Source organism: Kitasatospora sp. NPDC053057 (assembly GCF_044546945.1).
In the GTDB taxonomy this organism is placed as follows: domain Bacteria; phylum Actinomycetota; class Actinomycetes; order Streptomycetales; family Streptomycetaceae; genus Kitasatospora.
Genome location: NZ_JBITZP010000015.1, coordinates 1 through 56,702 on the forward strand (window position 1 = coordinate 1; position 56,702 = coordinate 56,702).

The window sequence follows — 56,702 nt, forward strand, 5'->3', positions numbered from 1 at the left end:
CCATCCGCATAACGCATACCAACGGCATAGCGCGCAGATGACCGTCAGTCAGCTACACAAACAGGCCAATCACCTTGAAGCGCCGAGGTCAGTAGGTGGGCGATTGGAGACCGCAGAGAAGGAGATGTTCGCGTTAGGTGGACTGTGCGGGTTCGCAGCCACCGGTAGATTGGCATGCTCCCGATCAGATCTTCCAGTCGTTCCTGTCTGCCGTCAGCGATCCGGGATCACGTCCTCCCCAGCATTGAGAGGCTGTGGTCATGTCGCCGGCACCGGCCCCTGTCCTGAGTGGCTGCAGTTGGCAGGAATAAGTCCCCGGGTTGACCACGACACGAGCGTGGTGAGGTCATGGTCAGGGCTTTCGGCGTGATCTCATCGAATCTTTCTGGGGTGGATTCGACCCCACTTGACCACCGATCCCATCTGGCTCCGGTTAGTTGGCGCTGTCGTCAAGACGTTCGTTGAGTGAGCGTCAGCCGCCTATCACAACATGACGGCCCAACCAAACCGGCGATTTTCCGGATGCTGATCCTGCTCGCCAGCTGTGTCCGCGCGTGATTCTGCGGCACGGGTGGTGAGGGATCCGCATGGCCGCCCCAGGCGGCGTTGACCCCGGAGAGAAGATGCGAAACAAGTCGGAGCGCGCCGTCGAGGCCGCATTCATGACCGTCCAGGATGCGGCGAAGTACCTGGGAATCTCGGTCAATACCCTGTACGTCTGGCGTCATCGGCGGCAAGGGCCGCCCAGCTTTCGGATGGGGCCCGGTGGGCGAGTGATGTATCGCCGGGAGCTTCTTGATGCCTGGTTGGCAGGACAGGAGAAGGCAGACTCCCGGTCGAACCCGGCCCTCAACCCGCTGAACACAGCGCCCCGCTCTCGTGGACCTGCGTGATCGGCGACCTGACGGGAACTCAGAAATTCGACCTGTGGGATCGGGAAGTTCCTGCGGCCGATAGTCGTCTGTGTCCATACCGATCAAATGGTGGCCGCGTTCGGAGAGCGCGGAACAGCGAGGGGAACACGAGTGGCGGGCTACATCGAGGACCGGTGGCTGAAGAAGCGGCCCAGCAAGGAGACGGGCAAGCGTGAGCGCACCGAACTCTGGGGGAAGCGCACTCGCTACCGGGTGAAGGGGATCCCAGGCGTTCAGGATCGCTCATTCGACACGGTCGCGGATGCCAAGGCATGGCTCGCCGAAGCTCAAACCGACTCGCGCCGGGGCGAGTTCGTAGACGCCCGCGACGGTGAGATCACCTTCCGTGAGTATGTCGAGAAGCACTGGTGGCCGTCGCAGGTCCACCCGGCGCAGACGTTGGAGAGCATGCGCTATCGGATCTGGGGACAGCTGTTGCCGCACCTCGGTGAAACCGAGCTGCGGGATATCGGCACTGCCGAACTCCGAAAGTGGTCCGCCGATGTGCAGCGCACGGTCGGAGCCGGCACGGCACACGTCGCCTGGATCTACCTGAAGGCGATTATGCAGGCTGCGGTTGAGGACAAGCGACTCTTTCGTAACCCCTGCAAGGGCAACAGCAGCATCAAGCCGCCGAAGAAGCCGGAGCGGAAGGCGCGGTCATGGGATCAGCCGCGTGTGGATGCTGTACGTCGGGGGCTCTCCGACCGCTATCAGATCGCGCTCGACCTGGGTGTTGGGTGTGGGCTGCGTCAGGGTGAGGCGTTCGCGTTCAGCCCGGAGGACGTCCGGGGCGACTCGATACACATCGAACGACAGATCCTGCGGCACCGGTCGCAGCTCTACTTCGGCCCGCCGAAGGGCGGCAAGGAGCGCGATGTGCCGCTGACAGCTGCTCTTGCCAAGCGGTTGCAGGCGCATCAGGAGCGGCTGAAGCCCGTCCTCGTGACCTTGCCATGGCTTGACCCAGAGGAGCCGGACCTCCCCCGCGAGAAGCGGCGCATGGTGACCGTCCCGCTGCTGGTCACCACGACGCGACACGGGGCGATCAACCGCACCACCTGGAACACGAAGACCTGGAAGCCGGCGCTCGCCGTGGCAGGGGTGATCCCGCCCCTCCCGAAGCGGAACCCCGGGGAGAAGGCAACCCGGGTCTGGGAGCCGAGCCGGGAACACGGCTTCCATGTGCTGAGGCATACGTACGCCTCGGTGATGCTCGAGGCGGGCGAGTCGATCGTCTCGCTGGCGAACTGGCTCGGACACTCCGACCCGGCCTTCACGCTGCGCACCTACACCCACTTCATGCCCCAGGCCGGAGCTCGGGGACTCTCCGCCATCGAGGCATGGTTCACCGCCGTCGACTGAAAGTCCCCGAGAAGTCCCCGGGGGCGAGAAAAGCCGAAAAGATCATGCAAACACGCAGGTCAAGACATGATCGACACTGGAAGGGCCTGAACCCGGCGTACAGGCCGACTCTTCCGTCGCCCTGCAGGTCAGATTGCGACAAGCGGTCTGACCTGCAGGTTCAGTTTCCTCAGGATTGAACCGCGCATCGCCAAGGAGTTCGCGGACCTTGCGGTGCTGCAGTCCCCCGAGACCGCACGTCGCTTCCGCGAGGAGATCCTCGTCGGGCTCGATGCCGCCAACACCGAGGCGCTGGCTCGAATCCGGAACAACTGGCGGCTGAGCGAGCATCCAGAGGGCAACGAGCCGTTCGCACGCCCGACCTTGATCCTGACCGGCCGCCAGGACGAATTCTTCGGCTACCTCGACCAGTTCGCGCTGCTCGCACACTATCCGCGGGCCAGCTTCGCGGTGCTCGACGTCGCCGGCCACAACCTGCAGATCGAGCAGCCGCACCTGTTCAACACGCTGATGCTCGAATGGCTCGACCGCGTGGAAGCCGAGTCCTGACCGCGACTGCGCGACGGGCTTCACGACCCAGAACCTACCGCGCCCCACCAGCACCAGCACACGCCCTGCCAAGACCACAGGTCACAACACCCCTGTGGCGTAGTAACGGTAGTAACATCGGGGGTCAACTACAGCAGCTGATCGTCGATGGCATGACTGAGGTGTCCTCCGACCGACCGCACAACCGCCTTTTCGTCTGTCACGGCATCCTGGGACTCGGCGGCAACTTGGCGTGGTTCACGGCTCGCGCGTCGGTCGGCTGATCAACACCTCGGGCCCTGACACGTCGGCGATGCCGCCATCAATGAGGAGGCCGCCCCATGGAACCCGTCACGTTGATCACAGGTGGTTCGAGCGGAATCGGTGCGGCCGCTGCCCGTGCCCTGCTCAAGCAAGGTCACTTCGTGGCGATTACCGGCCGCGATGCCGATCGGCTGGCCGCATTCGCTGCCTCAGCCGGAGCGGGGGAGCGGCTGTTGACCATTAGCGGCGACGCCAGTGACGAGAACCACGTCGCCTCCGCTGTGAGTCATGTCGCGGGCGTCTGGGGCCGGTTGGACACGGTGATCGCCAACGCCGGGTTCTCCCTGCCCGGCACCCTGGAGGACCACGACCCTCAGGCGATGCGTGCCATGGTTCTCACCAACGTCCTCGGCCCGGCTCTGCTGGTGCGTGAGGCACTGCCGCACCTCAGGGAGTCCAAGGGCCGGATCGTGATCGTCGGTTCGGTCGCGGGAACCAGGAACACGCCCGGCAACCTGTACTCCGTCACCAAGTGGGCCACGCACGCCCTGGTCGAGAACGTCCGGCAATTGGTGGCCAAAGACAGCGTCGGCGTCACCCTCGTTGCCCCGGGAGTGGTGGACACCCCGTTCTGGGACGAGCGTGGCGGCTGCCCCGAGGCAGCACCGGCACTGACCGCCGAACAGGTCGCCGAAACGATCCTCTTCGCCATCAATCAACCTGGAGGCGTGGACATCAACCACCTCATCGTGCGGCCTGTCGGCCAGGTCAACTGATCTCGTTCGGCGGTCACCGGTTCGCGGCGCAGTTCGCCGCGGCCTTTGACGTAGGGGGCCTGGTAGGCCGTTTCGTGGACCACGTGCACCTCCGGCCGCCCGGGAAGCCGTGCCCGTAGAGCGTGGTAGGCCCCTGAGCCGTCCGGTCCTTGCGGATCTCGAAGTCCAATGCATCCCCCGAACTGGGGTGTTGCAACGACTCCTAGAACCCAAGCACGGGCCGGAGGGCCTTCGTGCGTCGATGGGCCTCGACGGCCCGGTTCAGGCGGGGCGGGAGCCGACGGCGTCGCGGATCTGTTCGCCGAGGCCGCCGTTGACGCGGGCGCAGTTGGCGCAGCAGAAGAACATTCCGGCCACCTCGACGCCGTGGCCGACGATGCGGACGTTGCACTGTTCGCAGCGGGGGGCGAGCTTCTCCATCGCGCACTCGAAGCTGTCGAAGGTGTAGGTGTTGCCGGTGACCGTCTTGATCTCGAAGGCGAGCCAGTAGTCGTTGCCGCAGGTGACGCAGATGGCCATGGCGGCCGTCTCCTTCCGGTGGGGCCGGCCCTGGCGGGGCGGCTCCCTTCCAGTGTCGAAGGGTCGGTCGGCGGCGGCCACCCGGCGGGACCGTCAGGCGGAGCGGGCGGAGAGCTCCTCCAGGGCCCGGACGGCGCGGTCGGCGTCGTCGGCGGCGACGAACAGGTGGTCGTGGTGGAAGCCGGCCACCACGTTGCAGCTGATCCCGTCCTCGGCGAGCCGCCCGGCCACGGCCGCGGTCAGTCCGACGGCCTCCAGCGCGGAGTGGATCTGCAGGGTGATCCAGGCCGCCACGTACTCGTAGCGCAGCCCGAGGGCGTCCGCCTCCTCCTGGGCGACCACCACCGTCACCCCCTCGGGTTCGGCGACGGTCACCACCGGCCGCATCCCGGCGGGCACCTTCGCGGGGAGGGTGCAGTAGACGTACCGCCCCGGGTTGAGCTGCGGGCGCATCCCGCGCAGCAGGGTCGCAAGGTCTCGTTCACCGGCCATGCCCGTCACCGTATCCGCTTGCCCGCGGCAGCGCCGCCCGGTGAAGCCGTGTCGGAATCCGTTGACGAACGACAGTCACCGATATATCGTCGAACTATCGAGACAGTGACTCGACTGGCTCGGATAACCAGATGGAAGCTCAAGGAGGTGGGCGCCATGCGCTCAGGAATGCGATTTCGAGGAGAGGGCCCGCGCGGCGGCGGACGGCGCCGCGGGCCGGGCCCGGAGTTCCGGGGGATGCCCGGGGAGGGCTTCGAGGGGCGGCCGGCCTTCGGTGGCTTCGGCCCGCCGTTCGGCGGCGGCGGCCCCGGCCGGCCGATGGGCGGGCCGTTCGGGCACGGCTTCGGCGGGCACGGCGGCCGGCGCGGCGGCCCGCACGGGCGGCGCGGCGGCCGGGCCCGGCGCGGTGACGTCCGGGCCTCGCTGCTGGCACTGCTCCAGGAGCGGCCGATGCACGGCTACGAGATGATCGCCGAGATCACCGAGCGGACCAACGGGGCCTGGCGGCCCAGCCCGGGCTCGATCTACCCCAACCTCCAACTGCTGGAGGAGGAGGGCCTGATCACCGCGGAGGAGGTCGGCGGCAAGCGGCTGGTCTCGCTCACCGAGGCGGGCCGGGCCGTGGCCGAGGCAGGGCCCGCGGAGCCGTGGGCCGAGGCCGGCCGGGAGGTCGACTGGGAGGCCGTCCAGGAGGTCGGCCAGGCGCTCGCCGCGGTCGAGCAGGCGGTCCAGCAGGTGATGCGGACGGGCACCGAGGCACAGCGCGCCAAGGGCCTGGCGGTGCTGACCGAGGCCCGCAAGAAGCTGTACCTCATCCTCGCCGAGGATGACTGACCGGCACGGGGGGCCGGGTTCGCCGGTGAGCCGACGGGCAGGGCGGTGCGGCTGCTCAGGGGCGGACCGCGAACAGGGCCGCGCAGGCGAGCAGCAGCACCGCCCAGCCGAACCAGAGCCAGCCGTCCGGACCGATCGTCACGGAGTAGAGGGAGACGACCAGCAGCAGCACCCCCGTCACCCCGGCGACCTGCCGGTTGTGGTGGGCGGCCGCCTGCGCGCGGCTCCTGCGGTGCCGTACCGGGTGCCGAACCGTCCTGGCCATGCCGACCTCCCGGGGAGGCGAAGGGGGAACGGGCGGGCGGACCGTCAGCCGGAGGCCGCCTCGTCGTACTCGTAGCGCCAGAACCAGCTGAGCCCCCGCACCTGCTTGCTCCGGACGTACACCAGTGTGCGCGCGGGGGAGTCGCCGTGCGCGGGGACCGGGACCTTGTACTTCTTGGGCACGCCGAGCATCGGCCCCAGCGGGATCGGGAGGATCTTCCCGTCCAGGGGGCCGCCGACGAATTCGGTGTCCGCGCTCTTCACCCCTCCAGGGTCTCACCTCCACGCGCTGGCCACGCCGGGAGCACCCCGCGGCGCAGGCCCGGTGAGGACGGGGTGCCCGGAGTGTGACCGGAGAGGCACCGCCCCCGGTCATCGGGAGGCCCCGCGCACCCTTATCCTTCCTGTACGCCCTCGGGTTCCACCCCGGGTCAGCGGGCCCCGTACGGGCCGGGCGAGGCGCGAGTCAGCGTGCCCTCCGGCCGTCACCGGCGCGGACAGCGTGCTGCCGCGACAGGCGTACCGAGACCCGGGCGTCGGCCGTCCGGTGACCCCGGGCCGCGGTCGGCAGGGCGCGGACAGCAGGGCCGAGCACTGCCCCGGGAAGCAGCGGGGGGCGCTGTGCGTTGCGTCGGAGTGGTACGTCGAACGCTGTGTCGCACCAGGCACGGCAGTTGCGCGGAAGGGGCCCGATGGAAGCCGGCAGCAGGTGGACGACCTGGTGGCAGAAGCGTGACCGACAGCGGGCCCGCCCCGACGGTACGGATCCGGCCGCCGGACTGGATCAGCTGCTCGGCGCCGTGCGCGCCGGATTCCCCCTCGCGCCCGCCGCCCACCCGGCCGGCTACCGGTGCTCCTGCGACCGGGTGGCCTGTCCGGCCCCGGCCCAGCACCCGGTCTCCTTCGCCTGGCAGACCCAGGCCACCACCGATCCCGAGCAGCTCTCCCGCTGGCTCTCCCGCGACCCCCAGGCCAACTTCGTCACCGCTACCGGGCGGGTGCACGACGTGCTGGACGTCCCGGCCGAGGCCGGTCGGCTGGCACTTGAGCGGCTGACCGCGCTGGGCGTCCAGGGCCCGGTCGCCGCCGTCGGCGAGGACCGCTACCTGTTCTTCACCGCCACCCGCGGCACCCCGCAGGACGAGGACGAGTGGTGGGACAGCGCGCTCGACTCGACCCCGGACACCATGTCCGAGCACCCCGGCCTGCGCTGGCACTGCCGCGGCTCGTACACCCTGCTCCCGCCGGCCGCGCTGCCGGACGGCTCCCGGGTGCGGTGGCTGCGCGGGCCCGAACTGCCGCTGCCGGACCCGCTGCGGGTGCTGGACGTGCTCACGGACGCCTGTACCGAGGTGGGCGCCGTCGCCGAGGAGCAGTGGCTGATCGGCTAGGACGCCCACCGGAGAGGGTCACGGCACGGATTGCGGCAGGGCTTACGGCAGGGTGAGGATCTCCGCGCCGTCCGCCGTGACCACCAGGGTGTGCTCGAACTGGGCGGTGCGCTTGCGGTCCTTGGTGACGACCGTCCAGCCGTCCGGCCAGATCTCGTAGTCGTAGGTGCCCAGGGTGAGCATCGGCTCGATGGTGAAGGTCATGCCGGGCTTGATGACCTCGGTGGCCCGCTCGCTGTCGTAGTGAGGGATGATCAGGCCGGAGTGGAACGACGTGTTGATGCCGTGTCCGGTGAAGTCCCGCACCACGCCGTAGTCGAAGCGCTTGGCGTAGGACTCGATGACCCGTCCGATGACGTTGATCTGACGGCCCGGCTTGACCGCCTTGATCGCCCGGTTGAGGGACTCGCGGGTGCGCTCGACCAGCAGCCGGGACTCCTCGTCCACGTCGCCGACCAGGTAGGTGGCGTTGAGGTCGCCGTGCACCCCGTGGATGTACGCGGTGGCGTCGATGTTGACGATGTCGCCGTCCTGCAGCACCGTCGAGTCCGGGATGCCGTGGCAGATCACCTCGTTGATGGAGGTGCAGACGGACTTGGGGAAGCCGCGGTAGCCCAGGTCGGAGGGGTAGGCGCCGTGGTCGCACATGTACGCGTGGGCGACGGCGTCCAGCGCGTCCGTGGTGACGCCGGGGGCGATCAGCTTCGCCGCCTCCTCCATCGCCCGGGCGGCGATCCCGCCCGCGATCCGCATCTTCTCGATCGTCTCGGCGGTCTGCACCTCCGGCCCGGTGTACGGCGTCGGCGCGGGCTTGCCGACGTACTCGGGGCGCGCGATGTTCGCCGGGACCTTGCGGGTGGGGGACTGGATGCCGGGTACGAGAGCCATGGCGGCGAGTCTAGCCGCCGGTCCCCGCCCTCCCCGGGTGGTGTGCGGACCGGCCCGCCCCGGGGAATGATCGGTACCGACCCCTATCTCTGGACGGGAGAGCGTCATGCCCCTCGGATTCCACCGCAAGCCGACCGGCCAGCCGGGCGAGTGGTTCTACTGCATCAAGCACGGCAAGGTCGAGGAGGGCCCCGAGTGCCCCGCCAAGGACCGCCTCGGCCCCTACACCACCCCCGACGAGGCCGCCCACGCCCTGCAGATCGCGGACGAACGCAACCGCGAGTGGCAGAACGACCCCCGCTGGACCGACAAGCCGAAGGACGAGGGGGCGGAGTAGCACCGTGATCATGCGCCGAGAGATCGAGGACGTCATGCGGGAGACGCTGGCCCGCAGTGAGTGAGGCCCTCCGGGCCGGTCACACCGCGGGGGCGGGCTGCTGGTCCGTGCGGGCGTGTTCGGCGCGGACGGCCGCGGTGTGCGGGTCGGTGCGGTCGTCGTGGGCGAGCAGCTTCGGGAGGGTGGCGGCGACCGCGAGGACGGCGGCGACGCAGGCCAGGCCGCCGGTCCAGACGGCGGCGCGGACTCCGATCAGGCCGGCCATGGTGCCGGCCCGGAGCTGGCCGAGTTGGGGGCCGACGGAGTAGCTGAGCAGCTCGACGCCGGCCATCCGGCCACGGACCGCGTCCGGGATGGACTGGTTCCACATGGTCGAGCGGGCGATCCCGCTGATCTGGTCCGCGCCGCCGGCCAGGGCCAGTCCGAGCAGCACCACCCAGACGTTCCCGGCCAGCCCGGCCAGCGTCATGGCCGCACCCCAGCCGACCGCGGCGACCACCAGCAGCCGACCATGCCGGTGGATCCGGGACGTCCAGCCGCTGGTCGCGCCGACCAGCAGGGCGCCGGCGGCGGAGGCCGCGTACATCGGGCCGAGCGCCCAGTTCGCGCCCAACTCCGTGGCCAGGAACGGGAAGACGGCCACCGGGAAGGCGAACAGCATGGCGCAGGTGTCGATCGCGTAGGTGCCGAGCAGGTCCTTGCGGCTCCAGGCGTACCGCACGCCGGTGAGCACCGTCCGTACGGACGGGCGCTCGGCGCCGGTAGGCGGCGGCACCGCCTTGATCCGGACGAGCAGCAGTAGTGAGACGACGAAGGTCAGCACGTCCAGCGCGTACGCGGTCTGCACCCCGGAGAAGGCCACCACGACACCGGCCAGCGTCGGCCCGGCCACCGAAGCGACGTTGTGGTACAGGGATTTGAGCGCGAAGGCGGCCGTCAGGTGCTGGTGCGCGACGATCCGCGGCAGCAGCGAGTCCAGGGCCGGGCGCTGCAGGCCGTCGCAGGCCGCGACCAGCGCGGCGACCAGGTAGATCGGCCAGAGCACCGGGTGCGGCAGCAGGGCGTTGAGCAGCAGGAGCCCGGCGAGCAGGCCGAGCGCGCCCTCGGAGCGCAACACCAGCTTGCGGCGGTCCAGGGCGTCGGCGAGGGCGCCGCCCCAGAGGCCGAAGACGATCAGCGGAACGAGTTCGACGGCGCCGATCAGGCCGACCGCGAAGGAGGAGTCGGTGAGCTCCTTGATCTGCATCGGCACGGCGACGTACGTCAGGTAGCTGCCGAAGCTGGTGACGCAGCCGCTGGTCCACAGGTAGCGGAAGTCGCGCGAGGCGCGCCACGGGGACAGATCAGGCGTCAGCGAGCGCAACAGCGTGCGCGGCCGACCGCTATGGGGTGGTTCGTCGTCGTTCACGAACGACCATCCTCGGGCGGCTAGTTCACTCCCCGCAACGGATTTTTCACCAGCGGCTCAGCGAGGGCGTCGAGGTCAGCCGCCCGGCGATCTCGGCCAGCCGGTCCCGAGCGGAGCGGCGGCCGACGGGTTGCCCGGCGGCGGCGCTGACCAGGTGCTGGGCGAGGTCGAAGGGCTCCTCGGCGGCGGTGCCCACGACGAGGCGCTCGTGCGCGAGGCCGGCCAGGTCGCCGAGCCCGCCCGTGGCGGCGACCGTACTGGCGCCGTCCAGCGCGAGCACCGTCGCGCCGTGCCGGCGGGCGTCCTGCACCCGCTCCAGCAGCGGCGCGCCCGCCGCCCCGGGGGCCACCACCAGCACGGTGGCGCCGCGTCCGGCCTCGGTGAGCCGCCGCAGGCCCTGCGTCAGGTGGGCCGGGGCGGCGGCGGGCGGGCGGTGCCGCAGCAGGGTGGGGGCCAGCCGGGGGACGGCCGACCAGGCGGCCTCGTCCTCCAGATGGGCGGCCAGGTGCCATGGCTCGTACGCCTCGGTGCCGACCAGCAGCAGCTCACCGGCCCCGCGCCGGTCCACCGAGCGCCGCAGCGAACCGGCGAAGCCGCCGACCGCCTCCAGCCAGCCGGTGCCCGCGAGCCGCTCCCGGAGTGCCGAAACTCTCACAGCGTCCATGCGGGCCAGGATGTCGCGCCAGGCCTTCGATTTGGGAAGATCAGCCCATGACTTCCCTCGACTCAGCGACAAACCCGGCCCACGAGCTGCCGGACGTCTCGCAGTTGGTGGTCGGTGTCCTCGGCGGCACCGGCGACCAGGGGCGCGGCCTGGCCCTGCGGCTGGCCAAGGCCGGCCAGCAGGTGATCATCGGCTCCCGCGACGGTGCCCGGGCCGAGGCCTCGGCCGCCGAGCTGGGCGTCGGTGTGCGCGGCGCCGACAACGCGACCGTCGCCCGGGAGAGCGACGTGGTGATCATCGCGGTCCCGTGGGAGGGCCACGCCGCCACCCTGACCGCGCTGCGCGAGGAACTGGCCGGGAAGATCGTCGTCGACTGCGTCAACCCGCTCGGCTTCGACAAGCAGGGCGCGTACGCGCTGAAGCCGGAGGAGGGCAGCGCCGCCCAGCAGGCGGCCGCCCTGCTGCCGGACTCCCGGGTCACCGCCGCCTTCCACCACCTCTCGGCGGTGCTGCTGCAGGACGAGTCGGTGGAGCGGATCGACACCGACGTCATGGTGCTCGGCGACGACCGGGCCGCCACCGACGTGGTGCGGGCGCTGGCGAGCCTGATCCCCGGCATGCGCGGCATCTACTCCGGCCGGCTGCGCAACGCCCACCAGGTGGAGGCCCTGGTGGCCAACCTGATCTCGGTCAACCGCCGCTACAAGGCCCACGCGGGCCTGCGGATCACCGACGTGTGACCGGCGGGACGGCGGATTCGTGTCGACCTCACCCCTGGACCCGTTCCGGAGGTGAGGTCGGCGACAATGGGGGCGGCCGTCACCCGGCCGTCCGTACCCGGTCCTAGGAGCCCCGCGCCATGCCTCGCACGTCCCTCTTCGCCCTGCTCGTCGTCGTCCTCGCGCTGGCGGCCGCCGTGGTCTCGGTGGTCGAGGGCTTCTGGCTCGGGCTGATCTGGCTGCCGCTGGCCGGTGTGGCCAGCAACGTGCTGTGGATGAACCGGCGCAGGGCGAAGCTGGCGGAGGCGGCCGAGCAGGCCTAGCTCTTTCGGAACGGGCCGGCCTAGCTCTTCCAGAAGCTGAACAGGTACCGGCCGACCGTCGCGTAGTCGGTGTCCACGCCGAACAGGCTCATCAGGCCGTGGACGATCCCAAAGAAGAACGAGTTCACCTCGGGCTGCCACAGCAGCGCGAACACGGCGAGCATGCCGTAGGGCGCGAACGGCTCGACCGAGCGCCGGGTCTTGGCGGAGAGCCAGGGCTCGATGATCCCGTAGCCGTCCAGGCCGGGCACCGGCAGCAGGTTCAGCACGGCCGCGCTGAGCTGGAGCAGGCCGAGGAAGCCGAGGGCGCAGGCGAAGGGCGAGACGTTCAGCTCGTAGCCGTAGTAGGTGGCGTGCAGGTCCGAGCCGTCCAGCCAGCCGGCGCCGACCGGGACCAGCAGCGCCGCCGCGAACACCAGGTTCACCAGCGGCCCGGCCGCCGAGATCAGGCTGTGCTTGAGCCGGCCCTGGATCCGGTGGCGCTCGATCCACACCGAGCCGCCGGGCAGGCCGATGCCGCCGAGGATCACGAAGACGATCGGCAGCACGAAACTGAGCAGCACGTTGGTGTACTTCAGCGGGTTGAGCGTGAGGTAGCCCTTGGCGCCGACGGTGATGTCGCCGCCGTGCAGCGCGGTGCGCGCGTGCGCGTACTCGTGCAGGCAGAGGGAGACCATCCAGCCCGACACGACGAACAGGAACACCCCGAACCGGGCGTTGCCGTAGCCCGAGTACACCGCCCAGGCGGAGGTGCCCAGGGTGGCGAGGAGCACCCAGAACACCGGGCTGATCCGGCGGTCCTCGCTGCGGGAGCGCGGCGTGGCGGCGAAGGTCATCTGTGGGTGCTCCGGGTGCAGAGAAAGGCGGTGGGTACGGGCTGGGGTCGATCATGCCGGGCGGGCCGGTGACCGGACAAGCCGCTCCGGGTGAACGTCCGAGGGGTGCCGCCCGGTTCCGTCGGGCGCGCGGGCGGGGTGGGCGCCGACACAATTGTGCGCCCGGACTCCGGCCGATCGACCAGAATGGACCGGTGCACTACGGCATCCTCGGCACCACCACGGCCCACCACGACGACGGCACGCCGGTTCCGCTCGGCGGCGCCCGGCTGCGGGCGCTGCTCACCGCGCTCGCCCTGCGGCAGGGCCGGCCCGTCCCGGCCGACCTGCTGGTGGACGAGGTGTGGGAAGCCGAGCCGCCGCAGGACTCCTCCGCCGCACTGCAGACCCTGGTCGGCCGGCTGCGCCGCACCATCGGCCGGGAGCGGATCGGTTCCGGCCCGGCCGGGTACTGGCTGACCGGCCCGGCCACCGACCTCGCCGACTTCCAGCGGCTGAGCACCGAGGGCCGCCGTGCCCTCGACACCGGCGACCACGTGCTGGCCGCCGAACGGCTGCGCGCCGCGCTGGCGCTGTGGCGCGGCCCCGCCCTGGCCGACCTCCCCGACCGGGCCGGCCCGGCCGCCCGGCTGGAGGCCCAGCGGGACGAGGTCCGCCGCTACCGGATCACCGCCGACCTCGGACTCGGCCGGGCCGCCGAACTGGTTGCCGAACTCGCCGAGTTGTGCGAGCGGCAGCCACTGGACGAGCCCCTGCAGCTGCTGATGCTGCGGGCCCTGCACGAGAGCGGCCGCACCGCCGAGGCGCTGCGCCACTACGAGCGCACCAGGCGCGCCCTGGCGGACGAGCTCGGCGCTGATCCCGGCCGGCAACTCCAGGCGCTCCATGCCGAGTTGCTCAAGTCCACGGAACCGGAGCCGCAGCCGGAACCCGAGCCGAAGCCTGAGTCCGCGCCGCCCGTCACCACGGAGCCGGCCGCCCCCGCCCCCGCTTCCGGGCTCCAACTCCCGCGCGCCGCAGGGAACCTGCGCGGCCGGCTGACCAGCTTCGTCGGCCGGGAGGACGATCTCGCCACCCTGCGCCGCCTCCTGGCGGCGGACCGCCGGCTGGTCACCCTGACCGGCCCGGGCGGCTCCGGCAAGACCCGGCTGTCGGTCGAGGGCGGCCGCGCCGAGCAGTCCGCCGGGCACTGGCCGGACGGCGTCTGGCTGGCCGAACTCGCCCCGCTGGAGAGCCCGGAGGCCGTCCCCGCCGCCGTGGTCTCCGCCCTGGGCCTGCGCGAGATCGTGCTGCACAGCAGCAGCATGGTCACCGAGGTGATCGAGAAGCGCGCCGAGGATCCGGTGCGCCGACTGGTCGAGCACTGCGGCCACCGCCGGATGCTGCTCGTCCTGGACAACTGCGAGCACCTGATACAGGCCGCCGCCGACCTCGTCGACACCCTGCTCGCCGAGTGCCCAGGACTGACCGTGCTCGCCACCAGCCGTGAGCCGCTCGGTGTGCCCGGCGAGACGGTGCTGCCGGTCGAGCCGCTGCCCGACCCGGTGGCCATGCGGCTGTTCACCGAGCGCGCCGCCGCCGCCCGCCCCGGCTTCGACCCGCAGAGCGACCCGCAGGCCTGCGCCGAGATCTGCCGCCGCCTGGACGGCCTGCCGCTGGCCATCGAACTGGCCGCCGCCCGGCTGCGGGTGATGACGGCCCGCCAGATCGCCGAGCGCCTGGACGGCCGGTTCGCGCTGCTCACCGCCGGCAGCCGCACCCTGTTGCCGCGTCAGCAGACCCTGCGCGCGGTGGTCGACTGGAGCTGGGACCTGCTGGGCAAGCGGGAGCGGGCGGTGCTGTGCCGGCTCTCGGTGTTCGCGGGCGGCTGGCAGCTGGAGGACGCCGAGGCGGTCTGCGCCGACGGCACCGAGGTGGTCGGCCCGGAGGTCGCCGACCTGCTGCTCTCCCTGGCCGACAAGTCCCTGTTGGTGGCCGACCTGGCCGATGACGGCGGCCAGCCGCGCTACCGGATGCTGGAGACCATCCACGAGTACGCCACCGAGCGCCTCGCCGAGTCCGCCGCCGAGCGCGACGCCACCGGGGCCCGCCACCTGGCGCACTTCCGCGCGATGGTCGCCACCGCCGACCTGAACGTCCACGGCCCGCAGCAACTGCACTGGCTGGCCGTGCTGGAGCGGGAGCAGGACAACATCCGGGCCGCGCTGCGCCGCGCGATCGACCTCGCGGACGAGGAGCAGGCGCTGGTCCTCGGCCTCGGGATGGGCTGGTACTGGTCGCTGCGCGGCTACAGCATGGAGGCCCGCGGCTGGTACAACGCGATCGTCGCGCTCGGCCCGGACCCGTTCGGCCCGGACGCCCCGCCGCCGGTGCCGCTGGAGCGCAACGTGCTGGCGTACGGCGTGCCGATGCCCGAGGGGGTGGTCGAGGAGGCCCGCCGGCTGCTCGCGATATTCCGGCTGATCGGGCTGTTCGAGGGGAACCTGGACGTACTGGGCGACCCGGAGGCGGTCGGGATTGCCGAGCGGCTGCTGGACGTCTACACCGAGGACCTGCCGCAGTCCTACCGCTTCCCGGCGCTGATGCGGGTGTTCGGCGCCTTCCTCGCCGGCCGCCTGGAGCTGATGAAGGACCTGATGGACGACGCCGTCCGCGGCTGCGAGCGGTACGGCGACGTGAACGACCTGGCGTTCGCCCTGCAGGTCCGGGCCAGGATGCTGAACGACTGGCCGGAGGGCGAGGAGCAGAGCCTGCGGGACGGCCGGCGCTCCCTGGAGCTGTTCGAGCAGGCCGGCGACCTCTGGGGGGTGTCCCAGGCGCTGTCGGCCTGGGGCGAGTCGCTGGCCAACCGGGGCGACACCGAGGGCGCCGCCGCCGCGTACGAGCGGGCGATCGGACTGGCAGAGGAACTGGGCGCGCCGCACGAGGTGCCGATACTGAAGGTGAACCTCGGCAGCGTCCTGCTGGAGCGGGACATGGAGCGCGGTGAGCGGATCGTCCGGGAGGCGCTGGCCGGCATCGACTCCCCGGGGCTCAACCAGTCCACCACCGGCGCCCTGCTGGTCGGCCACCTGACGCTCTGCGGCCTCCACGCCCACCGCGGCGAGTACCGGGAGGCCCTGGCCGGGCTGGAGGAGCTCGAAGTGATCACCGCGGGCGGGTTCGTGCCGGGCATCGTGAGCGGGCTGCTGCACAGCACCCGGGGCTGGGTCACGGCCCGGGCCGGCGAGCCCGAGCAGGGCCTCGCCCAGCTGCGCGAGGGTCGGCGCCGGCTGCTGGAGATGACGGCCGCGAGCGGTTTCGCCGAGCAGATGACGGTCATGGTGGTGCCCGCCGTGGTCGGGGTGCTGCGCTCCTTCGCGGAGCGGTACGGCGACCTGGAGCGCGCCCGGCAGGCGGCGGTGCTGATCGGGGCGCACAAGAGGCTGAACGGCCCGAAGGGCGGCTTCCTGGACCGGATGGAGCGCGAACGGTCGACGGTCGCGCTGCGCGGGCTGCTGGGGGAGGAGGCCTTCGAGGCGGCCCACGCGGTGGGCGCGGAGATGACCCAGGAGCAGACCCAGGCGGTGCTGTCGGAGCTACTCGACTAGCCCGCGGACCGGGCCGAGCCCGCGAGTACGGCTGCGGGCTCGGCCGGCCGGTGCCCGTCCCCTGGTCACCGGCCGACCGGCCCGTCCACCGGCCGACGTACGTCCCGGGTCGTCGCCCGGTCCCACCCCGGCTCGCTCAGGTCCGCTTGCGGAAGCGGGCCACCGCGAGCGGGGCGAAGATCGCGGTCGAGACGGCGGACCAGATCAGCACGACCATCACCGGGTGGGCCACCGCCCCCTCGCCGTTGAGCAGCGCGCGGGAGGCGTCGGCCAGCTGGGACAGCGGGTTCACCTTGGTGAAGGACTGCAGCCAGCCCGGCATGGTGTCGGTCGGCGCGAAGATCGAGCTGCCGAACTGCATCGGCATCAGGACCAGCATGGAGACGCCCTGGACGGCCTGGGGGTTGCGCAGCGACATGCCCAGCAGCATCGAGATCCAGACGATCGACATGCCGAACACCAGCGACAGACCGACCGCGGCCAGCAGCTCCAGGACGCCGGTCTTCAGCTCGAAGCCGAGGATGAACGCGAAGCCCAGCAGGATCGCGGAGGAGAGCAGCGCCCGCAGCGACTCCGCCGCGAGCTTGGACAGCAGCACCGAGGCCCGTCCGATCGGCAGGGTGCGGAAGCGGTCCATCACCCCGGTCTGGAAGTCGCTGTTCAGACCGGTGCCGACGGCCAGCGCCAGCGTCATGCCGGTCTGCCCGAGCAGACCGGGGGCCAGGCGTTGGATGTAGGTGTCCTGGTCGCCCGTGATCGCGCCGCCGAAGACGTAGACGAACAGCAGGGTGAAGACGATCGGCATCAGCACGGCGTCGAACATCGACTCCGGGTCGGCCTTGATCCGCATCAGGTTGCGGCGGGTCAGCGCGCCGATGTGGCGCAGGTTGCCGGCCAGGCCGATCCGGGTGTCGGCCCCGGAGTCGACCCGGGCGGGGGTGAGCGTGGCGGTGGTCATGCGACGGGCTCCTTGACGAGGGCGTCGGCGGGCGCGGTGGCCGTGCCGGCGGTGGGCTTGCCGGTGATGGCGAGGAAGACCTCGTCCAGGCTGGGCACCTTGGTGTCGATGGCGGCGATCGCGAAGCCGCGTCCGCCGAGCACCCCGATCACGGCGGTGAGCTGCTCCTCGTCGACGAGCGGCACCGCGAGCAGGCCGTCGTCGGGGGAGATGGTGGCGGAGGTGATCCCGCTCTCGTGCAGGCAGCGGGCCATCTCGGGCAGCTCGGCCGGGTGGGCCGGGCGGACCTGGAGGATCTGGCCGCCGACCCTGGCCTTGAGCTCGGCGACGCCGCCGTTGGCGATCACCTTGCCCCGGTCGATGACGGTCAGCCCGTCGGCGAGCTGCTCGGCCTCCTCCATGTACTGGGTGGTCAGCAGGACGGTGCTGCCCTCGGCGACCATCCGCTGCACCTCGTCCCAGACCTCGTTGCGGGTGCGCGGGTCCAGGCCGGTGGTGGGCTCGTCCAGGTAGAGCACCCGGGGGCGGCCCATCATGCTGGCGGCCAGGTCGAGGCGGCGGCGCATGCCGCCGGAGTAGGTCTTGGCGGTCCGCTTGGCGGCCTCGGTGAGCGAGAAGCGCTCCAGCAGCTCGCCGGCCCGGGCCTTGGCCTCGCGGCTGGAGAGGTCGAGCAGCCGGCCGATCAGGTAGAGGTTCTCGTAGCCGGAGAGCAGCTCGTCCACGGAGGCGTACTGGCCGGTCAGGCCGATCGTGCGGCGCAGTTGCTTGGGCTGGCGCAGGACGTCGTAGCCGCCGACGAACGCGCTGCCGGCGTCCGGCTTGATCAGCGTGGAGAGGACGCGGACCAGCGTGGTCTTGCCGGCGCCGTTGGGGCCGAGCAGGGCGAGGACGGTTCCTTCGCGGACGGTGAGGTCGACCCCGTCGAGGGCCTTGGTGGTGCCGAAGTGCTTGACGATGCCGTGCACCTCGACGGCGTTCCCTGCTGTTCCCCGCGTGTTCGGGGCGGTGGCGATTCCTGTCATGCCTTCAGGTTGTCCGCCCCGGCTGTCACCCCCCTGTCGCACGCCCGGCGCCACTGTCAGGCCGCTGTCACCGCCCGTCCGGGCATGACAGCGGCCCCGCTCCGACCGGGGAGCGGGGCCGTGGGAACCGTCAGTGGAAGCTGTGCTCCTCCGCCGGGAAGGCGCCGGTGCGGACGTCCGCCGCGAACTCGCGGGCGGCCTCGCCGAGGACGCCGCGCAGGTCGGCGTACTTCTTGACGAACTTGGGCACCCGGCCGGCCGTCATGCCGGCCATGTCGGTCCAGACCAGCACCTGGGCGTCGGTCTCCGGGCCGCCGCCGATGCCGACGGTCGGGATCGCCAGCTGCTCGGTGACCTGGGCGGCCAGCTCGGCCGGGACGGCCTCCAGCACCACCGAGAAGGCGCCGGCCTGCTGCACGGCCTTGGCGTCGCGCAACAGCTGGTGGGCCGCCTCGTCGCCGCGGCCCTGGACCGGGTAGCCGCCGAAGGCGTGCACCGACTGCGGGGTGAGGCCGATGTGGGCCATCACCGGGATGCCAGCCTCGACCAGCAGCTCGATCGAGCGGGCGCTGCGCTCCCCGCCCTCCAGCTTGACCGCGCCGACCCCGGCCTCCTTCATCAGCCGGGCCGCGTTGTGCATGGCCTGCGCGGGCGACTCCTGGTAGGAGCCGAACGGCAGGTCGGCGACGATCATGGCGCGCTGGGTGCCGCGGACGACGGCGGCGGAGAGCATCACCATCTGATCCATGGTCACCGGCACGGTGGTCTCGTAGCCGAGGTGGCAGTTGCCGGCCGAGTCGCCGACCAGCAGGACGGGGATCCCGGCCTCGTCGAACACGCCCGCGGTGAGGGCGTCGTAGGCGGTGAGCATCGCCCACTTCTCGCCGCGCTGCTTGGCGGCGGCGAGGTCGCGGACGGTGACGCGGCGGTTGGTGACCCCGCCGTAGAGGGTGGCGTTCGCCGCCTGGTTCTGGGCAGGCGAAGGCGAAGAAGCGTTCATCGAACGGACTCCTGAAGGGTTGTCGTCTCGTGGCGCCGTACGGCGTCCCCGGATCACCTCCATGCTTGCACGCCCCGGCGTGAGCGCAAAGAGGGGTGCCGTCGGCTGGGTGCGATCCACGCCACACCGGCCCCGGCGCTCCGCCGGGCTTTGCCGCGGTTTTTATGAAACGGACTCGTCTCGTATCGTATTGGCCGCTACTCTGTTCCGGGGGGTTACGAGACGTCCGCGACTCGCAAATGCCCGCCAGTGCCACGCCAACACGGACGGGAAGACCAATGACCACCGCAGCCGCGCCACCTCGCGTGCCGGAAGCCATCCACCGCAGGCGCTGGGCGATCCTGTGCACCCTGGTGCTCGCCCTGCTCGTCGTCGTGCTCGACAACTCGATCCTCAACGTCGCGATGAAGACCATCGCGACCCCCGCCCCGGTCGGACTGGGCGCCACCCAGAGCGACCTGGAATGGGCGATCAACTCCTACACCCTGGTGTTCGCCGGGCTGCTCTTCACCTCGGGCCTGCTCGGCGACCGCTTCGGCCGCAAGCTCGCGCTGCTGATCGGCATGGTGGTCTTCGGCATCGCCTCGCTGCTGTCCTCGATGTCCGGCTCGCCCGGTGAACTCATCGGCTACCGCGGCCTGATGGGCGTCGGCGCCGCGCTCGCGATGCCCGCCACGCTGGCGATCATCATGAACGTCTTCGAGCGCGAGGAGCAGCCCAAGGCGATCGGCATCTGGGCCGGCGCGGTCGGCCTGGCCATCGCCATCGGCCCGATCACCGGCGGCGTGCTGATCGAGCACTTCTGGTGGGGCTCGGTCTTCCTGATCAACGTCCCGATCGTGATCGTCGCGGTGATAGCGATGGCGATCCTGGTGCCCGAGTCCAAGGACCCCAATCCGGGCGCGCTCGACCCGGTCGGTGTGCTGCTGTCGATCGTCGGCCTGGTCGCGCTGATCTACGGCATCATCAAGGGCGGCGAGCTGGCCGACTTCACCGCGTTCGCGGCCTGGGGGCCGACCCTGCTCGGCGTGGTCGCGCTGGCCGCGTTCGTCCTGTACGAGCGCCGCATCCCGTTCCCCGCGCTGGACGTCACCTGGTTCCGCAACAAGGTGTTCAGCGCCTCCGTGGCCGTGGTCGGCGTGATCTTCTTCGCGCTGATGGGCGTCTCCTTCTTCGGCGTCTTCTACATCCAGAGCGTGCGCGGCTACAGCGCGCTGCAGGCCGGTCTGCTGATGCTGCCGCTGGCCGTCGGCCAGCTGGTGTTCGCCCCGCGGGCCCGGCTGGTGGTCGAGCGCCTCGGCGTCGCCGCCACCGCCGCCGGCGGCATGGTGCTGGTCGCGCTCGGCTTCGTCGGCTACACCGTGCTGACCGCGACCACGCCGATCTGGGTGCTGATCGTGCTCGGCCTGGTGATGGGTACGGGCATGGCGCACGTCATGCCGCCGGTCACCGTCGCGATCATGGGCTCGCTGCCCCGCGAGAAGGCCGGCGCCGGCTCGGCCGTCAACAACACCTTCCGCCAGGTCGGCGGCTCGCTCGGGGTCGCGGTGCTCGGCGCGGTGCTCTCGACCGTCTACCGCGACGGGATGTCCGACACCCTCACCCACGTGCCCGAGGGGCTGCGCGACAAGGCGGGCGAGTCACTGGAGGCCACCCTGGCCATCGCCGGCCGGATCCCGAACGGCGAGGGCAAGGCGCTGATCGCCCCGGCGAACGACGCCTTCATCCACGCCATGCACGTGGTGGCCTCGCTCTCGGTCGGCATCTCGCTGGTCGGCGCGCTGGTCGCCTGGTTCCTGCTGCCGCGCCGCGCCGCGGCCCCGGCCGGTCCGGGCGGCCCGGGCGACCAGGGCGGCCAGGCCCCCGAGCAGCAGGGCCAGGCCCGGGAGGCCGCGGCCGCGGAGGCCTGACCTGCGGACGGCCGACCCGAGGGCGTCTGACCCGCGGGTCGACTGAGCGACAATGGCCCTGTCAGCCGGTGCGTCCGGCCGGCAGGGCCTCGGCCCAGGGCGGGGGCGATCCCGCCCGTGGACCGGATCGACCGATACACCACGGCGCCCGCGGGCCCGGGACCCAGCGAGGGAGAGACAGCCGGGATGAGGACGGACACGCCGAGCGCCGACACCGGGCAGCCCTGCGCGGCGGTACGCCGCGGCCGGCCCCGCAGCGAGGCCGCCGAGCAGGCCATCTTCACCGCTGTCGAGGACCTGATGGCCGACGGCAACACGCTGTCCGAACTCACCATCGAGGGCATCGCCACCGCCGCCGGCGTCGGCAAGGCCACCATCTACCGGCGCTGGCCCAACAAGGAGGCCCTGCTGGTCGACGTGGTCAGCCGACTGGAGGAGCCGATGCCGGCCCCCACCGGCGGCGGCGCCCGTGAGGACCTGATCGCGATGGTCGACTACATCCGCCGCCGCGGCCTGGCCAAGCGCACCCGTTGGGTGCTCAAGGCGGCGCTCGGACAGATGCAGACCCTGCCCGAGCTGCACACCGCCTACCGGGAGCGGGTGGTCAAGCCGCGCCGGGAGGTCGGGTTGCACCTGATCCGGCAGGCCGTCGCCGAGGGCGTGATCCGCGACGACCTCGACGTGGAGCTGCTCGGCGACCTGCTGATGGGGCCGATCCTCTACCGCAGCATCCTGTCGGACGACTCCGACCTGGAGGACCCGGAGCTGTCCCGCAAACTGGTCGACTCCATCCTCGACGGCATCGCGCCCCGCTAGGGTCCGTCCTCCGACCTCTGCCCCGTCCGCGCGCTTCTCGCGCGTGCTTCGTGCCCGGCGTGGCCTGGCTCACCAAACCGGGCCACGCCGGAACCCGCTCCCGGAGCCGCGCGTCTGTCCCGGCATAGGCTGAGCCGGGTATCCGATCAAACCGGCACCAGTCCGGCGCCGCGCCCGTACCCCCACGGACCGGACACCGGACCGGCGACGGCACGAGCAACGGGAGCCACGGCATGGCGCAGGCGGACAGCACCGAGCGGACCACCGCCCGTGGAGGTGCGGGCACGCCTGCGGACTTGACCGGCGGCTTCCTCGGGCTGCGGAACTGGGGCCGGGACGCCCGCGGCAGCAGCACCTGGCGGCGCGGGCTGCTGATCGCCCTGCTGGCCCTGCTCGCCGCCGTGCTGCTGGCCTTCCATGCCGAGATGCCGAACAGCGTCGGCAACCTCGGCAGCCTGCTGGAGACCTTCCTGCCCTGGGTCGGCCTGGCCGTCCCGGTGCTGCTGGTGCCCGCGCTGCTGCGCCGCTCCGCCACCGCGCTGCTCGCCCTGCTGCTGCCCGCGGTGCTGTGGGTCAACCTGTTCGGCGGGCTGGTGTCCGACAAGAGCGGCGGCAAGGGCGACTGGACGGTGGTCAGCCACAACGTCGAGGCCGGAAACACCGACGTGCCCGGCACCATCCGCGGCCTGGTGGCCTCGGACGCCCAGATCGTCGCCCTGCAGGAGCTGGCCGGCAACCAGCTGCGGTCGTACGAGACCGGGCTCGCCGGGGCGTACCCGTACCACACGGTGGAGGGGACGGTCGGGCTCTGGTCGAAGTACCCGATCAGTGAGGTCTCCCCGGTGGACCTGAAGATCGGCTGGACCAGGGCCTTCCGGGCCCGGGTCGCCACCCCGCAGGGCCCGGTCGCGGTGTACGTCGCGCACCTGCCGTCCGTCCGGCTCAAGGCCGAGGCCGGCTTCACCGCCCACCAGCGGGACGTCAGCGCGCAGGCGCTCGGCGACGCCATCCAGGCCGAGCCGGTGAAGAAGGTCCTGCTGCTCGGCGACCTCAACGGCACCATGAACGACCGCAGCCTGGCGCCGGTCACCTCGCAGATGCGCTCGGCCCAGGGCGCGGCCGGGGACGGCTTCGGCTTCAGCTGGCCCGCGGCGTTCCCGATGGCGCGGATCGACCAGATCATGAGCAAGGGCGGGCTCAAGCCCGTGGACTCCCGCACCCTGCCCCGGGACGGCAGCGACCACCTCGCGGTGGCCGCCACCTACCGGTACTCGTCCTAGTTCAGCCGCGCCGCCAGCGGTTGGTGATCGGCAGGCGGCGGTCCCGGCCGAAGTTCTTGACCGAGATCTTCGGGCCCGGCGGGTACTGGCGCCGCTTGTACTCGGCGGTGTCGACCAGCCGGACCACCCGGTCCACCACCACCGGGTCGAAGCCGGCCGCGACGATCGCGTCCCGGCCCTCGTCGCCCTCGATGTAGCGGTCCAGCACGCTGTCCAGCAGGTCGTAGTCCGGCAGCGAGTCGGTGTCCACCTGGTCCGGCCGCAGTTCGGCGGACGGCGGCTTGGTGATGGTGTTCTCCGGGATCGGCGGCACCTCGCCGCGCCGCTCGGCCTCCTGGTTGCGCCAGTGGGCGAGGCGGAAGATCAGCGACTTGTAGACGTCCTTGATCGGGCCGTACGCGCCCACCGAGTCGCCGTACAGGGTCGAGTAGCCGACCGCCAGCTCGCTCTTGTTGCCGGGCGCGAGCACGATGTGCCCCTCCTGGTTGGAGATCGCCATCAGCAGGGTGCCGCGCAGCCGGGACTGCAGGTTCTCCTCGGCCAGCCCGGTCAGTTCGGTGGCGCTCAGGTAGGCGTCGAACATCGGGGCGATCGAGACGGTCCGGAAGTGCAGACCGGTGCGGCGGGCCAGTTCGGCCGCGTCGTCCCGGGAGTGCTGGGAGGAGTAGCGGCTCGGCATCGAGACGCAGTGCACGTTGTCGGCGCCGACCGCGTCCACCGCGATGGCGGCCACCAGCGCCGAGTCGATGCCGCCGGAGAGGCCGATCAGCACCGACCGGAAGCCGTTCTTGACCACGTACGCCCGGGTGCCGGAGACCAGCGCGGCCCAGATCTCGGCCTCGTCGGACAGCCGCGGCGCGATGTCGGCGGTGAGCCTCCCGGCGGGGGCCGGTGACGGTTCGTCGCCGAGCTCGGTGCGGACCAGGTGCAACCCGTCGCTCAGCAGCAGGCCGTCGGTGTGGTCGCTGCTCGCGGCCGGAAGGTCGAGGTCCAGCACCAGCAGGTGCTCCTCGAACTGCGGGGAACGGGCCAGGACCCGGCCCTCCGCGTCGACCACGATCGAGTCGCCGTCGAAGACCAACTCGTCCTGGCCGCCGACCATGTTGACGTACGCCAGGGCGCAGCCCGCCTCGACCGCGCGGCGCCGCACCAGCTCCAGCCGCTGGTCGTCCTTGTTCCGCTCGTACGGCGAGCCGTTGACCGCCAGCAGCAGCCCGGCCCCGGCCTCCCGGGCGGCGGTGACCCGGCCGCCGTCCTGCCAGATGTCCTCGCAGATCGCCAGCGCGACGTCCACCCCGTGCAGCCGCAGCACCGGCAGCTGGTCGCCGGGGACGAACCAGCGGAACTCGTCGAAGACGCCGTAGTTGGGCAGGTGGTGCTTGGCGAAGCGGGTGACCACCTCGCCCCGGTACAGCACCGCGGCGCAGTTCTGCGGCGACCCGGCGGGCCGGCCGAACCGCGGCGAGGCGTGCTCGGAGCGCCCGAGGTAGCCGACCACCACCGGCACCCCGCCCAGCCCGTCGTCGGCCAGCCGGCCCGCCAGCTCGACCAGGGCGCCGCGCGAGGCCTCGACGAAGGAGCGGCGCAGTGCGAGGTCCTCGACCGGGTACCCGGTCAGGGCCATCTCGGGGAACGCGATCAGCTGGGCGCCGGCCTCCACGGCCTGCTTCGTCCAGCGCACCACCTCATCGCCGTTGCGGGCGAGGTCACCGACCCAGGGGTCGATCTGGCACAGGGCGACACGGAGATTGGGCATGCCTCGAAGTGTAATCGTCTAACTGACGCAATGTGCTGCGAGGGCGAGCCCGAGGGGGGTCGGGCCTGCCGCGGCGCCCGGTGATCGGCCATGATGGGGGCAATCGCTCCGCGGGGTCTTTCGGGGGCCTCCCGGGCGTAACACGAGCGTAAAGAGCAGAGGTGAGACTGTCCCCATGGGCAAGCAGCAGCAGTTCGTGCTTCGGACGCTCGAAGAGCGTGACATCCGGTTCGTCCGGCTGTGGTTCACCGATGTGCTCGGGTTCCTGAAGTCGGTCGCGGTGGCGCCGGCCGAGTTGGAGCAGGCCTTCGAGGAGGGCATCGGGTTCGACGGCTCGGCGATCGAGGGCTTCGCCCGGGTGTACGAGTCCGACATGATCGCCAAGCCGGATCCGACCACCTTCCAGATCCTGCCGTGGCGCTCGGAGACCCCGGGCACCGCGCGGATGTTCTGCGACATCCTGATGCCGGACGGCTCGCCCTCCTACGCCGACCCCCGGTTCGTGCTCAAGCGCACCCTGGAGAAGGCCTCCGACCTGGGCTTCACCTTCTACACCCACCCCGAGATCGAGTTCTTCCTGCTGAAGAACCTGCCCGGCGACGGCACCGCGCCGATCCCGGCCGACCAGTCCGGCTACTTCGACCACACCCCGCGCGGGGTGGGCCACGACTTCCGCCGCCAGGCGATCACCATGCTGGAGTCGATGGGCATCTCGGTCGAGTTCTCGCACCACGAGGGCGCTCCCGGCCAGCAGGAGATCGACCTGCGCTACGCGGACGCGCTGTCCACCGCCGACAACATCATGACCTTCCGGCTGGTCATGAAGGAGGTCGCGCTGGAGCAGGGCGTGCACGCCAGCTTCATGCCCAAGCCGTTCTCCGAGCACCCCGGCAGCGGCATGCACACCCACGTCTCGCTGTTCGAGGGCGACCGCAACGCCTTCCACGAGTCCGGCGCCGAGTACCAGCTCTCCAAGGTCGGCAGGTCCTTCATCGCCGGCCTGCTGCGGCACGCCGCCGAGACGGCCGCCGTCACCAACCAGTGGGTGAACTCCTACAAGCGCATCTGGGGCGGTTCCCAGCGCACCGCCGGAGCCGGCGGCGAGGCCCCCTCGTACATCTGCTGGGGCCACAACAACCGCTCGGCGCTGATCCGGGTGCCGATGTACAAGCCGGGCAAGCAGGGCTCCACCCGGATCGAGGTCCGCTCCCTGGACACCGGCTGCAACCCCTACCTCGCCTACGCCGTCACCCTCGCGGCCGGCCTCAAGGGCATCGAGGAGGGCTACGAGCTCCCGCCCGGCGCCGACGACGACGTGTGGGCCCTGTCCGACTCCGAGCGCCGCGCCCTCGGCATCCAGCCGATGCCGCAGAACCTCGGCGAGGCCATCGACCTGATGCAGCGCAGCGAACTGGTCGCCGAGACCCTGGGCGAGCACGTCTTCGACTTCTTCCTGCGCAACAAGCGCCAGGAGTGGGAGGAGTACCGCTCCGAGGTCACCCCGTTCGAGCTGCGCAAGAACCTCCAGGTGCTGTAGGCACGGGTTCCACCGGAGGTCCGCCCGGCGACGGCCGTCGGGCGGGCCTCTTCGCGTTCCCGGCGGCGGTATCCGGCGTTACTGCGTTCGGGGGACGGGCGTCGCCCCGGAGTGTGTCCGCTTGCGGTCGGGTGCGACGGGGCGCTGGAGTGGCGGCCGGTTCGGTGGTGGCGAGGGGAGCCCGGGATGGCGCAGCGGCGGGTCGTGGTGGTGCGGGCGGCGGCCCGGTGCGTCGGGGACGTGCTGTTGACGTTCGGTCTGCTGGTGGTGCTCTTCGCGGTGTACGTGCTCTGGTGGAGCAACGTGGTGTCGGACCGGGCGGCGGACCGCGCCGCCGGGCGGCTGCGCGACAGCTGGTCGGCCGCCGCGCCGCCGGCGGCGGAGTCCCCGGCGCCGGTGGGCGGGCTGGGCCGGGGCGACCTCGGCTTCCTGCACGTGCCCGCCATGGGCCGGGACTACCAGGTGCTGATCAGACCCGGTACGGACGAGTCGACCCTGGCGGAGGGCGTGGCCGGCGCGTACACCGTGCCATACCGCTCGGTTCCGCCATGGGAGGGCGAGGGTAACTTCGCCCTCGCGGCGCACCGCGACGGCCACGGCGCGAAGTTCCACGACCTGGACCAGGTCGGCCCGGGCGACGCCGTGGTGGTCGAGACCAGGGACCGGTGGTACGTGTACCGGGTCGACGGCGTGCTGCCGGAGACCTCCCCGGACGACGTGGGCGTGATCGCGCCCGTCCCCACCGGTTCGCCGTACCGGTCGCCGGGGCGCTACATCACGCTGACGACGTGCACACCCGCGTACACCTCGCTGTACCGGCTGGTGGTCTGGGGGAGCCTGGTCCGGGAGGAGGCGATGGCGCCGGGGCGGGTGCCGCCGGTGGAGCTGCGCTGAGCGGCGCCCGCCCGGACCGCACGGTCAGTGCCCCTGCCCGGGGCGTTCGACGCTCAGCAGGTCGACCTCCATGGTGACCGGGTCGGTGCGGGACGGCGGGTCGTGGAACGTCCCGTCGCCTATCGAGAGGTTGAGAATCAGATAGGCGGAGAAGTCCGGCCCGACGCCCGTCCCGTCGGACCACACCGGGGTCAGCTGCTCCCGGGACGGTCCGACGTACCAGGTGTCGTCGTCGGCACCGAGCCTGACGGCCACGTACACCCACTGCTCGGGGCCGATGTCCGGGCCGGAGTAGAGGGTGCTGTTCTCGCGCACGTGGTTGACGAACTCGATCCGGTCCGGGTGGTCGGCGTACCACTCGAACAGGTCGAGCTCGTTGCCGCCGTCCCGCCAGGTCCACAGACAGGGCCAGGCGGCGGTGCCCGCGGCGGGCAGCCGGACGTGCACCACCACCAGGTCGCCGGTGCGGAGCTGGAATCCGCTACCGCCGGAATCGCAGGAGTCGCCGGTGGTCAGCAGCCCGGTGTCCCAGTTGCCGTCCGCGCGGTGGCGGGCGGTGATGGTCAGGTGCCCGTCGGCCGTGCTCAGCGCGTCGGTGGTCAGCCGGTCGAGTTTCCAACTGTTGGGATTCTCGGTGCAGCCGGCGTACGCGGCGGTCTGCCACCCCCACCGTCGGCCCGGTCCCAGGTCTAGCGTGGAGAACCGGTCCAGCAGGACGGTGGTGTCCTTCGAGCGCGGAGCCGCGGGTGCGGCCGCGGCGGGAACGGCGGCCGACGTCGCGGCGGTCGTCACCGCCATCGCCATCGCCAGCAGCAATCGAATAGCCATGCCGTTCACGATCCACGCCGAGTGGTTCGTCCGCGCCACGGGCGGAGCCGCCCGGATGAATTCCGGGCGGATACGTCGACTGGCGAGGTCCGGATTGGCGTGTTAAGGACACCGGTCGACCGGTTCGTGATAGAAGACATGCGGGTTATGGCGGTGGCCCGATGCCAGCGAATTCCTTCGAATTCCGCATGAATTCACCGAACGGCAATTTCGGACAGTCAGTGAGGAACAGTTATGTACGGACTCGCTCACACCGGCGTCGCTTCGCTGGCGCTACTCGCGACCGGCGGCGCCGCCGCCGCGATCGGCGCGGCCGTGAAGTGGTTCGCCCGGCGGTGACCGAATCACTGACCGTGCTGATCCCGGCACACAACGAGGCGGACTTCATCGCGGATGCGGTGAAGTCCGCCTTCGACCAGACGGCACGGCCGCGCACCGTGCTGGTCCTCGCGGACTCCTGTACCGACGACACGGCGGCGATCGCCCGGCGGTGCGGCGCCGAGGTGCTGGAGGTGGACCGCAGGAGCAAGCCGGAGTCGCTCAACGTCGCCCTCGCGGAGGTGACCACCGAGTTCGTCGCCCTGCTCGACGCGGACGGCTACTTCGCCTCCGGCCGGGAGCTGGAGATGTGCCTGGAGCGGATCCGCGCCAAGGACTATGGCGGCGTCTGCATGTCGGTCACGCCGCACAGCGTGAAAGGCGTGTTCCAGCGTTCGCGCGTGATCGAGTGGGCGGCGGCCCACCGGATGTCCCGGACGGTCGAGTCGTGGCACGGCTGGGTCGCCGTGCTCTCCGGCTGTGCGGGCGTGTACCGCACGGAGGCGGTCCGGGCGGTCGGCGGCTGGTCCACCGACAGCCTCTGCGAGGACGTCGAACTGGCGCTCAAGATGAACAGCGCCGGGCGGAAGGCGGGGTTCGTGCCCGGCGCGTACGTGTGCGTCCGGGATCCGGGCAGCTGGTCCGTCTACTGGGCGCAGACCCATCGGTGGGCGGCCGGCTGGGCGCAGGCGCTGTACAAGCACCGCAGTCTGTTCTTCCGTAGCTGGGGCTTTACCCGGGTATTCGGTGCGATGCTCGTGGACAGCGTCCTGATGGCTTCCGGATACGTCTCGCTGCTTTATCAGCTGGCCACCAGGTTCACCCATTTCGACGCATTTCGGTGGATGGGCCTGTGGTTCCTGATGATGGTGGTGCTGACTTTCGGGACGGCCACCCTGCAAATCGGGATCCGGCGGACGCTCACCTGCTATCCGGCGTATCTCGTCGTGGGCACCATGGGCACCGTCGTCTCCCTCTGGGTGATGTTCCGGGAATGGGTTCTGGGCCGACATCTGACGTCCTGGACGGGCCGCCACGGGCGCCGGGTCGAGATCACCCGGATGTCGGCACGGCGGCGGCTCGTCCTCGCCCTGACGGGTGCGGGCGCGGGCCTCGTCGGCGCGCTCTCCGGCAGTGTGCTCGACCGGGAAGCCCTGTTCCTGACGGGCGCCGCCGCGACCGTTTCGGTGCTCCTGTCGGCCCTGCTCTGGCACCTGGTGAACCGGATGCCGGAGCGGGCCTGACACCGGAACGACCGTCCGCGCCACGGGCCCCGTGGCGCGGGCGGACCAGCTCCTGGGAAGGTAGGACCAGGACCGCGTGACGGCGCGGGCCACTGGGCGTGCCGGGAGAGCGATGGCGGTGGAGGAACAGCGGGCCGGAAGCCGGGTCAGCCGGCCCGAGAACAGGCTGGTCCGGCGCGGGTTCACCGATCCCGCGAAGGCGGTGCGGCTGCTGGACGGCCCCGGCCTGGAGGGCCTGGCCGACGACCCGGTGCTGCTGGACGCACTCGGCGCCACCGCCGACCCCGACCTCGCGCTGCTGGGCCTGGCCCGGCTGCTGGAAGCCGCCGACGAGCCCGAGCGGCACACCCTGCGCGACACCCTCACCACCTCCAAGCCGCTGCGCGACCGGCTGCTCGGCGTGCTCGGCGTCTCCACCGCGCTCGGCGACCACCTGGCCCGGCACCCGCACGACTGGCACGCGCTGGTCACCTTCGAACTGCGCGACATGCACCCCGGTCCGGAGGACTTCCGCCGCGCCCTCGCCGAGGGCGTCAAGAACGGCGCCCTCAGCCCCGCGAACGCGCTGCGGGTCGCCTACCGCCGCTGCCTGCTGGCCATCGCCGCCCGCGACCTGACCGGCACCACCGACCTCGCCCAGACCGCCGCCGAACTCGCCGACCTGGCCGGCGCCACCCTGCAGACCGCCCTGGACCTCGCCGCCGAGCAGGACCCGGAGGCCGCCGCGGCCTGCCGGCTCGCGGTGATCGGCATGGGCAAGTGCGGCGGCCGCGAACTCAACTACGTCTCGGACGTGGACGTCATCTTCGTCGCCGAGCCGCGCGAGGGCGTGGACGAGCACGAGGCGGTCAAGGCCGCCACCCGGCTGGCCGCCGCGCTCACCCGGCTCTGCTCGGACACCACCGGCGAGGGCACCATCTGGCCGGTGGACGCCAACCTGCGCCCCGAGGGCCGCAACGGCCCGCTGGTGCGCACCCTGGCCAGCCACCTCGCCTACTACCAGCGCTGGGCCAAGACCTGGGAGTTCCAGGCGCTGCTCAAGGCCCGCCCGGTCGCCGGGGACGCCGAGCTCGGCGCCGCGTACGTCGAGGCGCTCGCCCCGATGGTCTGGCAGGCCGCCGCCCGGGAGAACTTCGTCACCGACGTGCAGCAGATGCGCCGCCGGGTGGTCGACTCCATCCCGGCCCCCGAACTGGACCGCCAGCTCAAGCTGGGCCCGGGCGGCCTGCGCGACGTGGAGTTCTCCGTCCAGCTGCTCCAGCTGGTGCACGGCCGCACCGACCCGGCGCTGCGCAGCGGCAACACCCTGGAGGCGCTGGCCGCGCTCTCCCGCGGCGGGTACGTCGGCCGGGCGGACGCCGCCTCGCTGGACGCCGCGTACCGCTTCCTGCGCTCGCTGGAGCACCGCATCCAGCTGCACCGGCTGCGCCGCACCCACCTGATGCCCACCGCCGAGGAGGACCAGCGCCGCCTCGCCCGCTCGCTCGCTCCGCTGATCAACGACGACACCCGCTCCGACCCGGTGGCCGCGCTGCAACGCGAGTGGAAGCGGCACGCGGTGGAGGTCCGGCGGCTGCACGAGAAGCTGTTCTACCGCCCGCTGCTCGACGCCGTCGCCGAACTGCCGCCCGGCGCCGCCGGGTTGACCCCGGACGCGGCCCGGGCCCGGCTGGAGGCGCTCGGCTACGCCGACCCGGCCGCCGCGCTGCGCCACATCAGCGCGCTCGCCTCCGGAGTGAGCCGCAAGGCCGCGATCCAGCGCACCCTGCTGCCGGTGCTGCTCGGCTGGTTCGCCGAGTCCGCCGACCCGGACGCCGGGCTGCTCAACTTCCGCCAGGTCTCCGACGCGCTCGGCCGCACCCCCTGGTACCTGCGGCTGCTGCGGGACGAGAGCGCCGCCGCCGAGCAGCTGGCCCGGGTGCTGTCGGCCGGCCGGCTCGCCCCCGACCTGCTGCTGCGCGCCCCCGAGGCGGTGGCCATGCTGGGCGACCCGCAGGGCCTGGTACCGCGCGGCCGGGCGGCGCTGCAGTCGGAGATACTGGCCGCCGTCGGCCGGGCCGGGTCCACCGCCGCCGCCGTGGCCGCCGCCCGCTCGGTGCGCCGCCGGGAGCTGTTCCGCACCGCCGCCGCGGACGTGCTCGGCCGGCTCGGCGAGGACCCGGCCGAGGCGCTGGACACCGCTGGGGAGGCGCTGACCGCGCTCAACGCCGCCACGCTCCACGGGGCGCTGCGCGCCTGCATCGCCGGCTGGGAGGCCGAGCACGGGGACCTGCCGACCCGGATCGCGGTGATCGCGATGGGCCGCTTCGGCGGGCACGAGCTGGGCTACGGCTCGGACGCCGACGTGCTCTTCGTCCACGAGCCGCTGCTCGGCTCGCTGGAGCAGGAGGCGGCCAGGGCGGCCCAGGCGGTCTGCAACGAGCTGCGCACCCTGCTGGCCGCGCCGTCCACCGAGCCGCCGCTGCTGGTCGACGCCGACCTACGGCCGGAGGGGCGCAGCGGCCCGCTGGTGCGCACCCTGGCCTCGTACGCCGCCTACTACCGGCGCTGGTCGCACGCCTGGGAGAGCCAGGCGCTGCTGCGGGCCGAGCCGGTCGCCGGGGACGAGGCGCTGGGCGCTCGGTTCCGGCAGCTGATCGACCCGCTGCGCTACCCGGGGGCCGGGGTGCCGGAGCGGGACCTGATGGAGATCCGCCGGATCAAGGCGCGGATCGAGGCCGAGCGGCTGCCGCGCGGCGCCGACCCGACCACCCACACCAAGATCGGCCGGGGCGGGCTGGCGGACGTGGAGTGGACGGTGCAGCTGCTCCAGCTCCAGCACGGGCACGAGTTGCCGGCCCTGCGCACCACCCGGACCAGGGCCGCGCTGGCGGCCGCCGCCGGGGCCGGACTGGTGGAGCCGGCCGACGCGGAGGTGCTGGAAGCGGCGTGGGTGCTGGCCTCCCGGGTGCGCTCGGCGGTGATGCTGGTGCGCGGGCGGCCGGGGGACAGCTTCCCGGGGGACGCCCGGGAGCTGAGCGGGGTGGCCCGCTACCTCGGGTACGGCGCCGGGCACAGCGGGGAGCTGGTGGACGACTACCGGCGCACCACCCGGCGGGCCCGGGCGGTGGTGGACCGGCTGTTCTACGGGGCCGGCTGAGTGCCCACCCATGTGGAAAGGGGCCCCTCGGGAGGGGCCCCTGCTCCTGCGTTCCCGTCGTACCGCGTCAGCGCCGGGCGCTGCTGACCGCCGGTTCGCTCCACTGCTCGGGGACGGTGACCGGCTGTTCGGCCGTCTCCCGGGTGGGCACCTGCGGCAGCTTGTAGACCCACTCGTGGTAGAGCCAGCGGGCGGTGAGGAAGCCCACCGCGAGGCAGATCTCGCCGCCGACGGCATCCATCCAGAAGTGGTTGGCGGTCGAGATGATGACCGTCAGGGTGGCCAGCGGGTACATCAGGCCGAGCACCCGGACCCAGGTCCGACGGGCCAGGTAGAAGATCGCCAGACCGCACCACATCGACCAGCCGATGTGCATCGAGGGCATCGCCGCGTACAGGTTGGAGACGTGCGCGGCGGGACCGGAGGCGAACGAGCCCCAGGTGTGATGGGTCTGGACGGTGTCGATGAAGCCGCCGCCGGTCATCAGCCGGGGCGGGGCCAGCGGGAAGAAGTAGAAGCCGACCAGGGCGATCCCGGTGGTGACGAACAGCACCGTGCGGGCCGCGACGTAGCGGCCGGGGTGGCTGCGGTAGAGCCAGACCAGTACGCCGATGGTGATGATGAAGTGCAGTGTCGCGTAGTAGTAGTTCATCCCGGTGATGAGCCACCCGACGCTGTCCATGGTGTGGTTGACCGAGCGCTCGACGGCGATGCCGAGGTGGTGCTCCAGCTCCCAGATCCAGCGCGCGTTCCGCTGCGCCACCGCCTCCTGCTCGGGGACGGCGTTGCGCACGATCGAGTAGAGCCAGTAGCTGATCCCGATCAGGGCCAGCTCGAACCAGATCCGCGGCCGGGCCGGTGAGCGGCGCTGGTCGCGGACGCGGTCGCGCAGGGCGGCGGTACGGGACTGGGCGACACGGGTGGCTCCTTCGGGCTGCCGGGCCGCGGTGGCCCGGGCTGCCTCGGAACCGCCGTCGTGGGCCGCGTCGGCGCGTCCGGCGTCGCCTCGCTGGATCTCGGTCGGTTCCCCCATGGACGAGAAGTCTGCCAGACCGCTCGTAGCCGTCTGCTCATCCTCCGGAAGTGGATTCTTCACCGGCTGTCCCCCTCCAGGGGTAGGGGGCGGGTCCCACCGGGGTAGGGGGTGCGGGCGGGTCTGGTGCTTACCGGTGGGGCGGACATACGTCCCATTGTCACGCCGTACGCCGTTGGGCCGTAACCGGGGTGGCCGGCAGGCCCGCTGGCCTGGATTTTTCCGGCACGAAACGGTTTCTGCATCTTGCTGAAACATATTGCAGGCCGCTAGCTTCCTGGGAAATCGATCGCCCCTTCCCCTAAGGGAGCCTCTCAGTGGCCGATACGCCGCTCCGTCCCCGACGGAGTCGTCCCCACCGCGCTGCATGGATCCCCCATGGTGGCCGCACGGCCGTGCTGCTGGCCGCCGTGCTGACCGCCGCCACCCTCGGCAGCGCCCCGGCGGCCCTCGCCGCCGCCCCGCCGGCCCCGCCCTCCGATGCCGCGCTGGCGGCCACCGCCGGGCGGCACGACCTCACCCGCGAGCAGTTCTACTTCGTCCTGCCCGACCGCTTCGCCAACGGCGACACCGCCAACGACACCGGTGGCATCACTGGCGGGCGGCTGGACAACGGCTTCGACCCGAGCGACAAGGGCTTCTACCACGGCGGCGACCTGGCCGGCCTGATCCAGAAGCTCGACTACATCCAGAACCTCGGCACCACCGCGATCTGGATGGCCCCGATCTTCAAGAACAAGCCCGTACAGGGCAGCGGCGCCGACGCCTCGGCCGGCTACCACGGGTACTGGATCACCGACTTCACCCAGGTCGACCCGCACTTCGGCACCAACGAGCAGCTCAAGGAGCTGATAGCCAAGGCGCACGCGCGCGGCATCAAGGTCTTCTTCGACGTCATCACCAACCACACCGCCGACGTCATCGACTACGCCGAGCAGCAGCACACCTACCGCTCGACCGGCGCGTACCCGACCCTCGACGCGGACGGCAACCCGGTCGACGAGACCGCGGTCGCCGACTCCGGAGCCCCCTGGCCGAAGATCACCAGGGACTCCTTCCCCTACACCCCGGTCTTCCGCGCCCCGGCCGACGCCAAGGCCAAGAACCCCTCCTGGCTCAACGACCCGGCGCTCTACCACAACCGCGGCGACTCCACCTTCGTCGGCGAGTCCGCCACCGAGGGCGACTTCAGCGGCCTGGACGACCTCGACACCCAGAACCCCCGGGTGGTCAAGGGCTTCGAACAGGTCTACCAGCAGTGGGTCAAGGACACCGGGGTGGACGGCTTCCGGATCGACACCGTCAAGCACGTCGACATGGCCTTCTGGCAGCAGTGGGCCCCCGCGCTCAAGGACTTCGCCGCCAAGCAGGGCAACAAGAAGTTCTTCATGTTCGGCGAGGTCTACTCCGGCGACCCGGCCGTCACCTCGCCCTACGTCACCAAGGGCAGGCTGCAGGCCACGCTGGACTTCCCGTTCCAGGGCGCGGCCCGCTCCTACGTCTCCCAGGGCGGCTCGGCGAAGAACCTCGCCGACGTCTACGGCCAGGACTACCGCTACACCAGCGCCGACACCGACGCCTACGAGCTGCCGACCTTCCTCGGCAACCACGACATGGGCCGCTTCGGATCCTTCCTGCTCGCCGACAACCCGGGCGCCGACGACGCGACCCTGCTGAAGAAGGACCGGCTCGGCACCGAGCTGCAGTTCCTCACCCGCGGCCAGCCCGTCGTCTACTACGGCGACGAGCAGGGCTTCACCGGCGCGGGCGGCGACAAGGACGCCCGGCAGGACATGTTCGCCTCCAGGACGGCCTCCTACAACAGCGACCGGGTGCTCGGCGGCCCCTCCGGACCGGCCGACCGGTACGGGCAGGGTGGCGAGCTCTACCAGGGCATCGAGGGCCTGGCCAAGCTGCGCCGCGACAACCCGGCGCTGGCCGACGGCGCGCAGATCGAGCGCTACGCCGCCGACGGCGCGGGCGTGTACGCCTTCTCCCGGATCGACGCCGGGCAGCAGGTCGAGTACCTGGTGGCGGTCAACAACGCCACCGAGGCGAAGACCGTCACGCTGGACACCTTCTCGGCGGGCATGGGCTTCGACCGGATCTACCCGTCGGCGGGGGAGCGGCTGACCAGCGGCGGCGACCGCAAGGTGACCGTCACCGTCCCGGCACTGTCCTCCGTGGTGTTCAAGGCCGGCGGCAAGCTCGCCCCCGTCGCGGCGGCGCCGCAGCTCTCGGTGCAGCCGCCCGCGGACGGATCCACCGGGCTCGTGACGGTCGGCGCCAAGGCGGACGGCGGCTTCAACCGGGTCAGCTTCGCCGCCCAGATCGGCAACGGGCCCTGGCAGACGCTGGGGACGGCCGACACGGGGAAGTCCGGCTCTGACGGCCGGAGACTCTTTGCGGTGACCCAGGACCTCGGCGCCGTCGCCCCCGGCACGGTGGTGCGCTACAAGGCCGTCCTGCAGGACTCCAGCGGCCACCTGCGCTCCGCCACCGCGAGCTTCACCACCGGCACCCCCGCGCCCAAGCCGGTGCCAACCGCCGGCGCCCGCCCGTACGCCGTCGTCCACTACAACCGGCCGGACGGCGACTACGACGGCTGGAACCTCTACGCCTGGGGCGACCTCGCCGACGGCGAGGGCACCCAGTGGCCCGCCGGGCACCCCTTCACCGGGCGGGACGCGTACGGCGCCTTCGCGTACGTGCGGCTCAAGCCCGGCGCCTCGGACGTCGGCTTCATCGTCGAGAAGAACGGCGTCAAGGACGTGGACGCCGACCGCCACATCGACGTCGGCACCACCGGCGAGGTCTGGCTGAAGCAGGGCGACCCGACCGTCCGCACCGCCGACCCCGGCCCGGCGAACACCCAGCCCGCCGGCACCGCCGTCATCCACTACAACCGGGCCGACGGCGACTACGACGGCTGGGGCCTGCACGACTGGACCGGCGCCGCCAACCCCACCGACTGGGGCAAGCCGCTGCTGCCGGTGCGCCGCGACGCCTTCGGCGCCGTCTTCGAGGTGCCGCTCGCCGCCGGGGCGACCAGCCTCAGCTACATCCTGCACAACGGCAACGACAAGGACCTGCCCGCCGACCAGTCGCTGGACTTCGCCGTCAACGGCAAGGAGGTGTGGATCCTCGGCGGGCGCGAGGGCTACCTGCTGCCGCAGGACCCCGCCGCCTCCTCGCAGTTGGACCTCTCCGGGGCCAAGGCCCAGTGGATCGACGCGAAGACCGTCGTCGTCCCGGCGAACTACGGTGCCACCGACCAGGCCCTGGCCGGCGGCACCAGCGCCCAGCTGGTCTACGACCCCGAGGGCGGCATCCGCGCCGACAAGGGCGTGCTGACCAAGCCCGGCAAGTGGATCCGGCTCACCCCCGTCGCGGGCGGACTCACCGACGCCCAGAAGGCCAAGTACCCGCACCTGGCGGGCTGCCGGGCCTTCACCGTGGACGCCCGGGACACCGCGCGCGTCCCGGCCGCGCTGCGCAGCCAGCTGCTGTTCACCGAACACCTGCCCAGCGGAGCGGCGTTGGCCGCCACCGGGGTGCAGACCCCGGGCGTGCTGGACGACCTGTACGCCGGCCGCACCGGCAAGGTGGACTTCGGCCCGGCCTACTACGACGGCAAGGTGGCCCTCTCGCTCTGGGCGCCGACCGCGCAGCAGGTGTCCGTCCAGATCTTCGACAGCGCCACCGGGGGCAACCCGAAGACGCTGCCGCTGAAGCTGGACGACGAGACCGGCGTGTGGGAACTCGTCCGGGACAAGGGGGAGTTGGACGGCAAGTACTACCTGTACCAGGTGAAGGTCTGGGCGTCCTCGGTGCAGCAGCTGGTGGTCAACACCGTCACCGACCCGTACTCGGTGGCGCTGTCCACCGACTCCAGGCGCAGCCTGGTCGCCGACCTGGACGCCAAGGAGCTCAAGCCCGCGGGCTGGGACGACCAGCCCCGCCCGGCGGCCGTCCCGCCCGCGAAGGAGCAGATCCAGGAACTGCACGTCCGGGACTTCTCGGTGGAGGACACCACCGTCCCGGTCGCCGAGCGCGGCACCTACCTGGCGTTCACCGAGTCGAACTCGGCCGGGATGCGGCACCTGCGGGACCTCGCCAAGGCCGGGGTCACCACCGTCCACCTGCTGCCGACCTTCGACATCGCCACCATCCACGAGAACCGGGCGGACCAGAAGCTGCCGCCCTGTGACCTCAAGTCCCTTCCCCCGGACGGCCCGAAGCAGCAGGAGTGCGTGGCGGCCGTCGCCGCCGACGACGCCTACAACTGGGGCTACGACCCGCTGCACTACAACGTGCCGGAGGGCTCCTACTCGACCGACCCGAACGGCACCGCCCGTACCGTGCAGTTCCGGCGGATGGTCCAGGCGATGCACGCGGCCGGGCTGCGGGTGGTGCTGGACGTGGTCTACAACCACACCGCCGCCAGCGGCCAGGCCGAGCACTCGGTGCTGGACCAGGTGGTGCCCGGCTACTACCAGCGGCTGGACGCCAACGGCAAGGTGACGACCGACAGTTGCTGCGCCGACACCGCGCCCGAGCACGCCATGATGAACCGGCTGGTGGTCGACTCGGTGACGCTGTGGGCCCGGGAGTACCAGGTCGACGGCTTCCGCTTCGACCTGATGGGCCTGGACCCGAAGTCCACCATGCTGGACGTGCAGGCCGCGCTGCGGAAGATGACACCGGACTCCGACGGCGTCGACGGCAAGAACGTCTTCCTGTACGGCGAGGGCTGGAACTTCGGCACCGTCGCGAACAACGCCCGGTTCGAGCAGGCCACCCAGGCCAACATGGCCGGCACCGGCATCGCCACCTTCGACGACCGGCTCCGCGACGCCGCCCGCGGCGGCAACTTCATGCTGAGCTCCGCGCCCCAGCAGGGCTTCGCCTCGGGGCTGTACACCGACCCCAACGGCTCGGCGGCGAACGGCAGTCCGCAGGAGCAGAAGGCCCGGCTGCTGCACCAGATGGACCAGCTGAAGGTCGGGCTGACCGGGAACCTGGCCGGGTACTCCTTCACCGACAGCTCGGGGAAGGCCGTCACCGGCGCCCAGGTCGACTACAACGGCTCCCCGACCGGGTACGCGGCCAAGCCGGGCGAGGCGGTGGAGTACGTGGACGCCCACGACAACACCGACCTGTTCGACGCTCTGGCGTACAAGCTGCCGACCGGCACCGCGCCCGCCGACCGGGCCCGGATGCAGGCGCTCGGGCTGTCGCTGACCGCGCTCACCCAGGGCGCGGGCTTCGCCCAGGCCGGCAGCGACCTGCTGCGCTCCAAGTCGCTCGACTCCAACTCCTACGACTCGGGGGACTGGTTCAACGCGATCCACTGGCCCGATCCATTGACGGGGGCCGCCGCGGGCAACGGCTGGGGCCGCGGCCTGCCGATGGCCAAGGACAACCAGGAGCTCTGGCCGACGGCCAAGTCCCTGCTGGCCGACCCGAGGCTGACCGTGGGCGCGGCCGACATCCGGGCGACGACGGCGCAGTTCCAGGACTTCCTGCGGATCAAGCAGTCCTCGCCGCTGTTCTCGCTGCCCACCCTGGCCGACGTCCAGCAGCGGCTGTCGTACCCGCTCTCCGGCACGCCCGGTGAGACGCCCGGGGTGATCACCCTGCACCTGGACGGCACCGGGCTGGCCGGGGCGGAGAAGGGCATCACCGTGGTCTTCAACGCCACGCCCACCGCGCAGGCGCAGACCCTGGCCGCCCTGAAGGGGACGGGCCAGGCGCTGCACCCGGTCCAGGCGGGCGGGGTGGACCAGGTGGTGAAGCAGTCCGGCTTCGACGCCGCGACCGGCACCTTCACCGTGCCGGGTCGTACCGTGGCGGTGTTCGTGCAGAGCTGATTCCGCCGACGTTCGACTCCCGGGCCCCGTACCGCCGTTCAGGCGGTGCGGGGCCCGGTTCCGTTCCGGCCGGGGAATGGCCGGAATCCGGTGGTGGCACGGCCTGAAGTGTGACGTGCCGCCCCGGCGCGGCGCTGCCCGCCACCCGGCGGGGCGGGCGGTGGGCCTGATCGCTGGTCAGTCACCTCCGGTGGTGATCGAACTTTACGAATGGCATGAAAACCGTGTTCAAGACTTGGTCATGCCGTAACACAATTGACCAACCGTGGTGCATACGGCTTCGGTAATGAATCGGCCAATCAGTGGCATGCATCTGTCATTGACGGCGCGTTTGCTGCCACGATTCCTCCGGCTGCAGACGAGGGGGCCCCACCTCCCGGTGCAGCTGCTCCAGTTCAGGTGCAGCGCGTCCCGACCTGCAACGAACCCCTGCACGACTCGTGAGCACCGCAATCCGCACCCCCGTTGCACCCGGCGGGGGCCCCCACTGCGCCGCAACCCCGCGGCCCAGGTTCTCTCCACCGTGCGCGCTGGGCTGATCCCCTCGGCGCGCCGGTCGGAAAAGGAGTCCGCATGTCACGTCACGCTCACGCCCGGAAGGCGGCAGTCGTCCTGGCCGCCACCACCGCGCTGCTGGTCACCGGCATACCGGTGATCGCGCAGGCCGCCCCGGACGCGCCGACCGCCGTCGCCTCCCAGCAGGCCGGCAGGGCCGCGCTGATCGCCTCGGCGAACCAGCAGACCGCCTCCCTCGCCCAGGCCCTCGGCCTGGACGGCAAGGAGCAGCTGGTCACCAAGGACGCCGTCCAGGACGCCAACGGCGGTCGCCACCTGCGCTACGAGCGCACCTACGCCGGACTCCCCGTCCTCGGTGGCGACCTGATCGTCCATCAGGACGCCGCCGGCGCCACCAAGAGCGTGACCAAGGCCAGCGAGGCCAGCCTCGCGGGCGTGGACACCACCCCCGCGCTGGCCGCGCCCAAGGCCCAGGAGGCCGCGCTCGCCGCCGAGCAGGGCTCCGTCGACGGCGCGCCCCGGCTGGTCGTCTGGGCCGCCGAAGGCACCCCGAAGCTCGCCTGGGAGACCGTGGTCAACGGCCGCGAGTCCGACGGCACCCCGAGCAAGCTGCACGTCGTCACCGACGCCAAGACCGGTGCCGTGCTCAGCAAGGCCGACGGCATCAAGCGCGGCACCGGCACCGGCGTCTTCGTCGGCACCGTCCCGCTGACCACCACCCAGAGCGGCTCGACCTACTCGCTCAAGGACGCCACCCGCGGCGGCCAGTACACCACCGACATGGCCAACGGCACGTCCGGCAACGGTACGCTGTTCACCAAGTCCTCCGACACCTGGGGCAACGGCCAGGTCAGCAACCGCGAGTCGGCCGCCGTCGACGCCCAGTACGGCGCCGCCGTCACCTGGGACTACTACAAGAACACCTTCGGCCGCACCGGCATCAAGAACGACGGCGTCGGCGCGATGAGCCGGGTCCACTACGACACCGGCTACGTCAACGCCTTCTGGGACGACAGCTGCTTCTGCATGACCTACGGCGACGGCACGAGCGACACCCACCCGCTCACCGAACTCGACGTCTCCGGCCACGAGATGAGCCACGGCGTCACCTCGGCCACCGCCAACCTGAACTACTCGGGCGAGTCCGGCGGCCTCAACGAGGCGACCTCCGACATCATGGGCACCGGCGTCGAGTTCTACGCCAACCTGCCCGCCAACCCGCCGAACTACCTGATCGGCGAGCTGATCAACATCAACGGCGACGGCAAGCCGCTGCGCTACATGGACCAGCCCTCCAAGGACGGCAGCTCGGCCGACTCGTGGTACTCGGGCGTCGGCAACCTGGACGTCCACTACTCGTCCGGCGTGGCCAACCACTTCTTCTACCTGCTGTCCGAGGGCAGCGGCGCGAAGACCATCAACGGCTTCAGCTACAACAGCCCGACGGTCAACAACATCACCGTCAGCGGCATCGGCCGTGACAAGGCGCTGCAGGTCTGGTACAAGGCGCTCACCGCCTACATGACCTCCACGACCAACTACGCCGCCGCCCGCACCGCGACCCTGAACGCGGCCACCGACCTGTACGGCGCCAACAGCGCCGAGTACAACGCGGTCGCCACCGCCTGGGCCGCCGTCAACGTCGGCTCGCTGCCCAACCCGGGCGGGGTCAGCGTCACCAGCCCGGGCAACCAGTCCACCGCGGTGGGCGGCTCGGTCAACCTGCAGATCAAGGCCTCGGGCGGGACGGCTCCGCTGTCCTACTCGGCCAGCGGCCTGCCGGCCGGCCTGGCCATCAACGCCGGCACCGGCGTGATCACCGGCTCCCCGACCACCGCGGGCAGCTCCAACGTGACGGTCACGGTCAAGGACTCGGCCGGCAAGAGCGGCACCGCCAGCTTCACCTGGACGGTCACCGGCGGTGGCGGCGGCTCCTGCACCCCGGCCCAACTGCTGGGCAACCCGGGCTTCGAGACCGGCACGGCGGCGCCGTGGACGGCTTCGAGCGGCGTGATCGACAACAGCTCCTCGCAGCCGGCCCACGGCGGCAGCTGGAAGGCGTACCTGGACGGCTACGGCAGCAGCCACACCGACACCCTGTCCCAGACGGTCACCATCCCGTCCGGCTGCAAGGCCACGCTGAGCTTCTGGCTGCACATCGACACCGCCGAGACCGGTTCGACGGCGTACGACAAGCTGACCGTGTCGGTGAACGGCACCACGCTGAAGACCTACTCCAACGCGGACGCCGCCACCGGCTACCAGCAGCGCACCTTCGACCTCTCCGCCTACGCGGGCCAGACCGTCACCGTGAAGTTCACCGGCACCGAGGACTCCTCGCTGCAGACGAGCTTCGTGATCGACGACACCTCGGTCCAGACCGGCTGAGGCCGTACCGGCTCCTGAGGGACCGGTGAACCAGGACAGGTGAGGGCCCGGCGGCTACGGCTGCCGGGCCTTTGTCACGCTCCTCGGTGTGGGGTGTTGCAGAAACGTTCAGTCGTGACTCTTGACGGCCCCTACGGGTCGCTCTAGGTTCAGCGCTGCAAGTTTCCGGCAAGTTACAGAAACTTCCTGCAGGTTTCACCCGGCTGCCCCACCCCCAGCCACCCCCAGGAGACAACGTGGTCACCACCGCCCCCAACCGCCGGCCCGCCCGCGCGGCCGGTGCGCTCGCCGCCTCGGCGGCGCTCGCGCTCTCGCTCACCGGGAGTCTCGGAGCCCCCGCCGCCCAGGCCTCTCCGCCCGCGAACAACGGCAAGGACGTCACCGCCACCCTCTTCGAGTGGCGCTTCGACTCGGTCGCCCAGGCCTGCACCACGACCCTCGGCCCGAAGGGCTACGGCTTCGTCGAGGTCTCGCCGCCCCAGGAGCACATCCAGGGCCCGCAGTGGTGGACCTCCTACCAGCCCGTCAGCTACCAGATCGCCGGGCGGCTCGGCGACCGCACCTCCTTCAAGAACATGGTCGACACCTGCCACGCGGCCGGCGTCAAGGTGATCGCCGACGCGGTCGTCAACCACATGACGGCCGGCTCCGGCACCGGCACCGGCGGCACGGTGTACACCAAGTACAACTACCCCGGCACCTACCAGGACCAGGACTTCCACAGCTGCCGCCAGCCGATCACCAACTACCAGGACCGCACCAATGTGCAGGACTGCGAACTGGTCAACCTCGCGGACCTGGACACCGGCAGCGCCTCCGTCCAGACCACCATCGCCCACTACCTGGACGACCTCGGCTCGCTCGGCGTCGACGGCTACCGGATCGACGCCGCCAAGCACATCGCCGCCACCGAGCTCGCCGCCATCAAGGCCCGGATGGCCAACCCCAACGCCTACTGGGTGCAGGAGGTCATCTACGGCGCCGGCGAACCGATCCAGCCCTCCGAGTACACCGGCAACGGTGACGTCGACGAGTTCCGGGTCGGCACCGACCTCAAGCGCGTCTTCACCAGCGACAAGCTCGCCAGCCTCAGCAACTGGGGCGCCTCCTGGGGCTACCTGCCGAGCAACCAGGCGCGCAGCTTCATCGACAACTGGGACACCGAGCGCAACGGCTCCACCCTCAACTACACCTACGGCAACACCTACACGCTGGCCAACGTCTTCCTGCTGGCCTCCACGTACGGCTCGCCCAACATCTACTCCGGCTACAGCTTCACCAGCAACGACGACGGCCCGCCGAACGGCGGCACCGTCAACGCCTGCTACCAGGACGGCTGGAACTGCACCCACGCCTGGCGGCAGATCGCCAACATGGTCGGCTTCCGCAACGCCGTCGCGGGCACCGGGGTGACCGACTGGTGGTCCGACGGCAACAACGCGATCGCCTTCGGCCGCGGCAACCGGGGCTACGTCGCGATCAACCACGAGAGCGGCGCGATCACCCGGACCTTCCAGACCGGGCTGCCGGCCGGCACGTACTGCGACGTCCAGCACGGCGACCCGCAGCCGGGCGGCGGCTGCACCGGCCCGACGTACCAGGTCGGCGCCAACGGGCAGTTCACCGCGACGGTCGGCGCGGGCGACGCGGTCGCGCTGTACGTCCAGCCCGGCACGACCGTCTCCGGCGCCTCCTTCAACGTCAACGCGACCACCGCGTACGGGCAGAACGTCTACGTGGTCGGCGACGCCCCGGCGCTCGGCGGCTGGGACGCGGCCAAGGCGCTGCCGCTGTCCTCGGCCGGCTACCCGGTCTGGTCGCTCGCGCTCTCGCTGCCGGGCGGCACGTCCTTCCAGTACAAGTACGTCATCAAGGACGCGAGCGGGGCGGTGACCTGGGAGTCCGGCGCCAACCGGACGGCGACCGCACCGGCCTCGGGGAACGTCACGCTGAACGACACCTGGCGGCCGTAGGTCTCCACGTCTCGGGACCCCCGTCAGCCGTGGGCTGACGGGGGTCGCTCCTTTGCGCGAGAGCTCCAGTTCGGGCTCCGGAAGGTCGGCTGGTCGCCGTACGGCCGGCGAGTCAGGTACCGCCGGATCGGCGGAGGGCGTACGGGCCGACGTCCTCAACCCCGCCCGATGTACGGCATGGCCGTCGCCATCACGGTGGCGAACTGGACGTTGGCCTCCAGCGGCAGCGCGGCCATGTGCCGGACGGTGCGTGCCACGTCCGCCACGTCCATGGTCGGCTCGGGTGCGATCCGGCCGTCCGCCTGCCGCACCCCCGCGCCCATCGCGGCCGTCATGTCGGTCGCCGCGTTGCCGATGTCGATCTGTCCGCAGGCGATCCGGTACGGGCGGCCGTCCAGCGACAGCGACCTGGTCAGACCGGTGACCGCGTGCTTGGTCGCGGTGTAGGCGATCGAGTGCGGGCGCGGGACGTGCGCGGAGATCGAACCGTTGTTGATGATCCGGCCGCCCTGCGGGTCCTGGGCCTTCATCTGCCGGAAGGCGGCGCGGGCGCAGAGGAAAGCGCCGGTCAGGTTGAGGTCGACCACCGCCCGCCAGTCCTCGACCGCCAGCTCGTCCACCGGGACGGCCGGACCGAAGGTGCCGGCGTTGTTGAACAGCAGGTCCACCCGGCCGTGGCGCTCGGCGGCGGTCGCGAACAGCGCGTCCACCGCGGCCGGGTCGGTGACATCGGTCGGCACCACCTCGGCGGGCAGGGTGCCCGCGGCGAACGCGTCGGCCGTCTCCCGCAGCTGCTCGGCCCGGCGCCCGGCCAGCACCAGCCGCCAGCCGGCCGCGGCCAGTTCGACCGCGACGGCCCGGCCGACGCCGCTGCCGGCTCCGGTGACGACGGCGACCTGCTCGATCATGGCGCTCTCCTCGGTGGCTCGATACCGGTACGGTCACGCTCTGCCCGGCCGGCGCCGGGAGCGTTCTGAGGAGATCGTTCCGGATGTGCGGGCCGCCGTCACTGGTCAAAGCACCCAAAAACCGGACGGCCGGGCAGGTCGGTGGCTGTGGCCCCCGCCGTCCGGCCCCCGCCGACCGACGGGAGCGGTGAAGGGCTTTACCTGATCGCGAACAAACATTGGATTTCCGGTGGCCGCCTCGCAACCGGGCGACCCCGGCCCACGTCATAAGATCGCAGGAAGGTGCGCCTCCGCGTGGGACGGCGCGCCACCGCTCCGGGGACCGCACAGCGCCGCGCCCCCGGGCCTGTCCGGCCCCACCGGGGGGCCGCCGCCCGGTCAGACGGACCGGGCGCGACATCGGTCGGAGAGTCCTCACCGTGCTTAGGCAGTCGTCCCGTTCCCGTGCCGTCCTGACCGGCGTCGCCGTGCTCACCCTGGCCGCCTCGCTCGCGGCCTGCGGGGGCTCCGACGACGGCAAGGGCAAGAACTCCTCGGCCGACGGCACCCCGGCGGCGACCGCGGGCTCGGGAACCCCGGCCGCCGCGGGCACCACGGCCGCGGGCACGCCCGCCGCCGAGCAGCCCACCGCGGCCAACGGGAAGGTGCTGATGCCGACCGGCCCGGCCGCCAGCCTCAGCAAGGTCCGGGACACCGGCGCCGGCCCGATCATGATGACCAAGGTGACCGGCGCGAAGTCCGGCGTCACCGGCCAGGTCTGGGTCTGGCTGCCGCCCGAGTACAACGACCCCAAGTTCGCCAAGACCGGCTTCCCGGTGCTCACCCTCTACGCGGGCGGCCAGAGCAACGGCTACAACACCTGGACCGACAACCAGCTGCCGATCCAGGAGGAGGACGAGCAGCTGGCCAAGCAGGGCAAGGCCCACCCGTTCATCATGATCATGCCGGTGCAGAACTTCAACAGCGACGAGAAGAACGCGCTGGACTGCTCCGACATCCCGGGCCAGCCCAAGATGGGCACCTGGATGGCCGAGGACATCCCGGCCTGGGTCCGCGCCAACTTCCGCACCCTGCAGGGCCGCGACAGCTGGGGCATCATGGGCGCCTCCACCGGCGGCTTCTGCAGCGCCAAGCTCGCCCTGCAGTACCCGAACGTCTACAAGGCCGCGGTGCCGATCGACGGCTACTTCATCCCGGACTCCGGGCTGTGGAAGGGCCACGACGCCGAGAAGGCCGCCAACAACCCCAACCTGCTGATCACCCAGGGCAAGGCTGACGTGAAGATGTACGTCACCGCGGGCGGCGCCAACGGCTACGAGAAGGAAGTGGTCAAGAGCTGGGTGGCCAAGGCCGTCGCCCCGGTGACCATCCAGTACTACGAGCAGCCCGGTGGCAAGCACCTGACCTCGGACTTCAAGAAGATGATCCCGGACACGCTGCAGTGGCTCACCGCCAACCTGGCGGGCCCGGCCTCGGACTGACCCGGAGCGGCACCCGGTTCCGCTTCCGACGGGAGGGCACTCGGCCCGCGCGCAGGCCCGTGACCTGCGCGTCAATCGGACATTGATTCGTTTCTGATCGACTGCGAGCACCTTGGATGGGGCGGTCCTCACCGGCCGCCCCGTCCGCCTCACCACGTCGTGAAGAGAGTGCCATGCCGATCCAGCTGCTGCCCCAGCCCGCCCCCTCCGTCCCCGCGCAGGCAGGGTCCGGGGTCGACTCCCGGGGCGCGGACGCGTACGGGCCGGCCGCGGACGAGGAGCCGTTCACCGTCCGGTTCGCCGGACTGCGGCTGGTGCACGCCGCGCTGCGCCGGGACCTCGCCCGGCTGCCCAACGCCTTGCGGCTGCTCCAGCCCGACGAGGAGGACAAGGGCGAGGCGCTGCTGCGGCACTGGACCTTCATGACCGCGATGCTGACCTGCCACCACGAGCAGCAGGACACCCGGATCTGGCCGATCGTGCGGCGCTTCGCGCCCGAGCTGCGACTGCTGCTCAACTGGCTGGAGGCCGACCACCACAACCTCGACCACTCGTTCACCCGGGTCACCACGCTGGTCCGGATCGCCAGCCGGGACACCGGCAGCGCCTGGCCGGTCGCGTACGCGATGGAGGACCTGGCGGCCCGGCTGGAGACCCACCTGAGGATCGAGGAGCGGCAGTTGCTGCCCAGGATGGACGGGGTGGTCACCGACAGCTCCCGGCTCGGCGGCCTCGGCGAACTGCTCGACCTGCTGCGCTCGGCGGACGGCCCGGGCACGGCGGACGCGCTGGCCTGGCTGCTGGACGGGGTCGACCCGGTGCGGGTCGAGCGGTTGCTCGCCGAGTGCGACGACGACGTGGCCCGCAACTGGCCGCACTGGCAGGCGACCTACCAGCGCTGCACCGCGCCGCTGTGGGGGCCGGCGGGCGGCGACGCGTCCGAGGGCAGCCTGGGGAGCCTCGTCGACTGAGTGCCGGGCCTTTTCGCGGGCCGTTGATCTACGCGCGTGGCACGTGTCGCTGACATATGCCCGGCGTCGGGGGATCCGCAGGCATTGATCGGGCAGGCGCTCAACTCCCCTGGTTCCTTGGGTGATTCGCCCCATCCCTCCCCGCTTCCTTCCTCCCGAAGGCCGCAGTCCCGCAGCGCTCCCCGGCGCGCGACCGGCCTCGGCGGACCTCGGCGGACGCCTGGGCGTGCCCCACCGGCCCTACTCCGGCAGGCGGTTGAGCCACTCCAGCGGGGCGACCCGGATCGCCGTCCGCGGCGAACCGTTCCACTCCACCGGAAGACCGACCAGCTCCAGCGCGGCCACCACGGCCCGGCCGACCTCCGTCGTCCGCCGCCCCGCCGCTTCCTCCGACTCCTCGCCCGACTTCTCCCCGGTGCGGAACGTGCCGTAGCGCAGCATCAGTCCGCGCCCGGCCGCGGCCGCCTCGGTGTCCTGCTGGTGGAAGAAGACGAAGCCCCGCGAGTCCTCGTCGGCCTCGCCGCCGATCTCCGCGTAGCCGCAGCCGGCGCAGCAGGTGAAGTCCATCGCCGCGACGATGCCCTGCTCCTCCAGCAGGTCGAAGGCGTCCTCCAGCCGGTCCACGTCCGTGGTCTCCGGCCAGTCGGCCTGCTCGGCCAGCCGCTCGGTCCACAGCGGAGCGACGATCCGCTCCGCCTCCTCCTGCGTCAGCCCCTGGTCGTCGAGGACCTCGACCAGGGACTCGGCTATCTCGTCCGGCTCCTGGAAGCCGCACCGGATCAACTCGCGAGCCCGCTCCTGGGCTTCGAGCAGCACGTCGGGGGTGAGCGCCGTGTCCTGGGTCATGCCCGGATCCTCGCACCTGCCACTGACAATTCCGGTCCGCGGCCCCCACCGGTGCGCTACCGTCCGCCGGTGACCTCTCTGTTGCAACCCCCGCTGATCACCCGGCTGCTGGCCGCCGAGCGCATCCTGGTCGCCGGAGCCGGCGGCGGGTTCGACGTGTACGCCGGACTGCCGATCGCCCTCGCCCTGCGCGCCGCGGGCAAGGAGGTGCACCTGGCCAACCTCTCCTTCACCCACCTCTACGGCCTGCCCGGCGAGGTCTGGCAGGAGCCCGACGTGGCCATGATCCGGCCGGACACCGCGGCCCCCGAGGGCTACTTCCCCGAACGCACCCTGGCCCGCTGGCTGCGGCTGCACGGGATGCCCGACACCGTGTGGGCGTTCCCGACGGTCGGCGTCCGACTGCTGCGCGAGGCCTACCGCGGACTCGTCGCCCACCTGGGCGTGGACGCGATCCTGCTGGTGGACGGCGGCACCGACATCCTGATGCGCGGTGACGAGGCCGGGCTCGGCACCCCCGAGGAGGACATGGCCAGCCTGGCCGCGGTCGCGGGCCTGACGGAGGTGTCCGAACGGCTGGTCGCCTGCCTGGGCTTCGGCATCGACGCCCACCACGGCGTCAACCACGCCCTGGTGCTGGAGAACCTCGCCGCGATCGACCGGGCCGGCGGCTACCTCGGCGCCTTCTCCATCCCGCGCGGGAGCCGGGAGGGCGCGCTCTACCTGGACGCCGTCGAGCACGCCCGGGCGGCCTTCCCGCAGCACCCCAGCATCGTCAACGGCTCGGTGGCGGCGGCGCTGCGCGGCGAGTTCGGCGACGTGCGGTTCACCGAGCGGACCAAGGACGCCGAGCTCTTCGTCAATCCGCTGATGACGCTCTACTTCGGCGTCACGGTCGAGGCGCTGGCCGCCGAGAACCGCTATCTGGACCGGCTGGAGCACACCGTGCTGACCCGGCAGATCAGCACCGCCATCGAGGAGTTCCGGGACGAACTGCCCCGGCAGCGCCCGCCCCGGCAGTTCCCGCACTGACCCGTAGCGGCCTCAGTGCGGGGCGAGCCGGAACTCCAGGTTGCCGAACCGCACCTGGTCGCCCGGCCGCACCGGGATCCCGCCCGCGATCCGCCGCCCGTTCACGTGGGTGCCGTTGGTCGACCCGAGGTCGTAGAGCACCCAGCCGCCGTTCTCGTGCCGCAGCTCGGCGTGGTGCCGGGAGACCGAGGCGTCGTGCAGCCGCAGCCCCGAGCCGGGGATCCGTCCTATCGTCAACAGCCCCGCCCCGGCCTGCGGCAGGCTCAACCCGGGCAGTCGCTCCCTGCGCCAGGCCCGGTTCAGCCGGTCGCCGAAGGCGGACACCCGGCCGACCGTCCGCAGCACGAACCGCTCGACCGGCCCGCCGGTGGGCAACCCGGCCACCGCCGCGTCCAACTCGTCGCGGCTGGTGGCCTGCAGGACGATGTCCATCCGGCCGAGGAAGGTGTCGTGCGACAGCCGGCCGCTGCCCGCGCCGTCCCGCAGCACCCCGAGCGCCTGGTCCCGTTCGGCGTCGGAGGGCCGGACGGCGCCGGTGGGGAGTTCAGGCTGCGTCATGGCCCGATTGTCGGATCGACCGGCTCGGACTGTCCAGATCACGCCGCGGTCCGGCGCACGGTTCGTACATCACTGAGCGACAGACGCCCGCCCCACCCGCGCGGTTCCAGTAGGGCGGACGACCCGTCAGCCCTTCCGGGCGGCCGCCAGGATCTTCTCCGTGGTGTGCAGGAACCGGGAGGTCACCGCGCCCCGGTACTGCCCGCCGAACATCTCCTTGGTGACCCACTTGCCGTCCTGGAGGTGGACCACGACGTACGCGGCCCCGGGGCCGGCGCCGAGCACCTCGACGTCGCCCTTCACCGAGCGGTACGGGAGGGCGAGTTCGGCCGGCAGCGGCTCGGAGAGGAAGGCGATCACCAGCCGGACGTCCGGCGTCACCTCGATGCCCCGGAACGGCTCGGCGGCGAGCAGCTCGGCCACCTCGTCGACCGTCCGCAGCAGCACCGGCACCGGGTAGCCGAGCGACTGCTCCAGGTGCTCCTCGATCCGCGCGGTGAGCGCGGCGCGGTCCGGCTCGTCCGTGCTGAAGAAGACGTTCCCGCTCTGGATGTACGAGCGGACGTTCCCCAGCCCCAGCTCGGCGAAGAGCGCCCGCAGGCGCTCCATCTTCACCGTCCGGCCGCCGACGTTGATGGCCCGCAGAAACGCGATGTACGTGGTCGTGGTGGTCACCCCGCCAGTCTGGCACCGGCCACCGACAGCGCCCGCCCGTCGCCCACCGCTCCCGCTTCCCTCCCGGCGTCGTTCGCGCCCGGCGGGTGTCGGTGCCGGGTGCCAGACTGGCGCCATGGCTACCTGGCAGGATTTCGAGCAGGAGGCACCCGAACTCGCGGCCCTGGTGCGGGCCCGGTTCGAGGCCGACAAACACCACGTCCTGGCGACGCTGCGCAAGGACGGTTCACCCCGGGTGAGCGGCACGGAGGTCAACTTCGTCGGCGCCGACGCCTGGCTCGGGTCGATGTACGGTGCGGTCAAGGCGCGCGACCTCCAGCGGGACGGCCGCTTCGCGCTGCACGCCCACCCGGGGGACGAGACCATGGCCGGCGGGGACTCCAAGTTCTCCGGCCGCGCGGTGGAGGTCACCGACGAGGCCGAGCTCGCCGCCTTCGCGGCCGACCTGCCCGAGCCGCCGCCCACCCCGTTCCACCTGTTCCGGCTGGACCTGCAGCAGGTGGTGCACACCGCCCTGGAGGGGGACGCCCTGTGGGTCCTCAACTGGCACCCGGGCCGGCCGGTGGAGAAGATCCAGCTCCACTGACCGGCCGGACGGGCCTTACGGCAGAACGGACTTGAGCGCCTCGGGAGTCCGGGCCACGACGGCGTGCCCGTCGTCCGCGGTGATGATCGGGCGCTGGATCAGCACGGGGTGCTCGGCCATCGCCGCGATCCAGCGCGCCCGCTCGCCCTCCTCCCGGGGCCACTCCTTCATCCCCAGGTCCTTCGCGACCTGCTCGTCGGTGCGGGTGATGTCCCACGGCTCCAGGCCGAGCCGCGCCAGCACCTGCTCCAGCTCGGCCACGGTCGGCGTGTCCTCCAGGTAGCGCCGCACGGTGTACTCCACCCCGGCGGCGTTCAGCTCGGTGAGCGCCGTCCGGCACTTGCCGCAGCGCGGGTTGATCCAGATCTCCATGCCCGCCAGCCTATCCGGGACTCCGGCCGACCCACCGGCAGCGGGAACTCCGCCGGGCCCACCGGTGGTTCACGAACCAGGAACGTCGGAGGGGAGCATCACATGGACGGCGCTGCGATCATCGAGCAACTGATGACCACGGAGGTCAGGAACGACCCGTACCCGCTCTACGCCAGGGCGCACGAGCTCGGCCCGGTGGCCCCGGCCGGGGACGGGATGTTCGTGGTGAGCGGCTACGCGGCGGTCAACAAGGTGCTGCGCACGTCCGCCTTCGGCGTGGCGACCGCCGACATGATGGCCGGCCTCGCCCCCGAGTTCGCCGAGCACTCATCGCTAGCCCTGTTCGGCCGCTCGATCCTCCAGCGCAACGCCCCCGACCAGCCCCGGGTCCGTTCGCTGATCGCCTCGGTGTTCACCGCCCGCCGGGTCGCCGCGCTGCGCCCGGCCGTGGAGGCGGCGGTCGCCCGGCTGCTGGACGAGATGGCCGAGCAGGGCGCCGACGGCTCCCCGGTGGACTTCATGGACGCCTTCGCCTTCCGGCTGCCGGTCGGGGTGATCTGCGAGCTGCTCGGCGTCCCCGAGCGGGACCGCTACCGCTTCCGCGGCCTGGCCTCCGACCTGACCGTCGCCCTGGAGATCGTCCAGGACCTCGACGACCTGGACGAGGCCGACCGGGCCGCCGACGAGCTGTCCGGGTACTTCACCGAGCTGGTCGCCGAGCGGCTGGCCCGTCCGCAGGACGACCTGGTCAGCGACCTCGCCCGGATCGCCGCCGACGGCGGCGGGCGGCTCTCCGGCCAGGAGCTGCTGGCCAACCTGGTGCTGCTGCTGGTGGCCGGCTTCGAGACCACCACCAACCTGCTCGGCAACGGCCTCGCCCTGTTGTTCCGCCACCCCGAGGCGGCCGCCGGGCTGCGCAGCGGCGCCGTCACCCCGGCGGGCTTCACCGACGAGGTGCTGCGCTTTGACTCCCCGGTGCAGGCCACCGGCCGGGTCGCCCTGGCGGAGGGGCTGTCGATCGAGGGCCTGCCCGTCCCCGCCGACAGCGGGCTGACCCTGCTGATCGGCGCGGCCAACCGTGACCCGGCCCGGTACGACCGGCCCGGGGTGTTCGACCCGACCCGCACCGACAGCCAGCCGCTCAGCTTCGGCGGGGGCACCCACTTCTGCCTGGGCTCCCAGCTGGCCCGGATGGAGGGCGAGGTCGCGGTGCCCGCCCTGCTGGATCGTTTCCCCCGGCTCGCCCAGGGCGGCGTCCCGACCCGGCGCGACCGCCTGGTGCTGCGCGGCTACGAGACGCTCCCGGTGACCGTGCGGTGACCACCGGCTGACCTGCACCGTCTTCCTCTGCCCTCCGCCGCCCCCGGCCCGGAACCCGGGACGTTCGGCCGTTCGTGGCTGGGCCGTTCGTGGGGGAGCATGGAGGGACGAATCCGGTCATTCCTCGTGAATCACCCAGGCCGGTCAGCCAGGAGGTCCCCGCCGTGTCAGCACCCCGCCCGCCGCAGCTCGCGGTCGCGAAGCCCCGGGTGCCGCGCTGGGTGCTCTGGCTGCCGATCATCCTGCTGCTCCTGGACCTGACCGCCGAGGCCGTCGTCCCGCACGCGGTCGCCGCCGGCTTCCTGCTGACCGCACTGCCCGTGGTGGCCGCGTTCAGCTACGGCCCGGTGCTGACCGCGGCCACCACCGGCGGCGCCCTGGCCCTCCAACTGCTGCTGGCCCTGCGCGCGGGCCACATCAACGAGCAGCACCACGTCTGGGTGTACATCGCGACCGTGCTCTCCGGGGCGATGGGCACCGCCCTGTCCTGGCAGCGCACCCGGCAGAACCGCAACCTGCTGCAGGCCCGTACGGTCGCCGAGACCCTCCAGCGCACCGTGCTGCGGCCGGTGCCCGAGCGGGCCGGCGGCCTGCGGGTGGCCGGGCTCTACCGCCCGGCCCAGGCCGAGGTGCTGGTCGGCGGGGACCTGTACGAGGTGTGCGACACCCGCTTCGGCGTCCGGGTGCTGCTCGGCGACGTCCGTGGCAAGGGCCTCGGCGCGGTCCGTACCGTCGCCGACGTGCTCGGCGCCTTCCGGGCGGCCGCCTACGACACCCCGGGCCTGGTCGAACTCGCCGACCAGCTGGACCGCGCGGTGCTGCGCGACGCCGCCGACCGCGGCGACGACGACCTCGCCGTCCTCGCTCTCACCCCCGAATAGCCCCCGGCCCCGAATGGGCCGCGCCCCTCACCCGGCCCGGCCCGCCGGCCGGTTCCCGGGTGGCGACACGGGTGTGCCCCGGCCGGAGAGCGATCCGGCCGGGGCACACCTCGACGAACTGCGGCCTCTACAGGTCGTAGTACAGCTCGAACTCGTGCGGGTGGGGGCGGAGGGCGATCGGGGCGATCTCGTTGGTGCGCTTGAAGTCGATCCAGGTCTCGATCAGGTCCGGGGTGAAGACGTTGCCGGCGAGGAGGTACTCGTGGTCGGCCTCCAGGGCCTCCAGGACGGCGGGGAGGGAGGAGGGCACCTGCGGGACGTTGGCGTGCTCCTCGGGGGCGAGCTCGTAGAGGTCCTTGTCGACGGGCTCGAGCGGCTCGATCTTGTTGCGGATGCCGTCGAGGCCGGCCATCAGCATGGCGGAGAAGGCCAGGTACGGGTTGGAGGACGGGTCCGGGGCGCGGAACTCGATGCGCTTGGCCTTGGCGTTGGAGCCGGTGATCGGGATGCGGATGGCGGCCGAGCGGTTGCGCTGGGAGTAGACCAGGTTGACGGGCGCCTCGAAGCCGGGGACGAGCCGGTGGTAGGAGTTCACCGACGGGTTGGTGAAGGCCAGCAGCGAGGGGGCGTGCCGGAGCAGGCCGCCGATGTAGTAGCGGGCGGTGTCGGAGAGGCCGGCGTAGCCCTGCTCGTCGTAGAAGAGCGGAGAGCCCTCGCTCCACAGCGACTGGTGGACGTGCATGCCGGAGCCGTTGTCGCCGAAGATCGGCTTGGGCATGAAGGTGGCCGTCTTGCCGTTCCGCCAGGCGACGTTCTTGATGATGTACTTGAACAGCATCAGGTCGTCGGCGGCGTGCAGCAGGGTGTTGAACTTGTAGTTGATCTCGGCCTGGCCGGCCGTGCCGACCTCGTGGTGCTGGCGCTCGACCTGCAGGCCGGACTTGGCCAGCTCCAGGGACATCTCGGCGCGCAGGTCGGCGAAGTGGTCGACCGGCGGGGTGGGGAAGTAACCGCCCTTGTACTTGACCTTGTAGCCGCGCACGTCGCCCTCGGCGGCGCCGGTGTTCCAGGCGCCGGCCTCCGAGTCGATGTGGTAGAAGGACGCGTTGGCGCTGGTCTCGAACCGCACCGAGTCGAAGACGTAGAACTCGGCCTCGGGCCCGAAGAAGGCGGTGTCGGCGATGCCGGAGGAGGCGAGGTAGGCCTCGGCCTTCTTGGCGACGTTGCGGGGGTCGCGGCTGTAGGCCTCGCCGGTGACCGGGTCCTGGATGAAGAAGTTGATGTTGAGGTGCTTCTCGGCCCGGAAGGGGTCGAGGCGGGCGGTGGCAAGGTCCGCGACCAGGGCCATGTCGGACTCGTGGATGGCCTGGAAGCCGCGGATCGACGAACCGTCGAACATCAGGGTCTCGGACGGATCGAAGGTCGCCGCAGGTACGGAGAAGTGCTGCATGACGCCTGGCAGATCACAGAAGCGGACGTCGACGAACTTCACGTCGTTGTCCTGGATGAACTGCTTCACTTCGGCGGCGTTGTTGAACATCCATCCTCCTCGGCGTGCGAATTGGGCTCACCCTAGGAATGGGTCGTTTCCAGTCGGTGACCCGCTCGTTTCCTAGATGTTAACCACGACCGCCGAACGGGCGGCAAAGTCGTACGGGACAGGGCAAAACGCCCCGCCGACCTGGGGGTCGTCGGAAAAGTGGTCTGGACCACTCAAGTAAGCCCGGTGAGCGGGATTCACCCGGTCGTGGACGGACGCCGGACCGGACCCGGACGGCCCCGGGCCGCGCCCCGCCGGGAGGGGAGCCGGTGCCGGGGTGCGGCGTGAGCCCGGTTAGTGTGGATTCGTGGACACCAGAGAAGCGTTGGGATCGTGGATCGACGGCCCCAAGGCCGCCGCCGAGAAGATGGGCGCCGACTTCGGCTACCGAGGCGAACGCCTCGGGCTGCCCAAGGAGGGCCCCGGCTCGATCGCCGGCCCCGGCCGACGGATCGGCGCCGTGTTCGTGGACGGCTGGCTGGTCTCGCTGGTCTCCTTCGGCCTGCTCGCCAAGGGCGACCCGGCCGAGGCCAACCTGTGGACCCTCCCGCTCTTCTTCCTGGTCGCGGTCGTCCTGCTCTCCACCACCGGCACGACCCTCGGCAAGCGGCTGTTCGGCCTCCGGGTGGTCCGCCTGGACGGCCGCCGCGCGACCATCCCGCAGGTACTGCTGCGCACCCTGCTGCTCTGCCTGGTGGTGCCGCCGCTGGTCTGGGACCGCGACACCCGCGGCCTGCACGACAAGGCGGTCGGCACCGTCGAGGTCCGGATCTAGGGACGGGCCCCAGCGCCTGCCGCACGACGTGGAACGGCCCCGCTTCGGAAGCTTCCGAAGCGGGGCCGTTGTCGTCACGGGAGGGGGAGGGTCAGCGGGCCTGGCCGCCCTTGGGCATCCGGGCGCCCTTGGGCATCGGGCCCTTGGGGATCGGCGCCTT

General features: G+C 71.6%; 48 protein-coding genes (1 of these 48 running past the window's edge). 27 read left to right on the plus strand and 21 right to left on the minus strand.

The features are described 5' to 3' along the window. Positions 1-662 precede the first annotated feature (662 nt). From ACIG5E_RS17560 to ACIG5E_RS17575, 4 genes are all read left to right on the plus strand, one after another. Positions 663-893, plus strand: coding sequence for a helix-turn-helix domain-containing protein (locus tag ACIG5E_RS17560; RefSeq protein ID WP_396534454.1), 231 nt, complete (start codon positions 663-665; stop codon positions 891-893). Positions 894-1,025: 132 nt separating this feature from the next. Continuing rightward, positions 1,026-2,279: a tyrosine-type recombinase/integrase gene (locus ACIG5E_RS17565; RefSeq protein WP_396534316.1), complete on the plus strand. Its 1,254-nt coding sequence runs from the start codon at positions 1,026-1,028 to the stop codon at positions 2,277-2,279. Between the two features lie 213 nt (positions 2,280-2,492). Beyond that, complete coding sequence (locus ACIG5E_RS17570; protein ID WP_396534317.1) at positions 2,493-2,828, plus strand: alpha/beta fold hydrolase; 336 nt, start codon at positions 2,493-2,495, stop codon at positions 2,826-2,828. A 320-nt stretch (positions 2,829-3,148) separates the two neighbouring features. Next, a complete protein-coding gene (locus ACIG5E_RS17575) occupies positions 3,149-3,847 on the plus strand; it encodes an SDR family oxidoreductase (RefSeq protein WP_396534318.1) in 699 nt (232 codons plus the stop codon). 261 nt (positions 3,848-4,108) lie between these two features. On the opposite strand, the gene ACIG5E_RS17580 is transcribed toward ACIG5E_RS17575, so the two are convergent. Both ACIG5E_RS17580 and ACIG5E_RS17585 read right to left on the minus strand, forming a co-directional pair. After that, on the minus strand, positions 4,109-4,366 hold the full coding sequence (locus ACIG5E_RS17580) for a Prokaryotic metallothionein (protein ID WP_396534319.1): 258 nt from the start codon (positions 4,364-4,366) through the stop codon (positions 4,109-4,111). Between the two features lie 93 nt (positions 4,367-4,459). Then, the gene (locus tag ACIG5E_RS17585; RefSeq protein ID WP_396534320.1) at positions 4,460-4,858 is read right to left on the minus strand and encodes an ACT domain-containing protein; all 399 of its coding nucleotides are present in this window, start codon (positions 4,856-4,858) and stop codon (positions 4,460-4,462) included. Positions 4,859-5,014: 156 nt separating this feature from the next. Between ACIG5E_RS17585 and ACIG5E_RS17590 the strand changes: the two genes are divergently transcribed. Continuing rightward, positions 5,015-5,692, plus strand: a complete 678-nt coding sequence (locus tag ACIG5E_RS17590; protein ID WP_396534321.1) for a PadR family transcriptional regulator — start codon at positions 5,015-5,017, stop codon at positions 5,690-5,692. Between the two features lie 55 nt (positions 5,693-5,747). On the opposite strand, the gene ACIG5E_RS17595 is transcribed toward ACIG5E_RS17590, so the two are convergent. Next, entirely contained in the window at positions 5,748-5,957 is a 210-nt protein-coding gene (locus ACIG5E_RS17595) for a hypothetical protein (RefSeq protein ID WP_396534322.1), read from the minus strand. A gap of 44 nt (positions 5,958-6,001) precedes the next feature. Further along, on the minus strand, positions 6,002-6,220 hold the full coding sequence (locus ACIG5E_RS17600; RefSeq protein ID WP_396534323.1) for a hypothetical protein: 219 nt from the start codon (positions 6,218-6,220) through the stop codon (positions 6,002-6,004). Positions 6,221-6,648: 428 nt separating this feature from the next. On the opposite strand from ACIG5E_RS17600, the gene ACIG5E_RS17605 reads away from it, so the two are divergent. Then, on the plus strand, positions 6,649-7,347 hold the full coding sequence (locus ACIG5E_RS17605; protein ID WP_396534324.1) for a bifunctional DNA primase/polymerase: 699 nt from the start codon (positions 6,649-6,651) through the stop codon (positions 7,345-7,347). A gap of 42 nt (positions 7,348-7,389) precedes the next feature. Here the strand turns inward: ACIG5E_RS17605 and map are convergent, their stop codons facing one another. Then, complete coding sequence (gene map / locus ACIG5E_RS17610; protein ID WP_396534325.1) at positions 7,390-8,235, minus strand: type I methionyl aminopeptidase; 846 nt, start codon at positions 8,233-8,235, stop codon at positions 7,390-7,392. Between the two features lie 106 nt (positions 8,236-8,341). Here map and ACIG5E_RS17615 point away from each other — a divergent pair, with 106 nt between their 5' ends. Then, positions 8,342-8,572: a hypothetical protein gene (locus ACIG5E_RS17615; RefSeq protein ID WP_396534326.1), complete on the plus strand. Its 231-nt coding sequence runs from the start codon at positions 8,342-8,344 to the stop codon at positions 8,570-8,572. Positions 8,573-8,651: 79 nt separating this feature from the next. Here ACIG5E_RS17615 and ACIG5E_RS17620 read toward each other — a convergent pair whose 3' ends face one another. Continuing rightward, positions 8,652-9,980, minus strand: coding sequence for an MFS transporter (locus ACIG5E_RS17620; RefSeq protein ID WP_396534327.1), 1,329 nt, complete (start codon positions 9,978-9,980; stop codon positions 8,652-8,654). A 46-nt stretch (positions 9,981-10,026) separates the two neighbouring features. Then, entirely contained in the window at positions 10,027-10,644 is a 618-nt protein-coding gene (locus ACIG5E_RS17625; protein ID WP_396534328.1) for a hypothetical protein, read from the minus strand. 47 nt (positions 10,645-10,691) lie between these two features. On the opposite strand from ACIG5E_RS17625, the gene npdG reads away from it, so the two are divergent. Together npdG and ACIG5E_RS17635 are read left to right on the plus strand one after the other, a co-directional pair. Next, positions 10,692-11,384 carry an NADPH-dependent F420 reductase gene (gene npdG, locus ACIG5E_RS17630; protein ID WP_396534329.1) on the plus strand — a complete coding sequence of 231 codons (693 nt, stop codon included), beginning with the start codon at positions 10,692-10,694 and terminating at the stop codon, positions 11,382-11,384. Positions 11,385-11,503: 119 nt separating this feature from the next. Further along, a complete protein-coding gene (locus tag ACIG5E_RS17635; protein WP_396534330.1) occupies positions 11,504-11,686 on the plus strand; it encodes a hypothetical protein in 183 nt (60 codons plus the stop codon). A 20-nt stretch (positions 11,687-11,706) separates the two neighbouring features. On the opposite strand, the gene ACIG5E_RS17640 is transcribed toward ACIG5E_RS17635, so the two are convergent. After that, entirely contained in the window at positions 11,707-12,522 is an 816-nt protein-coding gene (locus tag ACIG5E_RS17640; RefSeq protein ID WP_396534331.1) for a site-2 protease family protein, read from the minus strand. 194 nt (positions 12,523-12,716) lie between these two features. Between ACIG5E_RS17640 and ACIG5E_RS17645 the strand changes: the two genes are divergently transcribed. Then, positions 12,717-16,112: an AfsR/SARP family transcriptional regulator gene (locus ACIG5E_RS17645; protein ID WP_396534332.1), complete on the plus strand. Its 3,396-nt coding sequence runs from the start codon at positions 12,717-12,719 to the stop codon at positions 16,110-16,112. A 136-nt stretch (positions 16,113-16,248) separates the two neighbouring features. Here ACIG5E_RS17645 and ACIG5E_RS17650 read toward each other — a convergent pair whose 3' ends face one another. The 3 genes from ACIG5E_RS17650 to panB form a co-directional block, all read right to left on the minus strand. Continuing rightward, entirely contained in the window at positions 16,249-17,070 is an 822-nt protein-coding gene (locus ACIG5E_RS17650) for an ABC transporter permease (protein ID WP_396534333.1), read from the minus strand. Beyond that, positions 17,067-18,092 (minus strand): ATP-binding cassette domain-containing protein, encoded by a 1,026-nt coding sequence (locus ACIG5E_RS17655; RefSeq protein WP_396534334.1) that lies wholly within the window; start codon positions 18,090-18,092, stop codon positions 17,067-17,069. Before ACIG5E_RS17655 ends, ACIG5E_RS17650 begins: the two co-directional genes overlap by 4 nt. 130 nt (positions 18,093-18,222) lie before the next feature. Continuing rightward, entirely contained in the window at positions 18,223-19,092 is an 870-nt protein-coding gene (gene panB, locus ACIG5E_RS17660) for a 3-methyl-2-oxobutanoate hydroxymethyltransferase (protein WP_396534335.1), read from the minus strand. A gap of 278 nt (positions 19,093-19,370) precedes the next feature. On the opposite strand from panB, the gene ACIG5E_RS17665 reads away from it, so the two are divergent. The 3 genes from ACIG5E_RS17665 to ACIG5E_RS17675 all read left to right on the plus strand — a co-directional run bounded on the left by ACIG5E_RS17665 (position 19,371) and on the right by ACIG5E_RS17675 (position 23,098). Then, positions 19,371-21,002 carry a DHA2 family efflux MFS transporter permease subunit gene (locus tag ACIG5E_RS17665; RefSeq protein WP_396534336.1) on the plus strand — a complete coding sequence of 544 codons (1,632 nt, stop codon included), beginning with the start codon at positions 19,371-19,373 and terminating at the stop codon, positions 21,000-21,002. A 186-nt stretch (positions 21,003-21,188) separates the two neighbouring features. Next, the gene (locus ACIG5E_RS17670) at positions 21,189-21,818 is read left to right on the plus strand and encodes a TetR/AcrR family transcriptional regulator (RefSeq protein WP_396534337.1); all 630 of its coding nucleotides are present in this window, start codon (positions 21,189-21,191) and stop codon (positions 21,816-21,818) included. 233 nt (positions 21,819-22,051) lie between these two features. Then, positions 22,052-23,098 (plus strand): endonuclease/exonuclease/phosphatase family protein, encoded by a 1,047-nt coding sequence (locus tag ACIG5E_RS17675; RefSeq protein WP_396534338.1) that lies wholly within the window; start codon positions 22,052-22,054, stop codon positions 23,096-23,098. Between the two features lies 1 nt (position 23,099). On the opposite strand, the gene ACIG5E_RS17680 is transcribed toward ACIG5E_RS17675, so the two are convergent. Continuing rightward, positions 23,100-24,854 (minus strand): NAD+ synthase, encoded by a 1,755-nt coding sequence (locus ACIG5E_RS17680; protein WP_396534339.1) that lies wholly within the window; start codon positions 24,852-24,854, stop codon positions 23,100-23,102. A 175-nt stretch (positions 24,855-25,029) separates the two neighbouring features. Between ACIG5E_RS17680 and glnA (ACIG5E_RS17685) the strand changes: the two genes are divergently transcribed. Together glnA (ACIG5E_RS17685) and ACIG5E_RS17690 are read left to right on the plus strand one after the other, a co-directional pair. After that, the gene (gene glnA / locus ACIG5E_RS17685) at positions 25,030-26,391 is read left to right on the plus strand and encodes a type I glutamate--ammonia ligase (protein WP_380419757.1); all 1,362 of its coding nucleotides are present in this window, start codon (positions 25,030-25,032) and stop codon (positions 26,389-26,391) included. A gap of 186 nt (positions 26,392-26,577) precedes the next feature. Beyond that, positions 26,578-27,285: a class E sortase gene (locus tag ACIG5E_RS17690; RefSeq protein ID WP_396534340.1), complete on the plus strand. Its 708-nt coding sequence runs from the start codon at positions 26,578-26,580 to the stop codon at positions 27,283-27,285. A gap of 24 nt (positions 27,286-27,309) precedes the next feature. On the opposite strand, the gene ACIG5E_RS17695 is transcribed toward ACIG5E_RS17690, so the two are convergent. After that, complete coding sequence (locus tag ACIG5E_RS17695) at positions 27,310-28,113, minus strand: beta-glucanase (RefSeq protein ID WP_396534341.1); 804 nt, start codon at positions 28,111-28,113, stop codon at positions 27,310-27,312. 335 nt (positions 28,114-28,448) lie between these two features. Between ACIG5E_RS17695 and ACIG5E_RS17700 the strand changes: the two genes are divergently transcribed. Then, on the plus strand, positions 28,449-29,675 hold the full coding sequence (locus tag ACIG5E_RS17700) for a glycosyltransferase (protein WP_396534342.1): 1,227 nt from the start codon (positions 28,449-28,451) through the stop codon (positions 29,673-29,675). 112 nt (positions 29,676-29,787) lie between these two features. After that, a complete protein-coding gene (locus ACIG5E_RS17705) occupies positions 29,788-32,814 on the plus strand; it encodes a bifunctional [glutamine synthetase] adenylyltransferase/[glutamine synthetase]-adenylyl-L-tyrosine phosphorylase (RefSeq protein ID WP_396534343.1) in 3,027 nt (1,008 codons plus the stop codon). Between the two features lie 67 nt (positions 32,815-32,881). On the opposite strand, the gene ACIG5E_RS17710 is transcribed toward ACIG5E_RS17705, so the two are convergent. After that, on the minus strand, positions 32,882-33,847 hold the full coding sequence (locus ACIG5E_RS17710; RefSeq protein ID WP_396534344.1) for a phosphatase PAP2 family protein: 966 nt from the start codon (positions 33,845-33,847) through the stop codon (positions 32,882-32,884). A gap of 395 nt (positions 33,848-34,242) precedes the next feature. On the opposite strand from ACIG5E_RS17710, the gene pulA reads away from it, so the two are divergent. The 3 genes from pulA to ACIG5E_RS17725 all read left to right on the plus strand — a co-directional run bounded on the left by pulA (position 34,243) and on the right by ACIG5E_RS17725 (position 44,597). Further along, positions 34,243-39,720, plus strand: a complete 5,478-nt coding sequence (gene pulA, locus ACIG5E_RS17715) for a pullulanase-type alpha-1,6-glucosidase (RefSeq protein ID WP_396534345.1) — start codon at positions 34,243-34,245, stop codon at positions 39,718-39,720. A 573-nt stretch (positions 39,721-40,293) separates the two neighbouring features. Beyond that, on the plus strand, positions 40,294-42,624 hold the full coding sequence (locus ACIG5E_RS17720) for a M4 family metallopeptidase (RefSeq protein ID WP_396534346.1): 2,331 nt from the start codon (positions 40,294-40,296) through the stop codon (positions 42,622-42,624). A gap of 236 nt (positions 42,625-42,860) precedes the next feature. Further along, complete coding sequence (locus ACIG5E_RS17725; protein ID WP_396534347.1) at positions 42,861-44,597, plus strand: carbohydrate-binding module family 20 domain-containing protein; 1,737 nt, start codon at positions 42,861-42,863, stop codon at positions 44,595-44,597. 155 nt (positions 44,598-44,752) lie between these two features. On the opposite strand, the gene ACIG5E_RS17730 is transcribed toward ACIG5E_RS17725, so the two are convergent. Next, entirely contained in the window at positions 44,753-45,505 is a 753-nt protein-coding gene (locus tag ACIG5E_RS17730) for an SDR family oxidoreductase (protein ID WP_396534348.1), read from the minus strand. Positions 45,506-45,924: 419 nt separating this feature from the next. Between ACIG5E_RS17730 and ACIG5E_RS17735 the strand changes: the two genes are divergently transcribed. Both ACIG5E_RS17735 and ACIG5E_RS17740 read left to right on the plus strand, forming a co-directional pair. Then, positions 45,925-46,986 (plus strand): alpha/beta hydrolase, encoded by a 1,062-nt coding sequence (locus ACIG5E_RS17735; protein WP_396534349.1) that lies wholly within the window; start codon positions 45,925-45,927, stop codon positions 46,984-46,986. A gap of 173 nt (positions 46,987-47,159) precedes the next feature. Further along, positions 47,160-47,957, plus strand: coding sequence for a hemerythrin domain-containing protein (locus tag ACIG5E_RS17740; RefSeq protein WP_396534350.1), 798 nt, complete (start codon positions 47,160-47,162; stop codon positions 47,955-47,957). Positions 47,958-48,197: 240 nt separating this feature from the next. Here the strand turns inward: ACIG5E_RS17740 and ACIG5E_RS17745 are convergent, their stop codons facing one another. After that, the gene (locus ACIG5E_RS17745; RefSeq protein ID WP_396534351.1) at positions 48,198-48,803 is read right to left on the minus strand and encodes a DUF6891 domain-containing protein; all 606 of its coding nucleotides are present in this window, start codon (positions 48,801-48,803) and stop codon (positions 48,198-48,200) included. Between the two features lie 69 nt (positions 48,804-48,872). Between ACIG5E_RS17745 and ACIG5E_RS17750 the strand changes: the two genes are divergently transcribed. Continuing rightward, positions 48,873-49,835: a DUF1152 domain-containing protein gene (locus ACIG5E_RS17750; RefSeq protein ID WP_396534352.1), complete on the plus strand. Its 963-nt coding sequence runs from the start codon at positions 48,873-48,875 to the stop codon at positions 49,833-49,835. A 12-nt stretch (positions 49,836-49,847) separates the two neighbouring features. On the opposite strand, the gene ACIG5E_RS17755 is transcribed toward ACIG5E_RS17750, so the two are convergent. Together ACIG5E_RS17755 and ACIG5E_RS17760 are read right to left on the minus strand one after the other, a co-directional pair. Further along, positions 49,848-50,393: an FHA domain-containing protein gene (locus ACIG5E_RS17755; protein ID WP_396534353.1), complete on the minus strand. Its 546-nt coding sequence runs from the start codon at positions 50,391-50,393 to the stop codon at positions 49,848-49,850. A 126-nt stretch (positions 50,394-50,519) separates the two neighbouring features. Continuing rightward, positions 50,520-51,068, minus strand: a complete 549-nt coding sequence (locus ACIG5E_RS17760) for a DUF1697 domain-containing protein (RefSeq protein ID WP_396534354.1) — start codon at positions 51,066-51,068, stop codon at positions 50,520-50,522. A 115-nt stretch (positions 51,069-51,183) separates the two neighbouring features. On the opposite strand from ACIG5E_RS17760, the gene ACIG5E_RS17765 reads away from it, so the two are divergent. Beyond that, a complete protein-coding gene (locus ACIG5E_RS17765; RefSeq protein ID WP_396534355.1) occupies positions 51,184-51,654 on the plus strand; it encodes a pyridoxamine 5'-phosphate oxidase family protein in 471 nt (156 codons plus the stop codon). A 15-nt stretch (positions 51,655-51,669) separates the two neighbouring features. Here ACIG5E_RS17765 and ACIG5E_RS17770 read toward each other — a convergent pair whose 3' ends face one another. Beyond that, a complete protein-coding gene (locus ACIG5E_RS17770) occupies positions 51,670-52,026 on the minus strand; it encodes an arsenate reductase family protein (protein ID WP_396534356.1) in 357 nt (118 codons plus the stop codon). 102 nt (positions 52,027-52,128) lie between these two features. On the opposite strand from ACIG5E_RS17770, the gene ACIG5E_RS17775 reads away from it, so the two are divergent. Together ACIG5E_RS17775 and ACIG5E_RS17780 are read left to right on the plus strand one after the other, a co-directional pair. Beyond that, the gene (locus tag ACIG5E_RS17775) at positions 52,129-53,346 is read left to right on the plus strand and encodes a cytochrome P450 (protein WP_396534357.1); all 1,218 of its coding nucleotides are present in this window, start codon (positions 52,129-52,131) and stop codon (positions 53,344-53,346) included. A gap of 164 nt (positions 53,347-53,510) precedes the next feature. Further along, positions 53,511-54,227, plus strand: coding sequence for a PP2C family protein-serine/threonine phosphatase (locus tag ACIG5E_RS17780; RefSeq protein ID WP_396534358.1), 717 nt, complete (start codon positions 53,511-53,513; stop codon positions 54,225-54,227). Between the two features lie 127 nt (positions 54,228-54,354). On the opposite strand, the gene glnA (ACIG5E_RS17785) is transcribed toward ACIG5E_RS17780, so the two are convergent. Then, a complete protein-coding gene (gene glnA / locus ACIG5E_RS17785; RefSeq protein ID WP_396534359.1) occupies positions 54,355-55,767 on the minus strand; it encodes a type I glutamate--ammonia ligase in 1,413 nt (470 codons plus the stop codon). Between the two features lie 307 nt (positions 55,768-56,074). On the opposite strand from glnA (ACIG5E_RS17785), the gene ACIG5E_RS17790 reads away from it, so the two are divergent. Further along, positions 56,075-56,542, plus strand: coding sequence for an RDD family protein (locus tag ACIG5E_RS17790; RefSeq protein WP_396534360.1), 468 nt, complete (start codon positions 56,075-56,077; stop codon positions 56,540-56,542). Between the two features lie 91 nt (positions 56,543-56,633). Here the strand turns inward: ACIG5E_RS17790 and ACIG5E_RS17795 are convergent, their stop codons facing one another. Continuing rightward, positions 56,634-56,702, minus strand: partial view of a DUF4191 domain-containing protein gene (locus ACIG5E_RS17795; RefSeq protein ID WP_396534361.1) — the 3' end only. 630 nt of this gene lie beyond the right edge of the window; the window shows 69 of its 699 coding nt (coding positions 631-699); its start codon lies off the right edge, out of view; it ends in the stop codon at positions 56,634-56,636.

Bases quoted from the DNA above. Each gene is read 5' to 3' on its own strand.
- ACIG5E_RS17560 (WP_396534454.1), top strand. From the start codon at position 663: ATGACCGTCCAGGATGCGGCGAAGTACCTGGGAATCTCGGTCAATACC.
- ACIG5E_RS17575 (WP_396534318.1), top strand. From the start codon at position 3,149: ATGGAACCCGTCACGTTGATCACAGGTGGTTCGAGCGGAATCGGTGCG.
- ACIG5E_RS17580 (WP_396534319.1), bottom strand. From the start codon at position 4,366: ATGGCCATCTGCGTCACCTGCGGCAACGACTACTGGCTCGCCTTCGAG.
- ACIG5E_RS17585 (WP_396534320.1), bottom strand. From the start codon at position 4,858: ATGGCCGGTGAACGAGACCTTGCGACCCTGCTGCGCGGGATGCGCCCG.
- ACIG5E_RS17590 (WP_396534321.1), top strand. From the start codon at position 5,015: ATGCGCTCAGGAATGCGATTTCGAGGAGAGGGCCCGCGCGGCGGCGGA.
- ACIG5E_RS17595 (WP_396534322.1), bottom strand. From the start codon at position 5,957: ATGGCCAGGACGGTTCGGCACCCGGTACGGCACCGCAGGAGCCGCGCG.
- ACIG5E_RS17605 (WP_396534324.1), top strand. From the start codon at position 6,649: ATGGAAGCCGGCAGCAGGTGGACGACCTGGTGGCAGAAGCGTGACCGA.
- map (WP_396534325.1), bottom strand. From the start codon at position 8,235: ATGGCTCTCGTACCCGGCATCCAGTCCCCCACCCGCAAGGTCCCGGCG.
- ACIG5E_RS17615 (WP_396534326.1), top strand. From the start codon at position 8,342: ATGCCCCTCGGATTCCACCGCAAGCCGACCGGCCAGCCGGGCGAGTGG.
- ACIG5E_RS17625 (WP_396534328.1), bottom strand. From the start codon at position 10,644: ATGGACGCTGTGAGAGTTTCGGCACTCCGGGAGCGGCTCGCGGGCACC.
- npdG (WP_396534329.1), top strand. From the start codon at position 10,692: ATGACTTCCCTCGACTCAGCGACAAACCCGGCCCACGAGCTGCCGGAC.
- ACIG5E_RS17635 (WP_396534330.1), top strand. From the start codon at position 11,504: ATGCCTCGCACGTCCCTCTTCGCCCTGCTCGTCGTCGTCCTCGCGCTG.
- ACIG5E_RS17640 (WP_396534331.1), bottom strand. From the start codon at position 12,522: ATGACCTTCGCCGCCACGCCGCGCTCCCGCAGCGAGGACCGCCGGATC.
- ACIG5E_RS17650 (WP_396534333.1), bottom strand. From the start codon at position 17,070: ATGACCACCGCCACGCTCACCCCCGCCCGGGTCGACTCCGGGGCCGAC.
- ACIG5E_RS17655 (WP_396534334.1), bottom strand. From the start codon at position 18,092: ATGACAGGAATCGCCACCGCCCCGAACACGCGGGGAACAGCAGGGAAC.
- panB (WP_396534335.1), bottom strand. From the start codon at position 19,092: ATGAACGCTTCTTCGCCTTCGCCTGCCCAGAACCAGGCGGCGAACGCC.
- ACIG5E_RS17665 (WP_396534336.1), top strand. From the start codon at position 19,371: ATGACCACCGCAGCCGCGCCACCTCGCGTGCCGGAAGCCATCCACCGC.
- ACIG5E_RS17670 (WP_396534337.1), top strand. From the start codon at position 21,189: ATGAGGACGGACACGCCGAGCGCCGACACCGGGCAGCCCTGCGCGGCG.
- ACIG5E_RS17675 (WP_396534338.1), top strand. From the start codon at position 22,052: ATGGCGCAGGCGGACAGCACCGAGCGGACCACCGCCCGTGGAGGTGCG.
- ACIG5E_RS17680 (WP_396534339.1), bottom strand. From the start codon at position 24,854: ATGCCCAATCTCCGTGTCGCCCTGTGCCAGATCGACCCCTGGGTCGGT.
- glnA (WP_380419757.1), top strand. From the start codon at position 25,030: ATGGGCAAGCAGCAGCAGTTCGTGCTTCGGACGCTCGAAGAGCGTGAC.
- ACIG5E_RS17690 (WP_396534340.1), top strand. From the start codon at position 26,578: ATGGCGCAGCGGCGGGTCGTGGTGGTGCGGGCGGCGGCCCGGTGCGTC.
- ACIG5E_RS17695 (WP_396534341.1), bottom strand. From the start codon at position 28,113: ATGGCTATTCGATTGCTGCTGGCGATGGCGATGGCGGTGACGACCGCC.
- ACIG5E_RS17705 (WP_396534343.1), top strand. From the start codon at position 29,788: ATGGCGGTGGAGGAACAGCGGGCCGGAAGCCGGGTCAGCCGGCCCGAG.
- ACIG5E_RS17710 (WP_396534344.1), bottom strand. From the start codon at position 33,847: ATGGGGGAACCGACCGAGATCCAGCGAGGCGACGCCGGACGCGCCGAC.
- ACIG5E_RS17720 (WP_396534346.1), top strand. From the start codon at position 40,294: ATGTCACGTCACGCTCACGCCCGGAAGGCGGCAGTCGTCCTGGCCGCC.
- ACIG5E_RS17730 (WP_396534348.1), bottom strand. From the start codon at position 45,505: ATGATCGAGCAGGTCGCCGTCGTCACCGGAGCCGGCAGCGGCGTCGGC.
- ACIG5E_RS17740 (WP_396534350.1), top strand. From the start codon at position 47,160: ATGCCGATCCAGCTGCTGCCCCAGCCCGCCCCCTCCGTCCCCGCGCAG.
- ACIG5E_RS17745 (WP_396534351.1), bottom strand. From the start codon at position 48,803: ATGACCCAGGACACGGCGCTCACCCCCGACGTGCTGCTCGAAGCCCAG.
- ACIG5E_RS17755 (WP_396534353.1), bottom strand. From the start codon at position 50,393: ATGACGCAGCCTGAACTCCCCACCGGCGCCGTCCGGCCCTCCGACGCC.
- ACIG5E_RS17765 (WP_396534355.1), top strand. From the start codon at position 51,184: ATGGCTACCTGGCAGGATTTCGAGCAGGAGGCACCCGAACTCGCGGCC.
- ACIG5E_RS17770 (WP_396534356.1), bottom strand. From the start codon at position 52,026: ATGGAGATCTGGATCAACCCGCGCTGCGGCAAGTGCCGGACGGCGCTC.
- ACIG5E_RS17775 (WP_396534357.1), top strand. From the start codon at position 52,129: ATGGACGGCGCTGCGATCATCGAGCAACTGATGACCACGGAGGTCAGG.
- glnA (WP_396534359.1), bottom strand. From the start codon at position 55,767: ATGTTCAACAACGCCGCCGAAGTGAAGCAGTTCATCCAGGACAACGAC.